The 57,671-nt window shown below is 55.4% G+C and carries 59 protein-coding genes (2 of these 59 cut by a window edge); 44 read left to right on the plus strand and 15 right to left on the minus strand.

Features of this window, described 5'->3' with window-relative positions; all coding sequences use genetic code 11:
* The 3 genes in view from EDM04_RS13315 to EDM04_RS13325 are tightly spaced (at most 58 nt apart) and all read right to left on the minus strand, a layout consistent with a single transcriptional unit that may run on beyond the window.
* Positions 1-1,904, minus strand: partial view of a hypothetical protein gene (locus EDM04_RS13315; protein WP_123622898.1) — the 5' portion only. 457 nt of this gene lie to the left of the window's left edge; the window shows 1,904 of its 2,361 coding nt (coding positions 1-1,904); the start codon lies at positions 1,902-1,904; its stop codon lies beyond the left edge, outside the window.
* Between the two features lie 58 nt (positions 1,905-1,962).
* Positions 1,963-3,723, minus strand: coding sequence for a restriction endonuclease (locus EDM04_RS13320; RefSeq protein ID WP_123622900.1), 1,761 nt, complete (start codon positions 3,721-3,723; stop codon positions 1,963-1,965).
* On the minus strand, positions 3,723-4,952 hold the full coding sequence (locus EDM04_RS13325; protein WP_123622902.1) for an AAA family ATPase: 1,230 nt from the start codon (positions 4,950-4,952) through the stop codon (positions 3,723-3,725). The genes EDM04_RS13320 and EDM04_RS13325 overlap by 1 nt, the downstream gene beginning before the upstream one ends.
* 346 nt (positions 4,953-5,298) lie before the next feature.
* On the opposite strand from EDM04_RS13325, the gene EDM04_RS13330 reads away from it, so the two are divergent.
* Positions 5,299-5,733, plus strand: coding sequence for an SWIM zinc finger family protein (locus EDM04_RS13330; RefSeq protein WP_123622905.1), 435 nt, complete (start codon positions 5,299-5,301; stop codon positions 5,731-5,733).
* A gap of 103 nt (positions 5,734-5,836) precedes the next feature.
* Here EDM04_RS13330 and EDM04_RS18595 read toward each other — a convergent pair whose 3' ends face one another.
* On the minus strand, positions 5,837-5,977 hold the full coding sequence (locus tag EDM04_RS18595) for a hypothetical protein (RefSeq protein WP_164471134.1): 141 nt from the start codon (positions 5,975-5,977) through the stop codon (positions 5,837-5,839).
* Between the two features lie 90 nt (positions 5,978-6,067).
* Between EDM04_RS18595 and EDM04_RS13335 the strand changes: the two genes are divergently transcribed.
* The 8 genes from EDM04_RS13335 (at position 6,068) to EDM04_RS13370 (ending at position 10,469) form a co-directional block, all read left to right on the plus strand.
* The gene (locus EDM04_RS13335; RefSeq protein WP_123622907.1) at positions 6,068-6,532 is read left to right on the plus strand and encodes a hypothetical protein; all 465 of its coding nucleotides are present in this window, start codon (positions 6,068-6,070) and stop codon (positions 6,530-6,532) included.
* Positions 6,529-6,798 (plus strand): hypothetical protein, encoded by a 270-nt coding sequence (locus EDM04_RS13340; RefSeq protein WP_123622909.1) that lies wholly within the window; start codon positions 6,529-6,531, stop codon positions 6,796-6,798. Before EDM04_RS13335 ends, EDM04_RS13340 begins: the two co-directional genes overlap by 4 nt.
* Before the next feature lie 79 nt (positions 6,799-6,877).
* Entirely contained in the window at positions 6,878-7,420 is a 543-nt protein-coding gene (locus tag EDM04_RS13345) for a hypothetical protein (protein WP_123622911.1), read from the plus strand.
* 48 nt (positions 7,421-7,468) lie between these two features.
* The gene (locus EDM04_RS13350) at positions 7,469-7,954 is read left to right on the plus strand and encodes a hypothetical protein (RefSeq protein WP_123622913.1); all 486 of its coding nucleotides are present in this window, start codon (positions 7,469-7,471) and stop codon (positions 7,952-7,954) included.
* Between the two features lie 12 nt (positions 7,955-7,966).
* Positions 7,967-8,353: a hypothetical protein gene (locus EDM04_RS13355; RefSeq protein WP_123622915.1), complete on the plus strand. Its 387-nt coding sequence runs from the start codon at positions 7,967-7,969 to the stop codon at positions 8,351-8,353.
* A gap of 70 nt (positions 8,354-8,423) precedes the next feature.
* A complete protein-coding gene (locus EDM04_RS13360; protein WP_123622917.1) occupies positions 8,424-8,822 on the plus strand; it encodes a hypothetical protein in 399 nt (132 codons plus the stop codon).
* Between the two features lie 3 nt (positions 8,823-8,825).
* On the plus strand, positions 8,826-9,248 hold the full coding sequence (locus EDM04_RS13365; RefSeq protein ID WP_123622919.1) for a GNAT family N-acetyltransferase: 423 nt from the start codon (positions 8,826-8,828) through the stop codon (positions 9,246-9,248).
* A gap of 480 nt (positions 9,249-9,728) precedes the next feature.
* Positions 9,729-10,469 (plus strand): DNA methyltransferase, encoded by a 741-nt coding sequence (locus tag EDM04_RS13370; RefSeq protein WP_123622921.1) that lies wholly within the window; start codon positions 9,729-9,731, stop codon positions 10,467-10,469.
* A gap of 7 nt (positions 10,470-10,476) precedes the next feature.
* Here the strand turns inward: EDM04_RS13370 and EDM04_RS13375 are convergent, their stop codons facing one another.
* Entirely contained in the window at positions 10,477-12,072 is a 1,596-nt protein-coding gene (locus EDM04_RS13375; RefSeq protein WP_123622923.1) for an AAA domain-containing protein, read from the minus strand.
* Positions 12,069-14,891 carry a hypothetical protein gene (locus EDM04_RS13380; RefSeq protein ID WP_123622925.1) on the minus strand — a complete coding sequence of 941 codons (2,823 nt, stop codon included), beginning with the start codon at positions 14,889-14,891 and terminating at the stop codon, positions 12,069-12,071. Before EDM04_RS13380 ends, EDM04_RS13375 begins: the two co-directional genes overlap by 4 nt.
* Positions 14,892-15,190: 299 nt before the next feature.
* Between EDM04_RS13380 and EDM04_RS13385 the strand changes: the two genes are divergently transcribed.
* The 3 genes from EDM04_RS13385 to EDM04_RS18990 all read left to right on the plus strand — a co-directional run bounded on the left by EDM04_RS13385 (position 15,191) and on the right by EDM04_RS18990 (position 17,694).
* The gene (locus tag EDM04_RS13385; RefSeq protein WP_123622927.1) at positions 15,191-16,273 is read left to right on the plus strand and encodes a hypothetical protein; all 1,083 of its coding nucleotides are present in this window, start codon (positions 15,191-15,193) and stop codon (positions 16,271-16,273) included.
* 57 nt (positions 16,274-16,330) lie between these two features.
* Positions 16,331-17,095, plus strand: a complete 765-nt coding sequence (locus tag EDM04_RS13390) for a CPBP family intramembrane glutamic endopeptidase (RefSeq protein WP_123622929.1) — start codon at positions 16,331-16,333, stop codon at positions 17,093-17,095.
* Positions 17,096-17,562: 467 nt separating this feature from the next.
* Entirely contained in the window at positions 17,563-17,694 is a 132-nt protein-coding gene (locus tag EDM04_RS18990) for a hypothetical protein (RefSeq protein WP_277424149.1), read from the plus strand.
* Between the two features lie 8 nt (positions 17,695-17,702).
* On the opposite strand, the gene EDM04_RS13395 is transcribed toward EDM04_RS18990, so the two are convergent.
* Positions 17,703-18,077 (minus strand): hypothetical protein, encoded by a 375-nt coding sequence (locus tag EDM04_RS13395; RefSeq protein WP_123622932.1) that lies wholly within the window; start codon positions 18,075-18,077, stop codon positions 17,703-17,705.
* A gap of 104 nt (positions 18,078-18,181) precedes the next feature.
* On the opposite strand from EDM04_RS13395, the gene EDM04_RS13400 reads away from it, so the two are divergent.
* From EDM04_RS13400 to EDM04_RS13415, 4 genes are all read left to right on the plus strand, one after another.
* Positions 18,182-19,063 (plus strand): hypothetical protein, encoded by an 882-nt coding sequence (locus tag EDM04_RS13400; protein ID WP_123622934.1) that lies wholly within the window; start codon positions 18,182-18,184, stop codon positions 19,061-19,063.
* Positions 19,064-19,336: 273 nt separating this feature from the next.
* Entirely contained in the window at positions 19,337-20,161 is an 825-nt protein-coding gene (locus tag EDM04_RS13405) for a hypothetical protein (protein WP_123622936.1), read from the plus strand.
* A gap of 239 nt (positions 20,162-20,400) precedes the next feature.
* Complete coding sequence (locus tag EDM04_RS13410) at positions 20,401-20,883, plus strand: hypothetical protein (protein ID WP_123622939.1); 483 nt, start codon at positions 20,401-20,403, stop codon at positions 20,881-20,883.
* Positions 20,884-20,989: 106 nt separating this feature from the next.
* A complete protein-coding gene (locus tag EDM04_RS13415; protein ID WP_164471135.1) occupies positions 20,990-22,375 on the plus strand; it encodes a rhomboid family intramembrane serine protease in 1,386 nt (461 codons plus the stop codon).
* Here EDM04_RS13415 and EDM04_RS13420 read toward each other — a convergent pair.
* The gene (locus EDM04_RS13420) at positions 22,350-23,624 is read right to left on the minus strand and encodes an IS4 family transposase (protein WP_123622943.1); all 1,275 of its coding nucleotides are present in this window, start codon (positions 23,622-23,624) and stop codon (positions 22,350-22,352) included. The genes EDM04_RS13415 and EDM04_RS13420 overlap by 26 nt on opposite strands.
* Positions 23,625-23,710: 86 nt before the next feature.
* On the opposite strand from EDM04_RS13420, the gene EDM04_RS13425 reads away from it, so the two are divergent.
* The 4 genes from EDM04_RS13425 to EDM04_RS13440 all read left to right on the plus strand — a co-directional run bounded on the left by EDM04_RS13425 (position 23,711) and on the right by EDM04_RS13440 (position 25,575).
* Complete coding sequence (locus EDM04_RS13425) at positions 23,711-23,950, plus strand: hypothetical protein (protein ID WP_123622945.1); 240 nt, start codon at positions 23,711-23,713, stop codon at positions 23,948-23,950.
* Entirely contained in the window at positions 23,923-24,585 is a 663-nt protein-coding gene (locus tag EDM04_RS13430) for a hypothetical protein (RefSeq protein WP_123622947.1), read from the plus strand. Before EDM04_RS13425 ends, EDM04_RS13430 begins: the two co-directional genes overlap by 28 nt.
* 78 nt (positions 24,586-24,663) lie before the next feature.
* Positions 24,664-25,263, plus strand: a complete 600-nt coding sequence (locus EDM04_RS13435) for a hypothetical protein (RefSeq protein WP_123622949.1) — start codon at positions 24,664-24,666, stop codon at positions 25,261-25,263.
* Positions 25,264-25,269: 6 nt separating this feature from the next.
* Entirely contained in the window at positions 25,270-25,575 is a 306-nt protein-coding gene (locus tag EDM04_RS13440) for a hypothetical protein (RefSeq protein ID WP_123622952.1), read from the plus strand.
* Positions 25,576-25,830: 255 nt separating this feature from the next.
* On the opposite strand, the gene EDM04_RS13445 is transcribed toward EDM04_RS13440, so the two are convergent.
* Entirely contained in the window at positions 25,831-26,187 is a 357-nt protein-coding gene (locus tag EDM04_RS13445; RefSeq protein WP_123622954.1) for a hypothetical protein, read from the minus strand.
* Between the two features lie 353 nt (positions 26,188-26,540).
* Complete coding sequence (locus tag EDM04_RS13450) at positions 26,541-27,938, minus strand: Cdc6/Cdc18 family protein (RefSeq protein ID WP_123622956.1); 1,398 nt, start codon at positions 27,936-27,938, stop codon at positions 26,541-26,543.
* 926 nt (positions 27,939-28,864) lie between these two features.
* On the opposite strand from EDM04_RS13450, the gene EDM04_RS13455 reads away from it, so the two are divergent.
* From EDM04_RS13455 to EDM04_RS13475, 5 genes are all read left to right on the plus strand, one after another.
* Positions 28,865-29,752 carry an N-6 DNA methylase gene (locus EDM04_RS13455; protein WP_123622958.1) on the plus strand — a complete coding sequence of 296 codons (888 nt, stop codon included), beginning with the start codon at positions 28,865-28,867 and terminating at the stop codon, positions 29,750-29,752.
* A gap of 654 nt (positions 29,753-30,406) precedes the next feature.
* Positions 30,407-31,414, plus strand: a complete 1,008-nt coding sequence (locus EDM04_RS13460; RefSeq protein ID WP_123622960.1) for a hypothetical protein — start codon at positions 30,407-30,409, stop codon at positions 31,412-31,414.
* Positions 31,389-32,021 (plus strand): metal-dependent hydrolase, encoded by a 633-nt coding sequence (locus tag EDM04_RS13465; RefSeq protein ID WP_123622962.1) that lies wholly within the window; start codon positions 31,389-31,391, stop codon positions 32,019-32,021. Before EDM04_RS13460 ends, EDM04_RS13465 begins: the two co-directional genes overlap by 26 nt.
* A gap of 141 nt (positions 32,022-32,162) precedes the next feature.
* On the plus strand, positions 32,163-32,372 hold the full coding sequence (locus tag EDM04_RS13470; RefSeq protein ID WP_049987752.1) for a hypothetical protein: 210 nt from the start codon (positions 32,163-32,165) through the stop codon (positions 32,370-32,372).
* Between the two features lie 10 nt (positions 32,373-32,382).
* A complete protein-coding gene (locus EDM04_RS13475; RefSeq protein ID WP_049987745.1) occupies positions 32,383-32,874 on the plus strand; it encodes a hypothetical protein in 492 nt (163 codons plus the stop codon).
* 38 nt (positions 32,875-32,912) lie between these two features.
* Here the strand turns inward: EDM04_RS13475 and EDM04_RS18600 are convergent, their stop codons facing one another.
* The gene (locus EDM04_RS18600) at positions 32,913-33,065 is read right to left on the minus strand and encodes a phage terminase large subunit family protein (protein ID WP_164471136.1); all 153 of its coding nucleotides are present in this window, start codon (positions 33,063-33,065) and stop codon (positions 32,913-32,915) included.
* Between the two features lie 348 nt (positions 33,066-33,413).
* On the opposite strand from EDM04_RS18600, the gene EDM04_RS13480 reads away from it, so the two are divergent.
* The 3 genes from EDM04_RS13480 (at position 33,414) to EDM04_RS13490 (ending at position 34,719) form a co-directional block, all read left to right on the plus strand.
* Positions 33,414-33,635, plus strand: coding sequence for a hypothetical protein (locus EDM04_RS13480; protein ID WP_049987744.1), 222 nt, complete (start codon positions 33,414-33,416; stop codon positions 33,633-33,635).
* Between the two features lie 79 nt (positions 33,636-33,714).
* Positions 33,715-34,182 (plus strand): hypothetical protein, encoded by a 468-nt coding sequence (locus EDM04_RS13485; RefSeq protein WP_123622964.1) that lies wholly within the window; start codon positions 33,715-33,717, stop codon positions 34,180-34,182.
* Between the two features lie 21 nt (positions 34,183-34,203).
* Entirely contained in the window at positions 34,204-34,719 is a 516-nt protein-coding gene (locus EDM04_RS13490) for a hypothetical protein (protein ID WP_123622966.1), read from the plus strand.
* A 73-nt stretch (positions 34,720-34,792) separates the two neighbouring features.
* Here EDM04_RS13490 and EDM04_RS13495 read toward each other — a convergent pair whose 3' ends face one another.
* The gene (locus EDM04_RS13495) at positions 34,793-34,960 is read right to left on the minus strand and encodes a hypothetical protein (protein WP_049987741.1); all 168 of its coding nucleotides are present in this window, start codon (positions 34,958-34,960) and stop codon (positions 34,793-34,795) included.
* Positions 34,961-35,212: 252 nt separating this feature from the next.
* Between EDM04_RS13495 and EDM04_RS13500 the strand changes: the two genes are divergently transcribed.
* The 7 genes from EDM04_RS13500 to EDM04_RS13530 all read left to right on the plus strand — a co-directional run bounded on the left by EDM04_RS13500 (position 35,213) and on the right by EDM04_RS13530 (position 41,269).
* On the plus strand, positions 35,213-36,679 hold the full coding sequence (locus tag EDM04_RS13500; RefSeq protein WP_123622968.1) for a hypothetical protein: 1,467 nt from the start codon (positions 35,213-35,215) through the stop codon (positions 36,677-36,679).
* A gap of 384 nt (positions 36,680-37,063) precedes the next feature.
* Positions 37,064-37,414 carry a hypothetical protein gene (locus EDM04_RS13505; RefSeq protein WP_123622970.1) on the plus strand — a complete coding sequence of 117 codons (351 nt, stop codon included), beginning with the start codon at positions 37,064-37,066 and terminating at the stop codon, positions 37,412-37,414.
* Complete coding sequence (locus EDM04_RS13510) at positions 37,411-38,337, plus strand: phosphoadenosine phosphosulfate reductase family protein (protein ID WP_123622972.1); 927 nt, start codon at positions 37,411-37,413, stop codon at positions 38,335-38,337. Before EDM04_RS13505 ends, EDM04_RS13510 begins: the two co-directional genes overlap by 4 nt.
* A 187-nt stretch (positions 38,338-38,524) precedes the next feature.
* Positions 38,525-39,583: a DUF6610 family protein gene (locus EDM04_RS13515; protein ID WP_123622974.1), complete on the plus strand. Its 1,059-nt coding sequence runs from the start codon at positions 38,525-38,527 to the stop codon at positions 39,581-39,583.
* 138 nt (positions 39,584-39,721) lie between these two features.
* The gene (locus tag EDM04_RS13520) at positions 39,722-39,997 is read left to right on the plus strand and encodes a hypothetical protein (RefSeq protein ID WP_123539450.1); all 276 of its coding nucleotides are present in this window, start codon (positions 39,722-39,724) and stop codon (positions 39,995-39,997) included.
* A 28-nt stretch (positions 39,998-40,025) separates the two neighbouring features.
* Positions 40,026-40,244 (plus strand): hypothetical protein, encoded by a 219-nt coding sequence (locus EDM04_RS13525; RefSeq protein ID WP_123622976.1) that lies wholly within the window; start codon positions 40,026-40,028, stop codon positions 40,242-40,244.
* Between the two features lie 38 nt (positions 40,245-40,282).
* Positions 40,283-41,269: a hypothetical protein gene (locus EDM04_RS13530; protein ID WP_123622978.1), complete on the plus strand. Its 987-nt coding sequence runs from the start codon at positions 40,283-40,285 to the stop codon at positions 41,267-41,269.
* Between the two features lie 80 nt (positions 41,270-41,349).
* On the opposite strand, the gene EDM04_RS18835 is transcribed toward EDM04_RS13530, so the two are convergent.
* Entirely contained in the window at positions 41,350-41,985 is a 636-nt protein-coding gene (locus EDM04_RS18835; protein ID WP_241154923.1) for a transcriptional regulator FilR1 domain-containing protein, read from the minus strand.
* Positions 41,986-42,594: 609 nt separating this feature from the next.
* Here EDM04_RS18835 and EDM04_RS13540 point away from each other — a divergent pair.
* The 7 genes from EDM04_RS13540 (at position 42,595) to EDM04_RS13570 (ending at position 53,437) form a co-directional block, all read left to right on the plus strand.
* Positions 42,595-43,980: a cytochrome P450 gene (locus EDM04_RS13540; protein WP_206424468.1), complete on the plus strand. Its 1,386-nt coding sequence runs from the start codon at positions 42,595-42,597 to the stop codon at positions 43,978-43,980.
* Between the two features lie 329 nt (positions 43,981-44,309).
* Positions 44,310-44,711, plus strand: a complete 402-nt coding sequence (locus tag EDM04_RS13545; protein WP_123622984.1) for a hypothetical protein — start codon at positions 44,310-44,312, stop codon at positions 44,709-44,711.
* A 184-nt stretch (positions 44,712-44,895) separates the two neighbouring features.
* A complete protein-coding gene (gene rdfA / locus EDM04_RS13550; RefSeq protein ID WP_123622986.1) occupies positions 44,896-45,726 on the plus strand; it encodes a rod-determining factor RdfA in 831 nt (276 codons plus the stop codon).
* 2 nt (positions 45,727-45,728) lie between these two features.
* Positions 45,729-47,519, plus strand: coding sequence for an archaea-specific SMC-related protein (locus EDM04_RS13555; protein WP_123622988.1), 1,791 nt, complete (start codon positions 45,729-45,731; stop codon positions 47,517-47,519).
* Positions 47,520-47,861: 342 nt separating this feature from the next.
* Positions 47,862-49,916, plus strand: a complete 2,055-nt coding sequence (locus EDM04_RS13560) for a hypothetical protein (RefSeq protein WP_123622990.1) — start codon at positions 47,862-47,864, stop codon at positions 49,914-49,916.
* Between the two features lie 384 nt (positions 49,917-50,300).
* Positions 50,301-52,103, plus strand: a complete 1,803-nt coding sequence (locus EDM04_RS13565; protein ID WP_123622992.1) for a hypothetical protein — start codon at positions 50,301-50,303, stop codon at positions 52,101-52,103.
* Between the two features lie 272 nt (positions 52,104-52,375).
* A complete protein-coding gene (locus tag EDM04_RS13570; protein ID WP_123622994.1) occupies positions 52,376-53,437 on the plus strand; it encodes a hypothetical protein in 1,062 nt (353 codons plus the stop codon).
* A gap of 115 nt (positions 53,438-53,552) precedes the next feature.
* On the opposite strand, the gene EDM04_RS13575 is transcribed toward EDM04_RS13570, so the two are convergent.
* The gene (locus EDM04_RS13575) at positions 53,553-53,894 is read right to left on the minus strand and encodes a type II toxin-antitoxin system PemK/MazF family toxin (protein ID WP_081927557.1); all 342 of its coding nucleotides are present in this window, start codon (positions 53,892-53,894) and stop codon (positions 53,553-53,555) included.
* 3 nt (positions 53,895-53,897) lie between these two features.
* Positions 53,898-54,356 (minus strand): helix-turn-helix domain-containing protein, encoded by a 459-nt coding sequence (locus EDM04_RS13580; RefSeq protein WP_049987726.1) that lies wholly within the window; start codon positions 54,354-54,356, stop codon positions 53,898-53,900.
* A 140-nt stretch (positions 54,357-54,496) separates the two neighbouring features.
* Between EDM04_RS13580 and EDM04_RS13585 the strand changes: the two genes are divergently transcribed.
* Positions 54,497-55,774: a hypothetical protein gene (locus tag EDM04_RS13585; RefSeq protein WP_123622996.1), complete on the plus strand. Its 1,278-nt coding sequence runs from the start codon at positions 54,497-54,499 to the stop codon at positions 55,772-55,774.
* A gap of 220 nt (positions 55,775-55,994) precedes the next feature.
* Positions 55,995-57,671 carry the 5' portion of a VirB4 family type IV secretion system protein gene (locus tag EDM04_RS13590; protein ID WP_123622998.1) on the plus strand. 963 nt of this gene lie beyond the right edge of the window, so the window shows 1,677 of its 2,640 coding nt (coding positions 1-1,677); it begins with the start codon at positions 55,995-55,997; the stop codon falls past the right edge of the window.

The raw sequence follows: 57,671 nt of genomic DNA on the forward strand, positions 1-57,671 counted from the left end.
TCGTATCCCTTCTTTGTGTAGGTGAGTTTCGGGTCGTAACTTGCGATGAAGTAACCGTCGTCTTCAGGAATTACGAGACAGCCATCTGTTTCCGTCTCTCCTTCTCGACCCCACCGCTCGGTGAAGAGAAACATAAATTTCAGGAGATAGAACACGTCTCGTTCAAACTCGTTGTAGTCGTACTCCTCCTTCAGCTCCTTCCGCTCCTCCTGTGAGAGATCGTCGAATTCGCCTGCTGCACCCCGCTGATGTAGGTCCTGAAGGCGTTCGAACGCTTCGTCAGCCCGACCAATAATTCGGTTTCTGAACTGGGACTTGCTGTCACGAATCGCTGAGGTAAGAAGATCCTCTGGAGAATCAGTCATCAACAGGTCGTGTAGGTCAATCGTCCCGAAGTGCTCTCGCCCGTTGAGATACGCTTTCCCATAAACGACGAGAACCGAGTTTAGCAGGTATTGATTAATTCGTCGAGGAAGGCGGCCATTTCCGAGACAATAGTTGATGTACTCATACCGGTGCGTGTTGGCTTCTTTTCCTGCACTCGCCACTTCTTGGAATGTGGCTCGGATGTAGTCGTTGTGTTTCGTCTCATACCCATCGATTGAGACGTCCAAGAAGTTGATGCCATTATCTGAAAGCGTATCACGGATCTCTTTTAGCGACTCAAATGCTGCTTCATGGATCGCCTCATCGTCAACGCTGACCTCCCGCCGGATGTCGTCTCTGAAACTATCACCTTCACATTCGTCGCATTCGTCCGGCTTTTCTTCCTCATATACCTCGTGACAGCGATAACACTCATATGTGTCAATCTCGGCTACGTCGATGAATTCGTTCAGAAGTGACTGTTCTTCTTCCGGTAAATCCTCGAAATATCGGTTATACGTCTCAACTGCCCCCGTGAGAATCTGGTGGAAGATGTATGAATCTCGTAGCTGGACGTCATATGGATAGATGCTATCGAATGAGATGCCCAGTTTATCCTCGATCAGTAATCGAATTGCCTCCTTTTCTGACTCGGGCAGGTACCGGTCTTGGATCTCAAAGTAAAATCCTGTTTCTTCACGCTCTACTTTCAGCTCGACCTTCTTCCCCGTCTTGTTGTGGTTGAAGCCGAGATGGGACAGTTCGGATAAGCTCTGAAGATCGACTAGTTCCTGAAAGACGGCTTCTGAGTTGAGATCATTTCGAACTCCCGTAGGGTTGCTGAGGGAGAGGGATGATCCATCGGGGAGATAGGTTCGTTGGAACTCTACCTCGGTGAGTGTGAGCGCTTCAATCTCATCGTTGAAGATTGACGCAAGTCCATCGATGACGTGCTGAGTTGTTTGTGATCGCTCTATTCTGTCAACTCCATCACTATCTGTAAAGGTCTTTGAGAACTTCTTGATTCGACTCTTTGCACCTCGTACCTCTATCTCACCACCACCATTTTTCCGAACGAATAGTGGGTGGGCACGCTCGAACAAGCGACTTCGGACACGATCGTCTTCCCGAGTGGTCACACGAACCTCTTTACTCGGCCACACCAGTGTAAAACCGTCAATCAACTCTTCGACGAAGAGACCCTCATCTTCGAGTCGGCGAAGTTCGTCCTCGAAATTAGTTTCCACCTGGAAACCGTTGCCTCCGCTGCTCTTTTGCGCCCATTTTTCTTCTGCCCAGATGGTGAGTAGAAGCTGTTGTGCAGGATCTTGTGATTGGTCCTTTAATTCTGCGAGTAAGCCGTCGACTGACTCAAACCGAGAGTCAATTCGTTTCGTTCGCCCAACGTAGAAATCCGATACGAGATTTTCAAGCGTCCGTTCTGACTCCGGGATTTTATCATATTTCTTCCCGAGCAGTAGACCCCAGAACCCGTCATCGTTCGAAAGGGGGTCATGTGATGTCATCTCGTTACTCATTCAACTATCTAATTAGTGTGAAACCAGGTATAAAGAGACTGTCGGACGAAACTACTGTTCAGAGCAGTTTCAGCGGTCCCTCTTTCTCCACTTCATCGGAACCATTCTGGAGGAAATAGAGGTCGATCCACTCCTGCCCGTGCTCGCGGCAGAATACCGGGATGCACGTCGTCGTATGCTCGTAGCGCTGTTCACAGCGCGTCTCGATCTGTTCTCGCGTCCAGTCACCGTCTTGCTCTAGGTCGTACCGATTGCGAACTTCCCACGAGTGTTCGTCGGCAGCGGCCTTGAGGACGCGGAGCGAGAAATCCCGAGTATCTTTGAACGTGAACGGACCGCTCATCGATGTCGCTTCGCTCAGGGCAGTCTCTTCGACGCCGTCGAGACACAGGCGATTCTCTGCGACGGCGCGGAAGGCTTCGAGTTCAGCAGATTTCTCGACGAGGACGTCGTGTAGGTAGTTGTGGACGACGTCGCCGTATCCATCCAGAGTGAACGACTGCTCGGGTGAGACGATCTGCAGTTCAGCTCCGGTCTGGGCGACTCGGCGACGCTTCGGTTTGAGTAGCGGGCACAGGAACGCGAGCCGGTCAGCATGGAGGAGGTAGGCGTAGCTGAACAACCGAGACCGAGACGGCGATTCCTTCACTGGGTCGTGGCCCTCTGCGTAGTATTTCGAGTCTAGCACAGCTAGTGTCTCGTCGCCCTCTTGTAGCGCATGGTCCGGTTCGTGGTAGATCTGGCCCTCACCCTCGAACGGATTCACGGACGGTGACCGGACGGGCGTCACGTCGTCGAGGCCGCCAAGGTGGTCGTATGACTTGATATACGAGAGCTCCCGCTCAATGACGACCTGTGAGTACTGCTCGAACAGCGACTCCATATTCAGAACGTAGTCCACGACCAGTTCTCGCGGGCCGTCTCGGAGTTGCTGGCCGAGTGACGACGACATCACCGCTTTGGCGACGTCGAACGCCTTCTGGTAATACCGGCGCTGCTTCGGGAGGTCGCTGAGCGAGAGGCGTCGATACGCGTCCATCCGGTCTAACCCGCTGCTAACACCCATACTCTCCAGGCGCTCCACCTCTCGGTGAACCTCTGAGAAGATACGGTCGTATGCAGGGTGGTCGTTCTCGTGAGAGTTCTGTCGAAAGAGCCGAAGTAGCGTCTTCCCCGCGTAGTGGAGCAGCGAGTTCGCGGCGTTGTCGTACTCGGTCTCGTTGCGTATCCAGTGTGGCTCCAGCGTCCCCTGCGCGTGGTTCATAAGCGTCTGTTCGACATCGATCTCTCCCCGACCGTCCAGACTGTCGAACCGTCGGATGACCAAGTCGCGGATGTATCCCTGCCGATGAATCGTCTCTAACCCATCGAGGTAGTTGATCGCCAGCACAACGAAGACATCGTCGAGATGGATGTCGTCAGAGAGGAAATCCTGCAGCGGGATCCCGTGATATTCGATGGATCGGTTCTGGTCGTAGACCGCCAGCAGCATGTCGAAGATGTGCTCCCAGTCGATCTTCGGATCGACCTGGACCTTTGACGACGGTGTGAGGCTCACGACGCCGATGATGTCCGTCGCTTCGACGTGGAGTACCTCGTTCTCGTCGCCGTCTACGGTGACTGTGACGACTTCGTACTCCTGCTCGCCGTCAAGTGCTGCTTGGCTCTTCGTGAAGACGCCGGGACTCTGCTGTGTGAAAGATGCGCGACGAAGCTGATCCCCGATGGACGACGGACAGCCCTCTATCCGGATTTCCCCGCGTTCGGGGACGTTGAAGGTGTCCTGCCCGTACTCGTAGACTTCGTCAACAGTGCTCATTACTCGTAGGAGCCCATCTGACGACGTTCCTGTTCGAGTTCTCGCTCGGCTAGCTCTGCAGCAGGGGCGAGATCGAATTCCTCGAACTCGCCGTTCATCGCGCGGTAGTGTTCCGCGATCCGCTCGATCTGCGGGAATGCGGCGGCGTTCAGGAGTCGCGGAACGATGTACGTCCGGAACGCCTGTCCGACCGCATCTTTCTGGTCATACTCGTACTCCCCGCCTTCTCGACAGCCAACGCCAAGGAAGACGGCGACGTCGCGGTAATGCATCGGGCCGAAGCGCATGATCGACCCTTGTGATGTCGATTCGTGGCCGTGGTTGATTCCCTGGTAGTCCCGCTCAAACAGGCGGAGGATCTCGCTTTCTCCGAGATCCGAGTGGTCGGTGACGTGCGTGGTGATCCAATCTTTGAACAGCTGCCGGCGCTTATCCTCCTCGTACTCGTCCAGCTCAATCATGGCGAACCGGCGGGTGATCGCGTTGTCGAGTTCGTTCACCGTCCGGTCGGACATGTTCATCGTACAGATGATGTTCACCCGCTCGTCCAGTTCGATGGTCTCCCCCTCGTCGGTCTCGAAGATAGTCTGATGGGGGTTCTCGATGGCGGTGTACAGTGGGCCGAAGATCTTCGAGATGTCGGCTCGCGTGATCTCGTCGAGGATGACGCCGTACTCGACGTCAAATCGGCGGGCACGCTGAACGGCTTCGGACACGCATCCGAGTTTCGTTCGGTAGCTTAGCGAGTCACCGGTGTAGTCTGGGCTGATCCCGCCGATGATGTCCGACGGCGTCCACGAGGGTGTCGCAGTGTTGAGCGCGTACCCGATGCCGGTCTCACGAGCGAGCTGCTTGGCGAAGGTCGTCTTCCCTGTTCCGGTCGGTCCGTACAGGACGACGGGCTTCCCAGTTTCGAGTGCGACCTTGGCGTTGCGCTCCACATCGTTTGGGACGAGTATCTCTTCGGGCGTTTCGTCACCGCGGAGACTCACGATACGCTTGAGCCGATCCGACGCGAGTGCCGACTCAAGCACGGCACGTCGCACCCGTCCGAGTCCACGCTTCCCGTCGTGGAGTACGTCGAGTTTCTCGTCCTCGATCAGGAACTCCAGTACGTCTTCGTTCTCGGCATTACGAATCGCTTCGACGACATCGTCGGTTACACGGCGAAGAATTCCGACTTCGTCTTTTGCGTCCTCAAGCGTATAGTCGTCCGACGAGTCACTCATTATCGAATACAGGTCGCCCACAGTATATAAAAACCCGTTCAAAACAAATTTTGGGACCTGTCCAGGATGCTATTTTAACCGCATAAGTGAGCTCGGTCTGCAGAATTTTGCTCCGAAACAACCGATTAGCGATTTCGACTTACAGAACGCCCTCAAGAGCATCCTCAGCCAGCACAAGCATAGATTAGCGATCTGTGACGCGGGCGTTTTTCACTCCCCTGCCAGCAGGTGGAGGAATCATATCGTGAGTTCACACTCCACCGCAGCGACCGGAGACGCATCCGACTCGTCCCCAACGCTGCCCCAGAGTACTGACCGACGTGACGAACGCGCTCGTAACGAAACGATGGATGTCGCGCTCCTCAAGCAGGGCGGCATCTACTCAGTCACTGGCGAGTCCGGGGAGACCTACACTGTCGACCTCATCGACGAAACGTGTACTTGTCCGGATTACCAAGACCGCGATCCAGAGGGCGGCTGTAAGCACGTCCGACGCGTCGCTATCGAAGTCAACGAAGAGACGGTCCCCCGCCCCGACGGGAAACTCCCGACATCGGCACTCACCACATCAATCCAAGAGGACGACGACAACGACGTCCGTGAGGACGCTGACTATCAGCAGGCAGAAGCCGCTATCATCGACGCCATCCAAGACCGCGAGGAAGAAATCGCCCGGCTTCAGTCAGAGATTGAGGCACTCGAATTCGTCACCGACACGCTCGATGCCATCCGCAACCCTGGCGAGGACTTTAGTCTCGACGCGATTCGCGACCAGCGATAAATAACTTACAGCTCCACACGCTATGAATTCGTCCACTCACCACGATCGAACAGTAACCATCGACATACAGATTCCCCTTGGTGCAACAGAGGACCTCGACGAATCAATTCCAGCCGACATCTACGCCGACTGGCTTCAAGAACGCCTCAATGAGGGACTTTCCGATCTCTCTGCCACCCCTGACCATCCCGGTGTTCTCGAGGTCGACGTCGACGCCATCACGGTAACCGAAGTCACGAGGCACGAATCGGGCCCCGCTTACCGCCCCAAGTAACTACTATTTCGAGCCCAATTTTTCTTCTCCGTTACAGGCGCGAAGAGGTTTCAATAACAAATGACAGACAGCACTCGAGACGAGGACTCCGTTGCCTCACTCCTCGTCCCTGACGACACCTCACAAGCCGCACTCATCGAACTTTTCGACACGCTGGAACGTGCCGGCTTTGGTATCGCCCTCCGCGATGGCTACGACTCCCAAGACGCCATCGCGTACGACCTCACCAAGACCAGCTCGCTCAACGATATTGTTCCGTCTCCCGGCTCGCCCGAAGACTACGACGCGGCCTATCGAGAGATGCAAACAGGCATCCTCAGTGGCCCAGCCTTTGAAGCCGCTATCGCCGTTCTCGCAGCCCATACGGCAGTCGCAACGCAACACCTCATCGACGGCGAGCGCGCAGATCCAGACATCGACGATCTAGATGAACGCTCACTCGAGTCGGCAATCTCTGAAACCGAGACGCAGATCACTGATGCCCTGTACGAACGGGCCCTAGAGAACGTGGAGGTCGACGTATGACGTCTGAAAAGAACACGCCGGTTCCGATGACCTGCCCGGAGTGCGGCGGCCGGTCGTTCTCTTGGATCATCGAAGAAGTCCAGTTCGGCGACATCCAGAAGTACGAGGACGGTACTTTCGAAGAGGTCGGTATGAAGCGCGGTGAGGTTGTCGGAAGTGACGTTGAAAATAAGGGCGTCTACTGTACGAACTGCGATGAGCGCCGCGATCGCGACGAGCTCGTTCCGGACGACGAGGTGACCGCCATCAACCAAGAGAGCGCGTGATTATCCCTTTCATCCCGTCGCCGGAGTAGTCCTGACTCACCAACACCCCCGGACTTCCGTCGTAACCTGATCTGATACTATGTCCAACGCATCCACCACGCCATCCGACGACACCGATTCGGCCGCACCGTTCGCCACTCTCAGCCGGCTTGCGTACGCCCACGTAACGCACGCCCCACTCCACGAACGCTATATGCCCTCGGGCAACTTCGAGGCTGTCGGCAAGCCCGGCGAATTCGGTCCGGTAGACCCCGAGACTGGGGCTGAATATTGCGCTCTCGGTGGCCTCAATCATCAGTACAACCGCGACTACAAGGTCGGTAGCTCATATCCAAAGACTGTCTTCGTTTACGCCGAGGATGCCTCCGGTGAATCCCTCTCCCACAATGCACTCGAAGCCATCCTTGATGATCGGAATCTCTGGTCGGATGCACTCACAACCGTCCTCCTCCCGAAAGGTATCGAAGAAGACCAAGCAACCTGGTACTCCGCGTTCCAATTCCGTCCCCCGGAGCGCGCACCGAGCCTCCGCCGGGTCAAGCGCCAGCTCGACCGCGTCTTCGACGACGCAGAGATCTATCGCGAAGGCCCGTTCCTCGATGCTCGAATCTGGCACGAGTAGTCGCACCACCTGTTGTTTTTCGCCCCCATCAGAAGTGAGGTGCACAAAATGCGATCGTTCCTTCCACCGTCAGAATTCGATCTCTCGGATCTCCCCGAGAGGCTCGATGTCGAACAGCAACTCAAAAACCGACAGGGAGTCCATATGGCGTTTGCGACGACAGCCCTCACGGTCGACATACTCGGTCGTGATCAAGGCGAACGCCACGATGCCCTGAAGGGACTCATCCAAGCGTGGGACTACATCGCCCGCCAACACGGCGAGGACGTCCACGTCGAGTACACCGGGAAGCCGTGGCAGTCACTCAACATCGACGTCGTCGACCGCACCGACGAGCCCGCAGCAGGAGGCGAGATCAAGCAATACGGTGTGCTCAACACGGAACGAGACGTCCTCCTCAAGCTTGGTCAGTTCGGCCCGACACTCACAACGAACCGTGAGAAGGCGGCCAAGCAGGCACGGGCGGACAGCCACCTCGAACTCGTCGAGGTCAAGAGTATTCCGTTCGATCAAAAGAACCCACTCTCGCACTAACCAAAGGAGAATATGACCTCAGAACCCCAGCGCCAGCTTCCCACCGAAACGTCCGACGCCGTCTCCGCACACATCGCCGCTAGTGAAGAGGCCAGTGACCTCACCTTCCAAGACGCCATCGAGGCGCTCCGAGAAGGGATCGATGGCTACGGGGACCGGGTTCACGCAACCGCCGAAGTCCTCCGTGCCGTCGACGACCTCGGAGTCCCGAACAACATTCTAACCCACCCCCGTGTCGAACAAGGTATCTGGCGATACAGCCACGACGCAGACACCGTCCGCCGCGAGATCGAGATCACCATCGAGCGCGAGGCAGACGACGACGTCACCGTCGACGAGATTGTCGCCGCTTATCGCGTCGCCGCCGCCCGTCTCGACACGCCTATCGACGTGGACTAACCCACCACGTCCAAATCCGCTAGTAGCCCCGCGGGGTGTCAAACCCAGCAGCTCCCTTCTCAAGCCTTCCATGACAGTCATCGTCATCAACATCAAAGAAGAGCGAATCGACTCCGAAGATCAATCCCCCTCAGACGTTCTTGAGTCACTCCTCATCCCCACCAAATCGCCGGACTATGATACTGTCGGTTCCGAATACGTCCAGAAACTCCTCCGTCAGCTTCCGTCCGACGCACTCAAAATCCGGCAATCAATTCACGAACCGGACTGGGGATTCGGAGAGCCCTGTCCCGTCTGTGGGACCGAAGCCCTGAGCGCCATGACGGTCAGGGAAGACATTTACAACTCGAGTCACGGCGAGTTCGAGTACGTCGAGACTGGCGACGCGAACGGTCCCGTCTTCTCGGTTATCTGCCCCGAGTGCCGGACGTACCTCTCGCACGTCCCATACCAAAATCTGACCACCTGACCGATGGCATCCATCGACACCGATCCCGATATTACCGTCGGATACTCACGGCTCTCGCCAAACGCCGTGTGGTGCTTCTTCGACGAGATCGACGATGTCCCGAATCTGACCGCCGCCGAAGAACAGGGAGAGGCGTGGGAGGCCCTTCTCGACGGCGACCGCATCGGAACGGCAGTCGTCGGTACCGTCGGAACGTCGTTCCTGAGTCGAATCATCATCACACCGAACGCGCGACGGATGAGCGTCGCGACCGCAATCTTCGACCGCCTCCAAGACGTGTATTGGTGCCTCCGCTGCCGCGTTCACAAGGATAATCAAGCTGGCATCAGGCTCGTCGAATCCACCGGATTCCACCGGAAACGGAAGGGTCGCTACGGCGAACTTTGGTGGTACGATACACAACTCAACAACGTCGACGACAAGTAACCCCTGGGTAGCTTTCTCCCGTCCCAGGACCGTGCAGACGTATGAATCCAGAACTCGTCCATCCACGTGGGAACATCACGGCCGTACTCCCGCTGCTTGACCCAGCCCAGCAGCGCCGCTATCAAGACGCCCTCAAGCGACGGGCCCGCGGCCACCTTCCACAGCGGTTCGACGCTTGTGCCGGCCGCGACGAGGCTCGCACATACTACGAGGGAAAGCCGACACCCCCATCCGGACGGCTAAGTGTGCCTCACCGTTACGGATACCGATGAAACCCCCGTTGGGCTGGTACTCCCCACTTCCGCTCGAGACGCGTTTAGGGTACACTCTGAGGCGTTACAGAGGCCCCAGTCACTTATCCAGGGGGGTGACCATCACCTAGTTGGGGTTACCAACGTCTGTCCCGATTCCGTGTTTGCGCTGGGACCAACGAAGGAGACCACCAACGACTATAACTCGTCGCGATGTTTCGACAAGTAAATGCCGAACAATCTTGAAAATGAGTCAGCGGAAAAGTCATCCGCAGACTCAGAGGATATCGTACTCTCCTCGTATGTTGCGTATAATCGGAAGGTCTTTCCAAAAATAGTTGACCTCCACGTTGAGGACGGGGCAACTATTGCTGACGTGACTTATGGACGCGGGAACTTCTGGACCGACGTGCCGGACGAGAAGTACAAAGTATACAAGACAGATATCGACCCTGAAAAATCACCAGATAGTGAAGAGGGAGTCGATTGCCGTGACCTCCCCTACGAAGATGGTGAAATCGACTGTGTAGTGCTAGACCCTCCCTATGCAGAAGGATTCTTCCGGCGAAATAAAGACCACCTTGCAGGGAATGGCTCACATTCCAATTTCCGATCGAATTACTCTACAGGTGATGTGCATACCGGGGGGTCGAAGTATCACCAAGCAGTCTTAGACCTCTACTTTGAAGCGGGGAAGGAAGCCAAACGAGTACTTAATGATGACGGTGTGTTTGTGGTGAAAGTTGGAGATGAGGTGAGTTCAAACACTCAATACTTGACACACATCCAGATAACAAACTTTTACGAGAGAGAGCTGAGGTTCTACACGAAGGATTTGTTCGTCGTAGAACGTCACAACAAACCCTCTGTTTCCGGAATGCACAATCAAGTTCACGCACGCAAGAACCACTCTTTCTTTATGGTCTATAAAATGGATGGAGAGCCACAGAATATCCTCGAAACAAGTTGAAGACAGTTCAGCGGACCGTGAAGATCTCCATCCCGGTATCGAGGGGCATCGGGCTTACCGGGATCTGGAGTAAGTCGGTCACGTCCCCTCGTAGTGTTGCTTCCCCGTCGCTGGAATTACTCACTTCAGAGAACAACATCTTCCAAAGACGCGCATTGTCGTAGTCGTCAGAGTGCGATGGGATAAACTCAATCAGTCGTTCGCTCACGATAACGATGAGCTTCTTTTTCATTCGGCTCAACGCGACATTGAGTCGGTTCGGACTGAGAATGAACTCCGCTTCTCTTCGGATGTAGTCAGGGTCGCTTACTGTACTCGATAAGATGATCACGTCGCGTTCACTCCCCTGAAATCTATCGACTGTATCAACCACACCTTCGCTAACTTTGCTTCCCAACGAGTCAATCAGACGACCCCGTTGGGCGTTGTGAGGAGTGATTATCCCGATATTTTCCTTTGAACGGTCAATCGGGGTGATTAGGCTATTTACAATACCCGCCTCAAGTGCGTTAGATTGCTGACTCTCGCTGTCTTGATGGACGACAATCGAAATTGGACAATCTGGATTGAGTACTGTGTCGATCGCCTCATTTCCCGTCTTGTTGACCGCAAGAGGGTCCCGGTAGGCTCGAAGATGAGGATCATCCTCGGTGAAGGAACGATATCTCACCCCATCACGTTCGTACACCAGCTTTCGCAAAATGCGAGCTACTTCCTCATCACATCGGTAGGTGATCTCCAGCCGATCTATCGGATACTCTACCGAAGTCGGCACCTCAACCTCGTCGAACTGCTCATCATCGCCAAACTGGTTCTCCCCACTCAGCAGCCGAAATAGGTCCATTACCGAAAGATACGGAACCAACTCTCGAATGGTTCGGCGGTCTTCTCGTTCCCAATCGTGCTTCTGGATGGGCGATAGTTGTCTGTGATCGCCTACGACTAGAGTCCTTGCTCCGTCTTTGGTAGATGACCCTGACATCAAGAAGTCAGTGACGGTCATCATACTGGCTTCATCAACCGCAAATAGGTCGAAGGTGGGTCGTATCGTCTCGTCAAATGCTTTCTTGATTATTCGATTTCCACCGCTCGGAGTTCCAAAAATGACGAAGCTGTCTGACCCTGCCCCCCAGTTGCTCAGTTGTTGTTGCCCCTCTAAGTCCCTTTTCAGGTCCTCAACCTTCGACTTCTCCGTATTGTAGTTGACCCGTTCAACATCAGTTTTAGTGGGGACAGAGTAGCCACGGTCACGCGATAAAGCGCGAATCAGGCGGAGCGAGTCTAGCTCGTCACACCCCTCTTCAGCCATAAGCGTATACTTGAAATCATCAACCTTCTTCAATATCGCGTTAACTGCTCGATGTGAGGGGGCTACAACTAACGCGCGAATGCTTCCTCCATCGTTCATCTGGTCATATGAGGCACGCAGGAGCCCATGGGCAAGCGCCAAGGATTTTCCTGTTCCCGGGGGACCCTGAAGGATAGCAAAGTCATCCTCTTGGCGAGTGATGAATCTTTCTTGGCGGTCGTTTGGATAATCAAGTGAAGAACTACTCTCGACAAAGTCGAGGTATCCACGGTTTGGCTCTCCGTCATTGCTCATACATCATCACCCCGAATGAGGCCGTCCAAGAGGTGATAATAATGGTATCTCGGATTTTGACTGGGGCGATTTGATTGCAGTTCTTCTAGCACGTCGTGGGCGTGTGTTGAGGTCCAGTCGTCGGTCTGTCTATCCAAAATGTACCTATCTCCGGGTTTGAGGTGAACACAGCGGACGCCATAGCTATAGCCCGCATCTGCTTCGTTTTGTACCCACACGTCGTGCCTGTGAACGTACTCAAACGTGTCTGGATTCGTGTTTGGTATGAAATTGCCATCTGTGTTGAATTCACTACAGCGGAGTGTGATGCTGCGGTCACCCGTATTCACGCTCTGGACTTCAACGGGGAGCCCCGACTCGATATCCGCTGGCTTCTTCTTGTCATCCTTATGGACTTGTTGAGAGACGTCCCACGTGACAGGATTTGCAACACGATGAGACCCCGAAGATTCGTTTTCAGCCCCCTTCAAACGGCAAGTATACGCAACTTTTGAGGGGTCACTGAATTCATCAGGTTCGTACACAAGTCGTCCTGTTACAACAAGGTCGTCGCCATCTATTTCAGTCTCTTCCACTTCCACGATTGCCGCATGGCCCTTCTGTACACGCTCACGTGGTGCTTTTGCGTATTCTCGATACTTTTCTTGACGGTCAGCGTAGTGCTCTAGGTCGAGATAGTCGTTGAGAGACCGAGCCAAGTCGATGTCTCCCAAATTAAACTCAGGAAGTTCTGGGAGGTCGATTTGTTCTTTGCCGAGGAAGGGATTCTGATGGGACGCAGTACACGACTCCAGATGGTGAAGTGCGTGGGACATTTTTTCTCCCAAGAGACCCACATCTTCCGGTGTGATTCTCTCGTCTTGCTTGTCAGCATCGTGGTATCTGTACTTCTGAATTTCCCACCTATCACGCCCTGAATCTGCCCAGTCTAGGTTTAGCTTCCCTTTTGCGGCCCAGATATACTCCAGAGGGATTTGATTGTCGAAACGTGCTTTGAGCGGGTAGAAATCGTCTGGATTCTGGATATCCGATTTACTGTGTAGTCTACCATTGCTGTCGGCTTCTACTGGCAGTTTGAAATTGAACAGGTTGTACTTGAATGCATCATAGCAGTTGAAGGTCAATCCCCCACCGGACCGTGTCACCTCCCAGTTTGACTTCTTGAATAGACCGTCACAGCCGCAGTCACAATACTGCGAAGTCGCTTGGTCAAGAATCGGTAGAATACCACTTCCGGGATACCGGAGAGCGAATCGATCCTGAAGTTCGTCCTGTACTATACTGACCATCGGTTGGTCGATCGCCTTTCGATACCCTAGGAGGTCCCGAACCGCATCGAACGAGTCCTTGTCATATCGAGGCATCTGACGGAGAATGCCATCTACCAGAGCATCCCGCTCCATCCGGCTGAAGAAATATACATGCAACGCTGACCGTGTATCTCCTTCAGCCACGTGTTCTATGGCCGGGAATAGTTTGGAGAAGAAGTCCTCGAGCAAGTCGCCTTCAACCTCTAGAACCTCTTCTCGCTGGTCGTTATCTGGTAATCGGTCTACTACGGAACTAAATGAAAGTGCTCCAATGGCTGAATTGTTTCTGACAACTCGCCCAGCAAGCATAGCCAAGGAGTCGCGCATGAAGTCCTCCCGTACATAGAGATACACTCTGATGAGTTCGTCGGGATTGTAGTCCATCTTCTCTCGGGCATTTGGTGACGCGCTGGTTGATGGAAGGGTACTGTCACCTGACCCCTGAATCGGCGTGGCGTATAACGGCCCAGTTCGTGCCTGAGAGTCGTTCTGTGCTGCTTGTCTGGTTTGTATCCCACCCAACATAGCCTGTGCCCTCTGAACCATCCGGTCGACTTTCCCGCCAATTGTAGGTTCACTCAAAAGCTGCTTGACGGTATTCTCGTCGCGTGAAGGAAGTTCGTCGTAGACGTAGGGTTTCGGGTCTTCAATTTTCTCTTTCAGACCCGCGAGGTCCTCAATATCCTCGATATCATGTTTGTTGAGGATTCGCTGTTCACCCTCCGTGAGACCGAGTAGCGCCAAGTCCAGATTGTCCAGCGCATATTTGAAACAATCCTCATTATACAGACAGGTGTTGCACTTACCAGTCAGAGAGAAGTTAACTTCGGCCTGTTTGTAAACAGAGTCTATCGTGCCATCCTCACGCAGAAGCCTTCGCACGTCTTCTCTGACGACTTCGGGTTCGGCAATAGTTTGAATTGATTCTGGGTCAGTGAAGTCTAATGAATCGCTTTCCCGATGGACTATGCTGATTCGAACCTCTAACTCCTCTACGAGCGGCTGTAGGATGTTTTCAAAAATTAGTGCGTAGATACCCGCCTGAATCTGGTGATATGGCTGTACATCACTAGAAGCCTTGATTTCGAAGATATGCGCGATTATACCGCTATCGGGCGATTCCCAGAGAGCCAGCATATCCCCGCGTCCCTTGATTCCCCATACGTCGATGTAACCGCGGGCAGGTGGTTGCTCAATAACAACAGGGTTCTGGACAGTCGCCTTGTCAACAAGACTGTCTAATTCTGTACGTACTTCCTGTTTTCCTATGTCTGGTTTATCGCTTACGTCCCAGTCAGAACCATCGTAAAGGCCGACTGAGTCTTGTTTGATATTTTCGGTAATATCATCCTCGAACCGGTTGCCAATTTCACTAAGGAACACGCCCAATTCGTCCTCATTCCCGGTGATTTTGCCGAGACTTTGTTGGAGGTAGCGAGGGCACTGTTCAAACCCAATAAAGAGGCCAATATCCCCCGGACTGAGAACAGGACGTGAAGATCCAGACATCAATAGTCGATTGGTAGCATACCCGGTATGATAATATTACCCCTGTCTATCATATTCACCAATTCCATCTCTCTTGGCAAGCCAATGGACTAGTCATAGAGATGTTCTCGCTCTAAAAGCTCAGAACTCCCAGTTTTCGTCTGTCCAATTACGGAATAGAAATCCTATGAAATGCCCCACGTCAACCAAAGAGATCACGCCTCAGCTTGGACAAAAAGTAGCTCAAGGCATATACGCGGAAGTGTGTCGCACCACCAGAAGTAGATTTCTTCGTCGCCGATAGACAGCGAGCGCCTCTTATGACCGACTCGACCAGAACTCCTCAAGCGCAGCTCACCGAGCTCGACTACAAGGGACACGTCCTCGAACAACCTCATACGGAACGAGTAACGGCTTCCGTAGAGACAGCCGAAGACCTCTACGCGACAGACGAAGGCGACCTTCTCTGGATCGATGGCACCGAATACGCGGTTGTCAAGCGAAACTTCGGGATCTTCCACAGACCGCTCTCAGTCGTCGCCGAAGACGGCACACAAGGGCGGCTCATCGGAGGCACCATCAACCAGCAGTCGTCGATAGCCGGCATCGCATGGATACACGACCTCCCCGGAGACGACGAGTGCGCCCCGCAGCCGAGTGACTTGCTTGCGCGGTTCGACCGGGTCTACCGCCTCGAGGAAGACCGCCTCGACTGTCTCCACGCCTGGACGCCCGATAGCGACCATCGCGTCTGTCCAGCGTGTGAAGAACGCAGTGGCGAACCGATACGTATCGAACAGCAGGCCGGCAAGACTGTCGAACTCCGACAGTGTACGAACACCGACTGCCAACACATCTATCGGTACGTTCGACCCTTCCCGGAACCGGATACCGCAGCCCTCCTCATTTCGACGGGCACAGTGGACTCTCCCGTGCTCGGATCGGGATACACCACGAGTGAAACTGTCGACGAGTATGAACTCTCAGGAGTCTTCCGCTGTACCGAGCAGGACGATTTCAAGTTCCCCGTCGAGACGAACCGTGGTCGCGACGACGGCTTTTACTCAGCCTCTGAAGTTGCCGCGTTCTGCAACCCAAAGCTCGATCACGACGATCCCGACAACCGTTTCGGTACCGTCACCGTCGACACCAACGACCACACTGGGGGAACAGTCATTCGATGGTGCGACGCACCAGGAAGTCAAGCGAAGATGACCGTCGAGTTTCAGGAGCTCGTCGGCGGAACGAGCTCGCCCACGCCGGACTACGACCGCGCTCTCGACTGGAACCTCAACCGAGACGCGTTCACCGCAATTGTCGATCAGACTGGTCCAAGCTATACCGACACGTATCCTGACATTTCCTCTCAACAGAGCGCATCCAACGATTACACAACCGCTTGAATCACCCGACCGTTAATACCAGCGAGCCTGCAACCGATACACACGACGCGAACAGCGATGGCCACAGATAGTACATTCGAGGAGGACATCATCTACCTCTGGCGAACGCTCCGCTCTATCGTCCTCGTACTCGTCTTCATCTTCGGCGCGATCGTTACCAGTCTCATCATCGGCTATGTGGGTATCGTCGTTCTCGATCAGGCCTACCCAATTCCCCAGCAGTCAGAGACGGCACGCTTCCTCGCCTCCTCCGCGTTTAATGAACTCGGATACGCGATCTTTGTCGCTGGTCTCCTCTACTGGAAAACAGACCTCCTCCCCGAAGGCCTTCGCTTCCGTCATCCGACCCATCGCGACGCCCGCTGGATACTCGGCGGCATTCTCGTGATGATTGTCACAGAATACGTACTCACGTCCCTCTTCGCGTTTTTCAACGCTCCAACTGCACAGAACGCGGCTGCGATCGAGGCCACCAAACACGCCTCCCTTTCGATGTTCGGCGGACTCATCGTCGTATCCCTTCTCATCACTGGACCCTGTGAGGAAATCCTGTTTCGCGGCCTCATTCAAGAGTATCTCCGCAGGCACTTCTCTGCCATCGGAGCAATACTTCTCGCCAGCCTCTTTTTTGCGAGTGTACATCTCTTCGCCCTGCAGGGTTCTTTGAGCGGCCTCCGAAACGTCCTCCTCTCACTCTTTGTGCTATCACTCATCCTCAGCTTCGCCTACGAGCGTACCGACTCACTCTTCGTCCCGATCCTCATTCACGGTAGCTATAACGCTATCCTCTTCGCCAGTCTCGGTCTCACTAGCCTCTACTAACGGCCGTCTCGATCTCACCCAAGCCATCCCTCTGCTCACACCTATTCTACCGGTATTTTTTAATATCGGATATACGACGAGTGGGCTATGCGTTTCGCATTAGCAGAAGCGAACTGGGGAGACGACGACGGCACCACGTCGCTCGCAATCGTGACACCAACAGACCTCGATCGGCCCTCAGAGTACGGCCGGGCCGCAACGGGCTATCAAACCGCTGAAATCGGCTACGAATTTGACTCCACATACGATCCAACCGTCAACGACCACCCCGATCCGACTCCCGTCGTCTTCTACCCCAACGAACTCCGCGACATCATTACGGAAGTCCGGAATACGCTCCCCGTTGATCCATTCCACCCGCTAACTTCGATGTTCTCGTCGACTGGGCTGACGACCAGGAGGGTGGAGAAGGACTTCTCGCGGAGATCGGTACAAACGAAAAAGGAAAATGGTGTAAGCAGCTCAAGATGCTCCGAAACGACGGCGGCCACCCCTATCTCAAAGTCCAGCGCGGCGCCCACCACACTTGGCTCCGCGGATCGCCAACCCTCGGTCGCAAAGAGTTCGAGGGCGTCTTCGGAAACGTCACCGTCATCTGACACGGGAATCAGTCCCCCTTCGGATTGACAGGCGCGATATACTCGTTCTTCCAAGTGTCACCGTCTCGCCATTGCCAATAATAATACCTGTATCCCTGTTTCGGCTCCTTCACCGTGATGTAGGCCCCTGTAGCGGGGACATCATCGTAGTCGTCGGGGTCCATCGAGACACCCTGCTCCTCAAGGTCTTCGACGACATCATCGTCGACAGCATCCTCGGGAGCAGTATCTGGAGATGCAGGTGGTTGCTCCCGCTTCCAATCGGCAAGAGCCTGTGCGTAGTCAGCCAAGTCCTCCAGCTCCTCGACCGATAATTCGTCTACCGTGTCTCGAACGTGTGCCGGAAGGTCAGGTCCAGAAGGTCGCTCAGTGTCGTCCGTCATTAGTTACCCCACAGAGGGGCACATACATAACTATTGTGGGGTAACTCGTGGTGAGCACTCTCCGGTTGGTTTCTCGCCCCCACAGATGGTGGAGGTAACTACGCATGTCTACCCACCAGATCACCCCGACGGACGAGCACCTCCCACCCCTCGAACTTCCCCCAGGCGCGCTCGACGCATCGCACCCTGACTATGAGAACACCACGGGTAGTGACCCACCGGAGATCGAGCCTATCGAGCACCGCATTCGTCTCGACATCATCGAAGCTGGCGGGCTCTTGTCTCACGACACCCACGCCCCCACCCCGCTCGCCCGGCAGTACATCCAGAAAACACTTGTCGATACTTACGAAAGCGAACACCGGTTCTTCCCCTCCTACGACCGCCTCGATGACTTCCTGGACGAGGCTCCTGCCTTCCTCACAGGTGAGCTCGAACCCCATTACCGTGAGCTCGAACAGATTCGTGCCGATCGCCGAAAGTGGTACACGGAGCTCATTCCGAAAAACCTCGACACTATTCAAGGAACAGCCGACTCCCTTCTTCCCCTCCACGCAAACACTTTCCACGGAGTCGTCATCGTCGACGGAAACACCGATCCAATCGGGTATGCCGACGGACACGATCTCGATGTAGACGATGTCATTCGGGAAGCCCAGCTCGATAACCACATCCTGCCCTCCGAATACGGGATCACTCTCCCGGCGCCGCTCCTCGTCGGGGAATTCGCCAGCGGGTCCACTTACGCGTTCCTTCCCTGGTCGGACGCCGTCGTCTGTGGCTGTCCCTATAAGCAGACGAACAAGTGGGCGGTGATGTGCAAACACGAACTGGCGGCTGCATCCTGTCTCGCCACCGCTCACGAAGGAGACGTCGATGCCAAGTACGTTCTCCCGATCGACGTCGGTGTTGACATCCCGCAGCGCGCCCGCCGGTTCGTCAGCCCGACCGTCGCAGCCACTCACACGCCCCGGAAGCAACGGTAATCACGATGACGCCTTCCATCACAGACCCGGGGAGCCACCCCCAGCTGCAGTGGCTCATTCGCGGGTCGCCCGCGATTACGCTCACTGAAGCTCTCCACAACGCGATCCCTGTCGAGGTCCTCGACAACACCGTTGTCGACGCTGACGCCTACTATCACGTCGCGACAGACACCATCATCGTCGTCCAATTCGATACGGTCCAAACCGTCCTCGAACGGGACGGTGCTCCTCTCCGCTGCCCAAACGACAACGACCCGGCTTCTTGTCCGTCGTGTGCTACTCAAGGAGACACGACCGATTGCGATTCACTCGATAGCACCGACCACCATCCACACGATCCGTCACCAGCCTGTTCGTGAGTTCCGATGTCCTGCGGACTTCACACGTTCGACGAGAGTCTACCCAAGCACTCTACTCCTCCTGACTATGCAGATTGACACAGCCACCCTCACACAGATCCAGAAGTATCGCGTCACCGCCGACCCGGTCGTCGCGAGTAACCACGCCGCCGGCGCCGCCAACCTCGAGGACGGTATCCACGAGGAACGCCGCGCACTCGTTGAGGACACTCCAACAGGTGAGCGTGTACCCGTCGCAACGTGGGGCGAGCTCGCGGCACTCTGTTCGACGGCCTCCCTCACGCACGCCGCATTCACGAACGCGAAGTTCGTCAGCCTCTACCAGTACGCCTTCCGCCAGTACCTCGACGGGATCGCCGGCAATGACCAGGAAGTGGACGCGATGCTTCCCTCGAACTTCCCGATCCTCCCCACAGACGACGAAATTCGCGATAGAGCCCGTGACCTCCGCGAAGCGCTCAAGCGCGACCGCGACCGCTGGTTCACCGAGCACGTCAATGAACTCGACATCGAAACCGACGGTGTCCCGACGGCATTCTGGCTCCACGATTCCACGACGACGGCAGCAGAACTTCTCGCCGAGTGGTTCGCGGCCGGTGAGGTCTCCGAACGGCTTCTCCAAAGCCTCCCCAGTCTCCCCGGACAGACACTCGGTGTCGAAGTCGAGACGTCCGAGAGTACGTCCACTGGGACAGCAGGTCCAACCGACCCCGTGCAGGCCGGTCTCGATATGTTCTAATGGGGATTGTAAAAAGAATCCAGAGATTCATTTGGTACAACTCTAAGGACTGATAGGATAGGTGTGCGATATACACAGTGTTTTAGTAAAAACGCCTCTCGAGAGATTTTAGAGGTGCTCGAGATCTACGTAACGTTCATTCAGGAGAACAGAGATATTGACAACTTGGGCTAGGTGAGATCGAGAACTAAGCACCTTCACCCAGCCAATTTATTGTCATCCCAGTGGCTGAATCTCATATGGCTGACGAAAAATACGGTCGAATGAGTGAGGAGGCACGTTCATCCTTAGACCACCTAATCGAAAATCAGAATCAATTCAGTGATCATTCGATTGAGGTAATTAAAATTAACCTCTTAGTAGGGAGCCTGGTTCTTACAGCAGGTTCGTTCTTAGCAAACAGTGTCGGTATAACTCCAATCCCGACGAAGGCGTACATATCTGGAGGTGTCGCGGTCTTAGCGTGGTTGGGTTCAATTCTGATGGCTGAACTCACCTATTTTGGAATCCGGACGCACATCGGCGTTAGTCACTCGGCTATTGAGCACTTTCCCGATGTAGAAATTGAAGATATAGAAGAAGTATTATTGAGGAGTTATTCAGATATGCTCCAATATAGCGCTGAAGAGAACCGATCCACCGCTAGGCACATTATGCTTTCATTCGCACTCACGACGCTCTCGATAGTTGCGTTCTGTTTGACCGGAATCTTCCTAACCTGATACGTTGGGGCGGATCTCAGTCGAAGCTGAGGGTCAAATTCCGACTCAACGGGTATGAGACATTTTATTTTGTTGCTGTTTGAATTCAAGCACTATGAGTCGTGTGATGACTTTCCTCTCAAATAAGAGGCTGACTCTCTCGTTCATAGTGATCCTCCTCATTACCTATCTACTAGAACTTCTCACCATCGCCCAGTTGGGAATAGAGACGTTCGAGTTCTGGTTTCTCTTTACTCCAGGATTCGATCCCACACCGGCATGGATACTCTCCCTGTTTGCTCACGGAACAGTCCGACACCTGGGCGTGAATATCGTGGGAATTCTGGTGTACGGACTGGTGCTGGAGCGATATGTGGCGCGGAAGACGTATCTTGGTGTCTACGTCTCAACTGGTCTCCTCGCAGGACTCATCCACACGAACCTGACTGACAACATCGGAGCTGGGGCGAGTGGTGCGATTATGGGAATCGTCGGCTTCTATGCCATCGTGTATCTGGCGTTGTACCGGCCGAATGGTTGGAACGATCCATTGGAGAATGTCCGCTATGTCCTTGCCATCCTCGGGCCATTCGTAATTGGTGCACAGTACGTTGTTGACATCTACGTCAACAATGGTGGATATGCCCATGTCGCCGGTGGAATCATAGGAATTCTTCTGGGACTCGTCTACGCGAGATCTCAGGTGGAGAGTTCTTTCTCCAGAACAATCGAGGCAGCCAGAGAGTCTCCGTTCCCAACGGCGCTCTTGGTACTGATCTTGGCCGAGACAGCAGTGATAGTCTACCTCCTGATAGTGACTCCAGAGAACCCAGCAACCTCAACGGCAGTCCAGGCTGGAGCCACAATCATCCTGGTTCTCATCACGATCTGGTACGCAGACCACACGAGACGGAGCGCCGACCTCTTCCGACGTGAACTGGAATTGGAGACCCAACGGAACCATGCCGATACCCTCCAGATTCGTACTGACAAGTGGTTAGAAGAATTCCCATCCGTTCGTGAGACTGATGTCCCGCTATTCGTAGATAGAGATTCGATGCACGCAGTTCCGGAGAGTCTCCGAGGGGATCCGTACTTCGAAGATCTCACAACGAATCACGCCTCATACCTCCAAGATTCTGTAGACCATATAGACAACCTCTACTCTGAATTTCTGGATATTCGCGATGATTTCATAGATACCCTAAGTATCGACGAGTGTCCTGATATGAGGCAGGTCGACGTTCTTGAGGAGAACTACGCCAAATGGCTGTTCGAGCGAGTGCTACTGATGGAGCGGACGGGCAAGGACAAAGAGGATCTCAAATCAGCAGTCGGTGACGCCTTCGAAACCAGCGCAGAGGAGGAAGACGACCACTTCCGATTGTTTGGAGATACGGACCAATTTCGGAGGAAACCGATTATGCTCTATCACTACAAGCGGTCCTTTGCGAACAGCCGAAAGGAACCGTACCATTCGTCTTTAGCTAAGACTCACACCTCGGTTGCGTAGCGGTAGCGAGCGTCTCTTGCAGTATCGGTCGTTGCTGGTGGATCTTCTGTGCATCTTCGATCAGCCGCTCCAACAGCGGCGGTGGCGAGTAGCCGAGATATTGGCCGAGTTCGTGGAGGATGAGCTGGGCGTGCGACCGGAAGGTCGCCGCCCAGCGCTCCGGCGGGAACACGATGTCATCGTCGGCCTGCTCGGTGACCAGATCCAACAGCTCACGACTCACCAGCAGCGACAGCAATGCAGCGTACAACAGAATTTTCACGACATCCGGATCGCTCGTGTCGAACTCATCCAGTTCGTACTGCGTCTTCAGCTCACGAAACAGGGTTTCTACCTCCCATCGACACCGATACAGCGTTGCGAGATCCGCCGGGAGAAACTCCTCTCGCGGTAGATTCGTGATGTACAGATGGTAGTCGTCGGCGTCCTCGTCGCGGACGCCGACGACGCGGAACCGCTTCGTATCCAGCGAGCGCGTTCCTTCGTACTGGCCTCGCTTGAACTCCGCTTCGACCTCTACGTCGATGTACTGTCGGTGCAGATCGTCAACGACATCGTGGATCTGTTCGCCCACCAAGGGCCTGGCGCGCCCGCGCCAGGCCCGCAACTCCTTCGTTATCACCGGATTCGCGTTCTGCTTCAGCCGACTCACGAAATAACCGTCGTTCTCGTCGATCAACGCGAAGCGGCGATACTTGAAGTACGCCAGATCGAGCAAAACAAACCGTCCTTGCAGCCATGAACCCGTCTTGAACAAGGTGCTGTCGTGCGTTTTCTCGTCGGTCACGTCGAACCGCTCAATCGTCTCGTCGGTGGCGTTGTGGAGCAGGTGGAGCTTCGCTCCAGCCTGCTCCTCGTGATGGGCTTTGAACTCCTCAGAGAGAAACTCATGCAACCGCAACACGGTTCCATCAGCGATCATCACATCCCTGAACCGGTCGATATCAGCGTCAACAGCCCCGGGAACAGCGACCTCGTCGAGCACGGCCTCGACGAGGTCGCGGAGATACTCCGCGAGTATCGGCGTCAACCGCTGATAGAAACCGCCAGGTGAGATCGTTTCATCAGCCGTCGAGTTGTAGCTACGTCTGAAGCCAGCGAGTGTTCGGCTCTCGCCTGCGGCGAAGCCGAACACGAGCGCCCACACGAGGACTGGAACCTGTAGCTTGCCCTCTCGCTCGACCACGCCGAGTTCCTCGGCGTGCTCTTCGAGGAACTCGGAGGGAAACAGTGTAGTGAGCCGACGCATGATTCTCGATGAGGAGGCTTCTGTGTGCACAGCGGTTGCCTCCTCATTCCTCTCGAAAAGAAGCCTCGATAAGCCGTCGCTGTCACGTGATTCTGCTCTTAGCTAAAGACGGATGGGAACCGTACATGTTCCGTATGTACGCCAGAGCTCCGCAGATGCATATTGACGATATTGAGTCGGTACCAGGATACTCTGATGCAGTCGACGCTGCTGAACTGCTTGACGACATCGAAATGGAACTCGGGGAGTTAGAAAAGAAACTGATTGAGTACAATGAAGCTCCTAGGTTCGAGGGTGAGTGCGGTCTGATACTGGACATCGAATAGGTACTGGATTCTTTCACGTCTGGACAGCTCCCGATGCCCCTCGATCAGTCGCCGTCTTCGACCACTTCGACAAGGTAGCTGTCAAAGCCATCGACGACCGCGTACAAGACTTCCACAACCGTGCTCCGGTCGCGACCGTCGACGCCGTAGAGGACGACCGTTCGGGTAGTGTTGTCCGAGCTATCGACAAAACCGTTGATTGGATGGAAGCTATCTCTCCCGGCGCTTGGAAACACCCTGCTGTCAACGAGGCTGAGTTCGACCCTCTACCCGGTTATGAACTCACGCACTACTACATCGAGAGCAGAGAGGTAATCGTCTATTACCATCGAGAAGGTACTCACGAAGGTCAGCGACCTACGGGGAGCACGACCACAGTCGGTCTCGAAGTGACCACTGAAACATATCCATACCTTGTCGTCAAAGCGTGGCGAGACAGCGGAAACGCTACCGTCGCGCTCGCCCCGTGGGACTATGCACACGAAACTGAGATGGTCGACGTCCGAAATCCACACGACGGGTGCGGACTCGACATCGCACTGACGATTGCTCGCGACTATGTTGCCGCCGTAATCGGCGATGACACCAATCCGCCTGCCGTCGGGCAAGCAAACCTCACAGCGTGGACACAGTAGTTTACCATCCATACACTGTACAACAACCCTCACCAAGAATTTCTCACCCTCAACGAAGAGTGGAGGTTCTATCGATAGATGCACCAGCTTATCCGCGTACTTGTTCCCGGTACCACTCAAGACGACGCCCTCGCCCACGCTCACAGCGCCCTTGACAAACTCGTCGGTGTCGGCGTCGATACTGCCAGTGTCTACGACTACTACGGGACGTTCGATCAAGCGGACTCGCGTTACAAGTCGCACGTCGTGAACGTCATCAATGACGGCAGCTCTGAGACTGTCGACGAGACAACGGTCGCTCCAACGTTCCCACTCGACAGCGAGGAGGGACAAGCACTCCTCGATGACGCGCTCAAGGAACAAACGGAGGAGTTCCGAGATACGTTGTCGAGATTCCAGTCGAAAGTCAACGATCTTTCTGTTGAGGACGTGATGAACAACGTCGACGGAGTACGATTCCACCTAGGACAGCTCGCCGAATGTCGAGGACCTTCGGTGTACATCTACAACGAATATGGAGGCGGTCTCATATCACCGAAGGCCGTCGACGAATACATCGATCGCCTACAGAACGCCTCGTCGGGTACTGCCGGCGTCGACGGTGACGCCGCAGCGGCCACAAAAGAAGATGAGCAGACACACCGGGGATGGCTCGTCCCCGCCGACGTCCATTTCTAGCGCTTTATGGCGAGTGAATCACAGCTCTTCGAGACGCTTAACGACCCGAATCGGATAGCCTTCCGGGTGGAGCTCCCTGACGGGAAATCAACAGCGTTTGCGACGACTGGACGGACCGACGTTGCAGTCGGCGAGCGATACTGGAATTCCTACGACGGCGAACTATACCGCGTCACGATCGTCGACGACACGACGGTTGAAGCAGTCCTCGAATTCGGCTGTGGGGATATCCTCCGATCAGTCTCCTTCGACTGTGAGTGGTTTACTCCAGACGGTCACTCCCTCCACCACATCGCTCCGGAGACCGAGTAACCGCCATCACTCTGTTGACTCACCAGTATGTCAGCACTTGCTTTCCCCGTTCGCGACGGTTCGGAACCAGCACCACTTGACCATTCCTCCCTGACCAGCAACAAACCAACCGAGCTCTTATCGACGATCCGCACCGGCGACCACATCTTCGAGCGAACCGTCATCGACTCTCGAAATCGGTTCCCTATTCCCGAGGTGAAGGCTGTTTACCGACGTCGCGTCATCACTAACGTTGAGCTCACTCGTGAAGGATGTTCATTGGCCGTTAACTTCCAGGAACGGCTCCCTGCCGATGAGTCGTTGGTCGAAGTGCTCCATTCGAGTGATCCCGAGTGGCGTACATACCCGCCAGCGGGAATGCCGGATTTCCCACGACTGGACGTCGAACCTGGTGAAAAACCGGACTGGAGGGTCTCCCATTGGGAACCCGAGCGTGTCACGCCACCGCCTCTCGAGGACGTCACCGACCTCACAGTCCACCGCGTTTGTGGACGAGGGAGTCGGCAACTCGTCAATCACCTTCTTATCGGTGGTCCGGACGGCCGCATCGACCACCGCCTCGGCGGTGTCGCGAAATGGAAGGCCGGATTCATCGCTACCCAGGATGGGCATCCGTACTCAGTGGCGGTGCTCGCGCAGCCGTACACATACAGTTACGACGGGGCTCGTGAAGAGCTGTACGTTACACGGCTTGCGAATCACCCGAATCGCCCACCGAATACGTCGAGTTGGATGCTTGCGCGTCTTCGGGACTGGGTACGTGAGAATACCGACCGAAAGCGGCTCGTCGCGATCGCCGGCGTCGACGACAACACTGGAGTCTGCTACCGAGCCGCTGGGTTCGAACTCGATCGGATCAAACCCGTCTCGAGTACTGATTGGGAGAACCGTGAAGGACGTACTGTGCCCCGTCGCGACGAGTGGACGAAACGAAGGTACGTCTCATCAGTATAACATCTGATTAGTCAGGCGAACCGTTTCAGCGAGGATTTAGAGATATCTCCGAATCGAGAATCCTCCATTACGATATCAAGGATAGCCTCTGGATTGTGGAGTAACCGATGAGAGTTGTGGCGGCCACCGCCTTTTCCCATATTCACCTCTTTAGTTTCGATTACCTGGCTGAGCTGCATCTCATCGAGGATATCCCGGAAGCGCCGTATCCCGATCGTGTCCATATCTATCGCGTTAGTGATCTGCTGGTACGCATCGTAGAGTTCACCTGTTATGATGTAATCATCACGCGAGTAAAGTGACTTAGCAGCGATCGAGAGACAAGCCGCTTTCATTTGAGTGGGGGTTCCCTGGAGGAAGTCGCGGAATCGATCCTTTTCAAGTGCGTCTTGGGCTCTTCGCACGTGGTCTTCCTCAACTACGTCTGCTCCCTCACGATCGGCTAGCTCTCCTGCGGTCCTGAATAATCGCATTGCTTTCCGTGCATCACCGTGTTCCTGGGCTGAGAAAGCCGCGACAAGAGGAATAACCTCATCAGTAAGAACATCATCACGAAATGCGTCATCACGCCCGCGAAGAATCTCTTGAATCTGATTTGCATTATATGGGTCGAAATTGAGTTCTTGAGTCTGGAAGGCACTCTTGGTGCGTGGGTTCAACTCGTCGAAGAAGTTGATTTGATTGCTTATTGCGATGATCCCGATCTGACACGACGTATCATTCGATTCGACTGCCTTCGCGAGACTCATCAGAACGTGGTCGCTCTTGAGAAGGTCGACTTCGTCGAGAATGATGATAGCCGAGTCGTAGTGATCGAGAATCTGCCAGAGGCGTTTGTAGAACTTGTCTTTCGGGAGCCCGGTATCGGGCATTTTCACGACGTCCTCATCCTCGTCATAGATATCCTCGTCGTTCAGTTGTTGGCCGATTGTCGAGATGACTTGGACTTCAGTTGAGGATTTGGAGCAGTCTAGATACGTATGGCCTATTCGGATATCATCAACTGCCGCATTTACAGCTCGACGAGTGACGTATCGGGAGACGAGAGATTTTCCCGTTCCTGTTTTCCCAGTAATTGAGATGTGATTTGGGGCACCACCATAGACAGCGTCGTTCAGACAGCTGCTGATAGTGGAAATGTAATCGTCACGTCCGACAATTCGATCGCCATCAGGTACCCAACCGACACGGACCATCTCCTTATTTTGGAAAACCCCCTTCCGTTGAGAAAAGAGCGGGTCGTCAACCTTGAATTGTTGACCGTCCCCGTCGCTTGATGGCGGTTTTCCATTCTCGTCTGGACTCCCCTTCGGTTCCGATGTTTGGACGCGAGATCGGTCGTCTTGACCGTCTGAAGACGTAGAATCCAAATCTCGACTTTCATCGGAAGTCGAGGTGCCGTTTGACATAGAGACACCGACGAAACCCGTTTACTTAAAAGTATTCCCACCTCGACTTCCGACGTAAATCTACCACGACGGAAAGTCTACTGGAAGGACTACCTCAATCGTCGAATAATCACGGAACCCAACACACACACCCCTTCGGTTCCGTCGTTACCGATGAACGTGTACCCCCCACGGGAAGGATAGGTACAATCACGGTTTAGAGGATAGAGCGCGTCTCTACGGCGTTTCTGGACGTTCCAACCCGTCACCGAGCTTCGTCTTGAACGTTCCAGTCGCTCCGCTTCTTCCTTTCTAGTATTTCGTCCCGCGGAGTTGTTCAAGCTGTATTGTAATAAAGCTAGGGTGAAATAACTCAACTTTTACATATTCTTATCGTGGGACAGAATACAGACGACTCCTGCTATTCTCAGTCTAGTTACCGCTTTTCCCGGCCGCTAACGTCGGAACTAGTGGGGTGTGTCTGGTCATCGTGATCTTGAGCTGCGTTGCCCTTGTCTATCTAACGACGGAACCGAAGGGGTGTGGGTCCGTCATCGAGTAGTGGTAGGATTTCCCCGAGACCAATTCTCTTCTCCAACCTTCGTTTATCGACATACAAGACCTGTTCTGCCCGTGGTATCCTGAAGTATTCATCTTTTACGAGATTTCTGAGACTTTTCTTCCGTCTTTTCGTTCCACTCATCCCGCTCTTACTCTCATCTAAAGAGAGTAAATTCGCACGCTAACGTCGGAACTGGTGGGGTGTCCCCTCCCGAAATCTGAGACTTCATACGATTTGACCCTCGTTTACGACGGAAGTCCAGGGGTGTCCCTATTGCCATAACGCCGGAACCAGTGGGGTGTTTTTCGCCTCGCCTTACGACGGAACTGGTGGGGTGTCCCCTCTCTGGATTTTTCTCCCCTCGTTGAACTGAGGCGATTTGTCGATGGATTCCATCACCGACCCGAGTACATACGAACCAATCACTGAGAATCTCGATGAAGTCCACCAGAAAACGGACCTTCGTACATACGACGTCTTCACGAACTGGCTCAATTTCACCGTCACCGCTCTTAGTCGGAACGACGACGACTATCTTGACCTCGTTCACGATCTCACAGATCGTCTCCACGATGACGACGATCTCACCAGAGATGTTCTCGAGATCTATGGGACTGCACTCGGAGCCCTCGTCAATACAATGGAAGAAACGACCGTTCCGGGATACCCGCACTCGGCGGAACTCCTCGGCGGGATTTACGAACACTACGGAGCTAACAGTGATGCCTTCGGCCAGCACTTCACACCCCAGAATGTCGCCATCGCGAAGGCTCAGATGCTCTTCAGCGCCCCCGAGAGCATTCGTGACGCCACTCCGGAGGACCCTATCACGATCAGCGATCCGGCGTGCGGGAGTGGTCGACTCCCATTCCACGCTGTCCAGCATCTCCGTCACATCTCTCCTAACACGCCCACTGTCGTCGTTGGACGCGACATCGACAAGACGTGCGCTCATATGGCCGTCATCAACTTTGCACTCCACGGCATCCCCGCGTATGTCGTCCACGGAAACTCCCTCACCTACGAGATGTGGCACGTATGGCGAGTAAACCATCCCACGCGAATCCTTACCGACTCAACCGTCAACGGGGCTATCACTGAACTCGACCCTGACAACGCACCCATCATAACGAGCTTTGAGGAGGCCGATGGCTCCGCTCAGGACGACACCAACAACGATAGCGACCTCTCCGAAGGAAACGTTGAGGACGCCGTCACGATCGATGATCCCGATACCATCGAGAACGTCACGCTTGACGCCTTCAGTGAATAACTATCTGTATTCCACACTCCACAATGTCCGTTGTTCTCCAATCCGAGGCGAACCGGCGTCAAGCCCTTCGAGAACTTTTCCAGGCCCTTGAGGACCATACGCCGCCTCCACGAGGTCTCGCACAAACCGAGTCTGGCGTCGTAGCTGCGATCGGGCCCGCACCGATGACCACCCGTGCGTGGTTCCTCGAGCGATACCCTCATCTCAAGGCCAGCGAAGAAACCGCCGAAGTGCAGGTCTATCGAGCGTACTGCTTCGACCCGACTCACACCCGAAAACCAACTACGGATCCCCGCGATCACATCCAAGGGAATTTCGTAGACGATCAGTTCGTCACCTGTCAAGTGTTCGTCCTTGATCTTCCTGCTACCAACTTCGAAAATTGTACGAGACTGGACGCAATCCTCCGGATCGCCAGCGAGCAATTCACTCCTATCATCCGTGACGGGCGACGTGTCCTTGAGAAGACGATTGTTGGCTCCGCTCGAGACGTCCACGCACTCTATCAGCGCACTCGATATCAACCAGCTTGCGACCCATCGACGGATATGTGAACTACACTGCTACCTCGATAGGAACGACGACTACACGCTCGCTCGCGTCGACGACTAGCCAGTTCACGTTGGTCATTCGTAACATTACGGAGTTCTCACGATGCCATCGAATTCCCAATCCCAACTCGATGCGTTCACGACGACCGAAGAATCGACATCCGGCCACTCAACAAATACTCCCGCAGTAACATCGACGACTGAGAAGTCTGAAGCGACCCACTCCACAGCGGAAACACCGCTAAACGATTTCTACGAAAATGTCCACAGGGTCTTCGAGGAAACATATCCGTCGGCACTGTTGAACGTCGATCAGGTTATGGCGCTCACTCCGGATCATAACGTCTTCTGTACATCTGACCTTCCTGATGAGCTCAAAGTCGCCCCAGCCCGTATCGGTCAGTGGGAACTCGATTACCACGACGATACGACCATCACCTACCGAGCCTCGGGACGTGCCTTCGACGAACGATGGGGACAAGGCGGGTCGATTGTCCGACACCGTATCTATCTGAACGACTCCGGAGCGAACCGCGACGGGATGTGGCACTATATGACCGAACTCGTGACCGGCTACGGGAACCCCTCACAGGTTCGGAAGGCAGACACCAGCGATAAGGCGCGACTTTCTGGGATACGCGGCTACAGCGTCCAGAACAACGACGGCGACTACGGTGTCTCCGGAGGGACGAACGCACGTATTGAAGACATCAAGACCGCAGTCGCGACGGTCGTTGCCCAACTCCATACAGAGCCCTCCACAATCCGAACGCACCTCCCTGACACCGACGACCTGGAGTGGACGCTGTCCAAATACGGCCTCAGGACGGCTACTTACGAGCGGCTGGCACCAAACGAAACAGATTTCGACTACTTGCGTCTCACCGCAACGCAGGATCGCGTCTACCTCAAGGGGCTCAAAGAGAACGAGTCATCAGCTCAACACGACAGCGTACCTGTCCCCATACCTGATTCGATCCCGCCCGGCTGTGCTACTCAGACCGAGCGAGCGACCACCGTTGTTGCCTCCTCGCTTTCCCCCCTGCTCATCAAGCCAATCCTCAAACCGCCAGTCGAGGAGGTGCTTGAAGCTACCGCGCTTCCGCAGTGAGGATGAGACAGTCTCACTTCCCGGAACAGTCTTTTTCTTGCACGAAGAAGATGGAGCAACAGCTCCAGAGATGCATAGACGCGGTCATTACGGGCTCGCTCTTCTCGCCTTCTCACCGCTGGCGTTTCTCCTTACCGTTAGTCGAGCATCCGGAGAAGCCCTCTTGGGGATACTTATCGTCGCCGGCGTGGCACCGATTCCCGATATCGACCAGCGTCTCCCCTTCGTTTCGCACCGCGGTATCACGCACACCGTCTGGTTCATCATCGTCGCGTCCACGATCGCAACGGCTGTGACGTGGGCCGCGGCGCTTCAGGGAACACAATCGGTGAACGGGACGCTGTCAACAGCAAGCGCTCCGTCTCTCGTTGTTCCTGCGCTTGGCGTCGGCTTTCTCGTCGCGCTGGGGCTCACGACGCACCTCCTCGGTGACGTGATAACGCCGATGGGGATCCAACCGTTCGCCCCCGTGGACGACACGGAGTACACGTGGAATCTTACGACGTCAGCGAACAGTACGGCAAATAACGCCCTCTTTGTCGCTGGACTCGGTGCCACAGGAGCTGCTATCTATATCCCGCAGGTCCTCGCGACGATCGGCGTGTAATCGCGGCTCTAACGCGCTAATTGAGCAGGCCGTCTCTGTCAGTTAACCCACGAAATGGGCGATACCATCTCTGCGTGGGGTAACTCAGATAGATTGTCGACCGAATTTCTCTCTCCCCTCTACTGGTGGAGGAATCTACGTATGGGTAGTCTTTCTCGACACCGCGCACAGCAACGCTTCCGCAAGGCACTCGACCAGCGGCTCCAGGATACGTCGAGTCCAACCGAGACGTATTCAGCCTACGAGGAAGCCATCGAGGAGCTCATCGGATTGGCCCTCAACGCCGACGAACTCAACAAGGCAGCTTGCCGCGTCGCAACCGATCCCGACGCAATAGACTTCCCCGACTAACGCCACACTCATGTCCGAATCCGATCCGACCGACGACCGCTGGATCGACGCCCACAGCGTAACCTGCGCCATTTGTGGCTATCTCGCTGACGAACGCGAAACGAAGAACCTCTACAAAGACGACGACATTCACCTTGAGGGCGAGGCACATTGGGACTGCTGGGAAACCCACGACTGCCTCGAGGGCGGCTGGCTGATTCGCGATCCCGGCCTCGACGTCGAGGCAGACATCGATCCGCAGTCCGAGACCGTTTCACTCCCTGCCGTCTGCAAGGTCTGTGGGAAGGTTTACCGGATGTGCTACGACTTCGCCGCTCTCTACGACCCAGAGGCCGATACGTTCGAGGTACCGGTACAGATCGACGACAACATCCAGGGCCTCCTCAACACCGTCAATAGACTAGCCAACAACGGACAGATCGACCCTGAAGAAGCTCAGTACCTTCGGGATAACATCATCGCGATCAAGGACCGCCTCGGACAACACCGCTCACGCGAGTAGCAGAAGGCGACATTCAGCAAAGTTCAGCACAAAGTGCATCACTCCGGTGCGACAACGTCCCCGCATCCCGGACACTCGGCCCACACGCCTTCTGTGCCATCATCTTTTTCGTATTCAACTAGGGTCCACGCAGTAGTAATACGCTCATTACAGTCCGGGCAGTGACCGAGTATCTGCGTGTCGTCGGGCATGGAAAGGGGATGGAAGGAGCGTGTGATAGTGTTCCTTCCACACGAACCTTGAATGTTGTCAAAAATGAGCTTTTAGCGGGCTTACAGGCCGTCCACACCAGAATTTCGGGGAGACAGCCCACCAGAACCATTAATTCAGAGCCGCCGGAACAGGACAACTTATGAGTGTCCGCACAATTCTCGCTCGGTTTCTCTCCACCGGGAAGACAGAGATGGTCGTCGAGTGTCGCCAGTGCGGGACAACGTCTCTTCGGACACTGATGAATGTCCCGGGTGCGGATCGGAAGAGATTGGGTGCTATCAAATCCCGACGTGAATTTGTCACTGGCCGCATCAAGTGATCCGTCTATGACGATCGAAACCGCACACAACGCTCCCGAAGCTGTCATCGCGCCGGTTGAGGAGATCCACGACTTCCTCGCGACTCGATTCGGTCGCGACGACGTCCTCGTTGAGGTTGAGTCATCCGGCGCCGTCCAGACCACAATCCACCAGGACGCCGGCATCGAGTACCCCGGCGAATGGGACACTTTTCAAGATTTCACACCCTCATCAACCGACACCGCCTAACCCTATTGGTCCCCTCGATCACTTCAGCAGTCCCTCGGCTCCTAGCGTCTTTGTTTGCGGCCACGGGCCTGAACCGCTTATGGCAACCCTGCAAGCAACCACCGCATCGAATCATCCGACCGTCGACCCCGATGCGGTCGAGGCTATCGAAGCAATCATCGACGATTACGACTTCTACGGGAGTTTCCACTCCCTGACCATCGGCGTCGTCGAACCCGACCAGGAGGACGCCGACCCGTACCTCGAACTCTACGGGTACGTCGCCTTCGAGGTCACAAAGCCAATTTTCGACGAAGACGGGAGTGTCGTCGATCGAACAGAATACTGCACCGAGGAGTTCCTTGAACGTCTCGCTCCCCATCTTGAGGAGCAACTCGTCGTGGAGACCGTCGGATTCGAGAAGTGCCGTTTCCCGCTGCTTGCCGGCCAGTGGGTCGCTTGGCCTGATGGGACTCTTACCTACAATTCGTTCGACCACGCTCCTGAGAACCCGTCCGAGGAGTCGGCTACGGAAACTCCCGACGCACCGTCTGAATCGTCTGCGTAATCCCACACCCAGCTCATCATTATGGAACCACCAGATACAACGTCCGAGAATCAAGATACTGACGAGGACGCAGACCCAGCCGCTGAGCCGACATACATCAGTATACAGCCAGCGTGTCCAGTCTGTCAGAACTCCAAGTTCGAATCTACCGAAGAAGGGGTGCCGAACAATTTCGACACCCACTACGTCCACGTCAGATGTGCGAGATGCAAGACGCAGCTCACCATCGAGTATCGTGCCATCGATGTCTTCTGGCACGGCGGATTCGACGGCCAACATAGCGCCGTTTCGCAGGACCTTCTCACCCCTATCCAGAACGAGTACGTCGATGAAGCATCGTATGGGATACTTCCAGATAGCGACCTCCTCTCGTCCCTTGACTGGCCGCTCACCTGTGACTGCGGCGAGAACCTCACGGGAAACGAGCTCGTCTCCGATCCAACCGTCCTCCCCGATCACGATGTCGACTACGATGATCCCGACTGCGAAACCATCCTCTTTCGATGCGTGAACTGCGACACCATCGTCACCGTATAGTGTCTCAGAGCGGCGGCTACAGAAAGTGCAGATAACAACAGCGAATCAAACGAAATAGGATGACGAAATCGGCTTAGAGATCTCGAGTTTGAACGGTCTTCCTGTCGTTCGCGTCTGCACGACGCGCAGCATCGTCAAGGAGGTCAGCGACTTCCTCGTCAAGCGCATCGAAGAAGTCTGCCGAGACGTTCATTTCGTCGAGATGCTCTCGAACCTTCGATTGGACAATCAGGTCTGCCATACGATTCCCCGATTCTCAGACCCCGTCTTAATAATTAACGCCTCTATCGTTTGATTTCTCCCGTCCGATCGGTTCCGAGGACTCAGAATGCTCAAGACTCAATCAACTCTGTTGAATAACTCATATACCTCACCAACATCAGATACGTCAGATACAATCTCGGCCGAACCGGCCACGTCCCCGACGTAACCCATCAGTAACACTCGCCCTCCCTGTAGCGCCCGCTCCGCGAACCATCCTCCACTCATCAGTATGCCCACCTCGCTCTCCTACTGGACGATCCAACCCGACCGCTGGACGTTCAACGCACAGAAGCTTCGTGATTGGGTCGAATCGCAACTCGACGGTCGCGTCCTCAACGCGTGTGCTGGACGGACCCAGCTCACCCATAATGGGCGGATCGTCCGGAACGACATCAATCCCGAGATCGATGCTGACTATCACGTTGATGTCCGCGATCTTCCTGACATCCTCGAAGCTGAATCGTTCGATATGATCGTCCTCGACCCACCCTTCTCGGAACAACAGAACACGACTACTTACGATCGCGAGGACGACACACTACCTACGATCACCGAACTCGCTAGCGTGGTCGACGCCCTTCTGAAACCCGGTGGTCGCGTCATCCGACTCGGCTATACGACGACGCTTATGCCGCCTGGGGAGGAGTATCTGCTCGAAGAGGTCACCATCTGGAACACCCTCGGTCGCCAGCACGACTGGCTTGGGACCGTCGCTCAGAAACCCGATAACGAGACTGCGTCGGCAACCCGCCCAGTACACGTGACTGACGCCGCAGTTCCGAACGCAGGAGCCACTGCGTCAGGCGGTGTCGCGACCAGCGGGAACGGGAACACGCCCCTCTCCCTCGAGTACATCCGCCTCAGCCCCGAGATTATGCCTCAAGACGGCGTCGCCGACTACCTTGCCACCCACCTCTCCGGACGTGTCCTCGACGTCTCGACGTACGAACGGTCACTCTCCCACGACGGCCACTTAGTGCAGACGAGCGTCGATGAATCCGTCGACGCCGCGTACCATTTCGACGAGCGTGAACTTGCCGCCGAATTCGCTGCTGACATCTTCCACACCGTCGTCGTGGACCTTCCGAGTGAGGCGTTCCAGCAGACCACTAATTATGGTGGCCGCACTACTGGCCGGGATACAGCACTCAAGCAGGAACTCCACCCACTCATCGCCGCGGGCGGCCAGATATTCCAAGTCGGCCACACCGCGACCTGTATGCCGCAGCGCCTCGACTATCGTCGATCCCGAGTCGCCGTCATCGAGCATCCCTGCGTCGAGCAGGACTGGATCATCAGTATCGACATGAAACAGAACACGGGACTCGATGTCCACGCGACCGACCGCTCACCCCTGGACATCCACGTGCCCGACTCAGACGCCGAGGCACAGCACTCGTGTATTCGGTGTGGCGAGGGCTGGTATCTCCACCCCTCCTGGTACGTCGACTGTCCTACCTGCGGAGCGCGACCCGAGAACTACTGCGTCACCGACGACGACACCATCCTTTACCGCCCACACTCCGAGCGCCTTGACTACCTCGAAGAGCACCACAACCGACACGAATGCGATCCCGGCGTCACTTCCAGAACGCCATCCACTCTTTCCACCGACCAGGAGGACGACTCCACAACCTCCTCGACAGCCCCAACCGAACAGGAATCCCTCGAACAGTTCGCTTCACAGAAGAACTAACCTCTGTCCCCCACCCTTCCCAACAGTATGTCCTCTCGCGCTCACTCTACGACAACTCGCCGCCAACACCATCAGCGCGCCTCAGCCCACGCCTGTCCCGAATGCGGAGCTGATCCGCTCATCATCATCTTCACTGACCCCGCCTCGAACGAGGACGCGACCTACTGGTTCGACTGTCCACACTGCACCTTCGCTTCGGCGCTTCGTGCGATCCCAACAACTGACGACGAACCCACTCCTCATGCCCCGTTAGCACAGGAAAATATCAACGAGTACGTCGCAGCGATCGACGTCGAACCACCGTTCTAACAGCACCCTCCTCGCTCGGTGTGTTTTTCTCGCTCTTCGAGCCTGAAAGCCCGTCGAACGGGCTGCGTGATCCATATGACCGAGACAGGCTCCACCACGTCCCCCGACGCCCGCAGCGAGACCTCCTACCAGCTCACTGGGCCCCGTCCAAGCGACGAACCGTACTGCGTCACAGCCATCGCACGCGACGACTGGGAGCCGGGTCAGCCCTGTCCCGAGTGTGGGACGTCCCACCTCCACGAGATGCATCTGAACGAGGAATGCGCGATTCATCACGATGGGTCAAGCGCGTTCAGCGCCGCCCTCGATCGACTCGGCACCGTCGAGTACTGGTGTCCCGAGTGTGAGACCGTCCTCTACCGCTACGCCGCATACGCTCTCTGGCTCGCCCTCACAAACAACCTCGAGCACGACGCCTCAGTATGAGCTCTACTGCCGCCGTCTCGTCGACGTCGGACTTCCGGCTGGGTTTCCCCGACGACGTCGACGCCGAGGCCGCGAACACCGCCCGTCGCGTGGTCAAGGCCGCCCCTGAAACAGACCGTGTCTACGCGCTCGTCTCCGGCGGCCACGATTCATTGACTGCGATGCACGTTGTCTATCAATCTCACTACCTCGATCTGGATGGTATCATCCACATCAACACCGGGATCGGCATCCCGGAGACGACCGCATTTGTCGAGGAGCGAGCAGAAGCGCTCGACATCCCGTACTACGAGGTTGGGGCGCCCTGCGACGATCCGGGCCAAGAGCACGAGTACCGTCGGCCGCACGAGGAATACACGGCGCTCATCCAGCGATTTGGCTTCCCTGGCCCCGGAGCGCACAAGTATATGTACTGGAATCTCAAGGAGAAGCCGCTCTCGCGCTTCCTGAAGATGCTTGAGGACGACCTCCTTCTCATCTCCGGTGTCGCCCGGCACGAATCGCAGAACCGGATGGAAAACGTCGACGCGAGCGGTCAGCAGGAGTTCCTTGGCCATCCGACGATCTCTCCGCTCGTCGAATTCACTCCACTCGATGTTCGCCGCTACCGACGCAGCCTCGACCTCCCGATGTCACCCGTAAAGGAGACGCTCGAAACCTCGGGAGAATGCCTCTGTGGGGCGTTCTCCAAACGGAAAGAACTCAGGATGATCCGGCTCTTCTATCCCGATGTCTATCGGCGCATTCTCTGTCTCGAAGCAACCGTCGGCGCGTTCGCCGCCCTGGACGACGGACCCGACGAGGCGTACAACCGCTGGGGCCATAACCGACTGAAAGACCACGAACGCGAGGCGATGGACGATCCTGACCAGATGCTCCTCTGCCAGAGTTGCGAGCAGCGCCATCAGTGCAATACCTCCTAACCGTCGCTCTGGACCACAACTCGTCACCTGAACGCTCGAACTCTCAAGATATGAAATCCTCCATCTCTCGGGACAGTACCTGTCTCGCGAGTCTTTCTTCGCGGCAGCTGGCCTGAGCCGCTGCACAGCACGGCATCCGTATCGTTCGTCAAGTATCGCTGCAACCAGCTGTTCACACCACCCGCGTATGGCTTCCAGTTCCCTTCAGGTAGCCTCGGCTGCGGCTGAGCCGCAACGTCCGTTCACGCCACCGCACGCGGCACCCAAGCCGGACACCCTCGAGTCGGCCCGTCGCCCCGCATATATCGGCTTCCTCTTCAGAGCGCCGTTCGCCACAGACGCCTACAAACTTGGCTTCACCACGGGCATCCGTGAGGACTATCGCCTCCAGATCGACTCCTACCGGAATGTCGACCTCCCGGTGGTTATGCTCGACAACAAGTTCCACGACCCCGATCCCGACCGATACGTCGACCGGTTTCGCGAGTACGAACCCGATGTGGCCGTCATCGGTGACGCTGAGACGCCACAGGACGCCTGCGAGTACACCCAGCTCGCTCGCGACCTCCGCGAAGAGTTCCCGTCGACAACGTACATTATCGTCCCGAAGTGTCGCGAGGCAATCGAGATCATCGACGACGACCTCGTCCTCGGGTATCCGCTCGGCTATTCATCCCTCCACGCAGACGACTACAGCGACCCAGTGGACTGGCGTGACCGTCATATTCATCTCCTCGGCGGGAGTCCCCCCATCCAGTACGAGGCGCTCCAAGACCTCACGCAGCCAACACTCACGAATGCGCCGCCGGCGAACATCGTCGGAATGGACTGGAACGGACCAGCCAAGGTCGCCTACCTCGGAGAGTACTGGAGTCGCGATGGCTGGCAATCCGCTGACCATCTCGGGATTCGTGAGACTGTCCGTCGGAGTCTCCGTGAGATGCGTGCCTTCTGGCAGGAGCGCGATCTCTGGCCGGAGACGACCCCCTGTGACGTCTACGGAGAAGCGGTTCAGGAGCCACAGGACCCCGTCTGGGCAGCGAGCGGGCGAAATATCTACGAAAAGCCGAGTCCCTTCGCTCCTGACGATGCACCGGTCTACGACCCGGAGGATCCCGACTACGATCCGCTCGAGGATGCGATCGTTATCGCGTACGAAAACGGATGGACGCTTGCGTACCACAACGAGTCGGAACGGAAGCGTATTGAGTACCAGGAGGGACTCACGCCCGTCAGCGGTGATTAGTCTCTCTCGAGTTACCCCACGGCGAGGCATCTGCAACGTTCCTCGTGGGGTAACTATGGTGACCGCTATCACCTCTGAACGGGAATTCACTCAGAAACGCGGGTTTCTCCCCACCGCCAAGCAGGTGAAGTGTTTCATATGTCAACAGCTGCCTCTACCGTCGACCCGGAAACGATCGCACAAGCCGGTGACTCGCCTGAAACCATCCGCGACAAGGTCCTCCGCACGCTCTACCACACCGTCCCGGGAATCGAACTCGAGGATGTCCTCGAACTTCGGGTACTCATCGATCCGCCGGCGAACGAAGATTCACATTCGAGGCAAGCGCAAGCCGTCCTCACAGCCGTCCAGGAAGAAGTAGAAACGTGGCCTGACCCGCCGACGATCCACACCCCACCTTCGGCCTATGAGTAAGGCGTCATCCAACGGAGGCGAAGACACCGTGACTGACTCAGACGACAAGATCCTCGAGGAACTCCCACCGAAACGATTTCTCGACACGTCCAACGCACGCCTCATCAAGGCGGGCCTCCACTGTATGCATTCCCGAGAGACGATCCAGCAGTACCTCGCTTACGAGAACCAGCAGAAAAACCGAACGTGGGTACAACGACTCCTCGCGAGACGAGCCCGAGAACTTGCCGACGAACAGTCGGAGTAGTCACGAACACACCACCGCTTCAAGTGGTCGTTCATCCTATGACATCCGAACAATCAACCCTCAGTTCCCTCGGTCATTCAGATAACGACAGCACGTCAACCACCCAGAACGCGTCACCAGACGACTCCGACAGCTCATCTTCGTCACCTACTCCTCCAAATGACGACGCCTCTACGTCAGCCGAATCGAAGACTTCAACTAATCCATCGACCACCGGCCGCTCTGGTGGACCACCGACAGACATCGATGAGGACCAGATAACAACGTTCGACGCCAGTGAGGAACTTGACGAATGGACGTCCACCTGCGAGGCCGAAAAACTCGATTACGCATATCTCCACGTCCAGGTGGACGTTTATCGAACACTCTCCGACACGTGGTGGGGACTCCGTGTTACGACACAGAAGAAGATAATCGAGAATCATCGGAACAGCTATGGCGGGTATGTCGGACAGCGCCGCCCCGGTCCCGACGAACTCGTCGATACGATAATCAACTGGGTGACCTCAACGCTCGCCACACCTTACCTCCCCTTGGATGTCCACGATATCCCAATCGGTCACCATCTCCGGTCGGTTCCGAGTGACCGGATTCGTGTCTTCATCGGTGATGACGCGGTCGACTTCCTCACACAACGCGACATCCCTATTGACGAGGTACTTACTGCACTGGACAATCTCGAAGAGCACTCACCCCCCTCAGCGTATAAGAAGCAAGTGAGAGAGTACTACGCTGCTCAAGATACTATCGACAATTCACGTACCCGTATCCGTAAAATCGAGCAGGCAATCGGGGCCGTATTCGGTGTCTCGACTGGATACGGTGGGAACATCCCCAGTGCTCCGCCAGTGGAGTATGCTTCACTCTCTCCGGATGACCTCCTAGACGAGTTGAAAACGGAGCGCGAAACTCGGCAGACAGCTGAAAACAAACGAGATTCCCTCAAGGAGGACTTAGCGTCACAACAGTCTGCGTGGGCTGATGACCTCAAAACAACACTCAAAGAGTGTCTTCCATCGTTTTAGAAATATCCACACAACAACCCCTCAAGCTGTTCTACGTAGGTCTACCTCGCCCATTGCGATAGCGACATAGACTGATGCGTTTACATCTCAGCAGGGTCGTGAGCCTGCTTTTGGTACTGATTATAGAGATCCTCTCCCCATTGGACTACTGCTTCATTTGAACTGAGGACCATCGCGATATGTTCTCCCTCCCCAATTTTATTGTACGCCCCAACCGCGATCTGCTCCCTATCGTAGATACCAATGCCGAGCGTCAGTGGTTCGTCGAGACAGAAAATCTGAAAGTTGTCGTAGTTTGAGTCGTCCAGAAAGTACTCCATCTTTTCTTCATGGAGTCGCTGGTAGAGCGAGGCGTCGACGATTGCCTCCCCTTTCAGACCAAGCTTGAGCAGTTTATTGTACGCGCTAAAGAGCGTCGGGTTGAAAATCGATGTCAACACGCGGAAGTGATCAAGCCGTGGATCGCAGAGTTTGAGAGCTGTGGCCAGGACGATTCCTGGAGAGTGGGGTGAGGAGACATACAGCTTTGCGTCAGCGAGGGCTCGAACTGGAATCTCCGTTCTAATTGGACTGAGCCGTTGGAACCAGGGTGCTTTATCCAACACCTGCTCGATTGTCTCGGCCAGTTCCTCATACCGTTCTACTGTTTGTTGCCCAGCGGGCGTGAGCCTGTGAACACCGTCGCTCTCTACACTCCATCCTTCCGTCTCAAACATCCGTAACGCTCTCCGAACAGTTGCGCGAGACGGAGACCCGTTGGTTATGTCCACCAATTCGCTCGGGCGGCTGGGTTGCTCTGCAAGCGTTTGTAATAGCGGGATAGTATGTTTCGACCGAGTTAGCTGGGTGAGTGGCTCGCGATCGAGACTATCTGGACACGATTCAAACGCTTCCAGCGTGATTTTCCCCCCTGCAGTCAGCACATATCCACCAGCATCAGCTGTTTTCGTCAAGCCCCAATCGGTGAGTTGCACGAGATGTTTCGATACCGTCTGTCGGGTGATCTCTCCCGATTCTGCGATAGTCGAGGCCGTCTTTGCGCCTTCGTCGAGTGAACGCAGTATATCTAAAGAGGTGGACCCAGCAAGATCACTAATGAATTCACGGACGACAATCCGTTCGTCCGTGAGTGGATTTGTGGTCGCACGCTCAGACTGCGTCACTTGTTTTCACCCGTTACTAAAGTGCGTACCCAACGCTATGAATATATCGCACAAATCTGATATTGAATCGAGCTTATTGGAATACCCTTCCTTTTCAAAACCCACCCGAAACCCGTCTCTCAGCGGTACTTTTTACATATACTGATACAAAGAGCGACTATCGTGAGCTCCCAACTACCACCGGCACCGTCCGGTTATCCGATCCTCAAAAACGCTGTCCAGTTCGCTCGCGATCCATTCACGTTTGTAGAGCGGGCGACGTCGGAGTGCGGAGACATCTACCGGATGGCTCTCCCGGCAGTCGACGATGTCTTTGTTTTCACTCACCCAGACCATCTTGACCGTGTCCTTGTGTCCGATGTCGAAGTCTTCGGGAAAACCGAGGACTATCAACGCGCGTTCGGGAACGGCCTCCTTTCGGTCGAGGGCCAGAAGTGGCGACAACAGCGTGATATGTTACAACCGCTCTTTTACCGAGACCACATAAGAGGCTACACAGAGCAAATGGTTGCGTGTACCGAACGACGTCTCGAGACGTGGATTGTGGGTGAAACACTAGATATGGAGCCTGAGATGAAGAACCTCACTCTGGAGGTTCTCTTTTCCACGCTGTTCGGTCGTTCGTTGGTCCCAGGCGAGGATCAAGAACTTCGAGATGCCGCTGACGGACTCAACGAATGGTTCACACCATCATCGTGGATTCTGCCACCGTGGATCCCGACACCAGCACGGCGTCGATTCAATCAATCCACGAAGCGCCTCCGTCAGGAGGTTCGAAGATTACTCGAAGAAGGAAGCGAGCGAACAAGAATCTCAGAAGACGAGGCAGGTGGGTCCGAGGGCCAATCGAACTCTAAGCAGGGTGCTCACTCAAATACTCCAGACCTGCTCACACAGCTCCAAAAGGCGCGTAATAGGGCGGATGGATCAGATCTTACATTCGAAGAGATCGAAGATCAACTGATCACTATGGTTTTTGCGGGGCACGAGACGACAGCCGCAGCTCTCGCATTTACTTGGTACGCGCTGGCGACGAACCCAGACCTCCAAGAGCAACTTCATACGGAACTGGACACAGTTCTCGATGGAGACTCGCCCACTTACGACGACCTCCAAGAGTTGGAGTTCACAGACCGAATAATCACTGAAGCGTTACGGCTCTATCCACCAGTTCATACGATTCCGCGCCGGACGCTCACTGATGTCGAAGTCGGTGGATATCGGATTCCCGAGGATTATGAGATCCATCTATCGATAATCCATGTCCATCGAGATGGACGGTTCTATGATGAACCTATGGCGTTCCGCCCGGAACGATGGACTGATGAGTTTGAGGAGGAACTCCACGACTTTGCGTACGCCCCCTTTGGTGGTGGACGTCGAACTTGCATCGGTCGGGAGTTCGCTCTCTTAGAAGCAAAAGTAGTCCTAGCAACGGTCGGGCAGAAATTCCAATTTAATTGGGAGAACGACGAAGCAATTGAACTCGAACCGCGGGTTACGACTCGATCAAAAGAAGGCATCCCATTGCGAATTCGACAACGTTGAGGGCAATCTTACACCTGATTCGATAAAAATTCCCTCTGTAATCATCGATTAAAGCTCCGCCTTCTGGACCTGTGTCTGTTCATACATTTTGACGGTGTAAACACGGGTGAGTATAACACACAATCCGGTAATATTCAAAAGCGTATCTCATGAACCGGAATTCAGTCGCCGATCTCCTACTCTTCCCATCTCTAAAGCAGTCATTACGGATCGATATCTGCCTGCCCGTCCTATCCGAATTAGACAATGTCAGTACACCACTAGTTCAAAACACACCGCTCCCGAAGTACCGCCCTGCCAACCGCTCCCTGCAATAGTAGAATGCCCCCATGACGACCATCGTTATCACACTGAAAAACGGAAAGACATCCACCGACGGAGGAATCGATGTTTCGTCCAGCCAGTCGATGGCTCCGACCACTGATTCTCACAATATCAATCGTCACCTCGACCTCGACACAGTGGTCGCCCTCATCGAACAAATGCCCGAAGATGAGATCTGCGCCCGACAGAGTACCAAATATCCAAACTGGTCTCGAGGTGACCCTTGCCCTGTCTGTGAAAACACCGAACTCGCTATTATGGAACTTAGAGAAGCTACCTACACTTCCTCTGACGGCGAGTTCGATTTCGACCACTTTACAGATAACACAGGACCACAGCTTTCGATCGTCTGCAAAGAATGCCGGACACACCTCCTCCACATCCCCTATCACACACTAACTGAATAGGCCGGCAACAACTCGCTCAGCGTTACGAAGTACAGCTATTGAGAACACATCTCCAAAGTACTCACCGCTCAATTAGGCACTCCTTGGACGAGAAACGGATATTTAGCGCAAGTTTAACTGAATCTCGGGCGGTCTGAAGAACACTTCGCTTTTATTGATGTGGACATAGAATTCCTACCCGGAGATGTGCAAAGTCGACGATCTCATCGCAGAGTATGGGTTAACAGCCCCCGGATCTGACTATAACTCTGTAGATGACTACCTCGCGAAACGGTGGACTGGAACTGACGGCCGCACTTCAGAAGGATATAAAAAACTCACAGACTGGTTCAACAAACGTGTTCTCAAGTCGATATATGAAAAATACGGGAGATCAACTGTTAGCATCCATTTGGACCGAGAATACGATGTTATTATAAACGAAGATAACATCCAACGCGCCGAGCTCGCGGCCGACCTCGAAGGCGACGGGATGGACATCGACGAACTCAAGAAAACGCTCGTCTCTCACGGTACAATCCGAAATCACCTCAAAAACTGTCTCGAAGTCGAAAAAGACACTCAGTCCACAACCAATTCCACTACTACGACTCGAGAGAAAGCCATCGCGTCGGCGAAACGAATGGCTGCCTCAAAAACAGAAAACATCCTTCCAGAACTTGCCAAAGACGGTGTTGTTCCTTTTGCAGACCAAGCCACCGTCGACGTCGAAATCAGACTACAATGCCCCAAATGCGACACACGGGTCCCCATCGAAGATGCAATCAAGCGGGGATACGTCTGTAACGACCATATGACGGATCCAACTAATACAGACCCACCCAACAACTCAACTCCAGATCCGTCGGAGAATACCGAATCTGACGAAGACGATTCACACCACCAATCAGATACAACGATGAATTCTGTGCCCTCATCACAAACCTCTCTCCTGCTCTCTCTACTGGCGCTCGGAGCCACTTCGTTCTCGTCCCAATCGCCTATGCTAATAGATAGTATGCTCAACACAGCGTAACCATGACCTGGAATCTAAAAATCGAAAATATCGCAGGCATCCATCGGGGAGAGGCTACGATCGAATCCGGTGTGAACGCCGTCCGAGCGAGCAACTGGCAAGGAAAATCGAGCTTCCTCACCGCAATTGAAACAGCCTTCGGGACTGAAACAAGTCTCACCGAAGGCCAAGATCACGGTCACGTTGAGCTCGAAATCGACGACACCACCTACGCTGTCGATCTTGCCCGTACCAACGGCACGATTACACAATCCGGCAATCCATACCTAACTGATGATGTCGATCATATCTGTGCTGCCCTCTTTGCGTTCCTCGATGAGACCAATGAGGTCCGGCAAGCCGTCCGTATGGGTGAAAATCTTGAGGACCTCCTCACTCGTCCCCTCGATTTCGAGAACATCGATGAGCAGATTGCCGACCTCAAAGCCGAACAGAAACAGGTTGAGGCCGAACTCGAGCGAGCCCAAAACGCTGCTAACCGCCTCCCGCGCCTCCAAGAGAAAGTCACAACGCTCGAATCACAACTCGAAGACCTCCAAGAAGAGTGGGACGAGCTCGACAACGAAGCATCTTCAGATAGTGACGCTCGAGACGAGCTGAGTAACCTCCGCGCCCAGCTCGAGAAGACCAAGACAGACATCAACCGGTACGAATCAACCGCAGATCGCGTCGGGGATGAACTTGAAGCAAAGAAAGAGGAACTTGAGACGTTGGATGTCCCAACGCACGAAGATCTCGAAGACGAACTCGAGGATCTCCAATCTGATCTCCACGAAATCGAACGGGATAAAGAACTCCTCCAGTCGATCTATGAAGTAAATCAGCGTGTTCTCGAAGAAGACCGTCTCTCGCTTCTCACAGACGTCTCTCACGATATGCTCTCTGACCAGCTTGCGTGCTGGATCTGTGGGAACGACACCTCTCGTGAAGAGGTCGGGGCACAGTTAGACAGTATCTCTGACCGTCTTAACTCACTTCGCGACCAAGAGTCGACTCTCCGCAAGAAGGTAAACGAGCTTCAGGAAAAACAACAGACCGTACGGGACGCGGAGCGGAAAGAACGCGACCTTCGCGACCGCATCGGAGAGCTTGAATCCCAGCTTGATGACGCACAGACGAATCTTGAATCGGCCAGAGAACGAAAAGCTTCCCTCGAAGCACAGATTGACGAACTCGAAGATCAGGTCAGTGAGACGCAAGACCACGCGACTGACCTCCAGAGTGAGATCAAATACACGGAAGCCGAGCTTGAAGATGCTCGTGGCGAACTTGAGACAGTCAAGTCGGAAGCCTCGCAGCGTGATGTCCTCGAGGAGGAACTCGAATCTCTCCGTTCCGAGGTCGAGGACCTCCGAACACGCAAGGAGCGTGTGAAGCGAAACACCCGGGACGCATTTGATTCTGCGCTCTCCGACATTCTCATAAGATTCGACGTCGGGTTCGAGACAGCACGCCTCACCGACAACTTCGACCTCATCGTCGCACGTGGAGGCCGCGAAGCCAGCCTTGGCGCTCTCAGTGAAGGCGAGCGGGAACTCCTCGGCATCATCGCTGCTCTTGCCGGCCACGAAGCATTCGATGTCGCTGACCGGGTTCCCGTTATGCTGCTCGACGGGCATACCGGTCTCGACGATACCAACATCCACCATCTCGTCGATTACCTCTCCGAACGCGCCGATGTCCTCGTCCTCTCCGCCTTCCCCGAGTACGACGCCTTCGAGGGTCACGAAGTCACTCCAACCAACTGGGAGACCATCTCCTACGGAGACGATGTTGAGGAAGTCGTAGGATAACTCTCGCTGCTCACTCTCGATTTTATACCCCCGCGGGGGGTTAATCTCCCAACGACTTTCTGCGAAGACGCGACTTTTGGCTTCTATATACGACTCTGTCCGACCGCCCTGGCGTTCACTCATCACGCCCACGAGTAGCTGCTCTACTGTCTCCCAATCGCGGAAAACACTTTGTCGCCGGACCACATATCCGCAGGTAAGTTCGCCCCCTATGCGGCCAGTAGCACTCGCAGCTACCATCATCCGGGTTACTATCCAGTCCCGGAGTGGTAATGTATGACCTCCCGGTTTGATACCCCCGCGGGGGATCAAGACAACCCCCGTCCATCCGACGAGCCTTCGGTGACGATCACTAGGGCTACACCTCGGCAGTTTTCCAGCCTCTTCGTCGCCTTCCTTCTCCTTTCGAGTGTCTGCTTCTCCACGATTGCGGTAGTCGCGACCAACGAATCCAACTCTACCGCGCAACCGCCGGTTGACGGGAATGCTCGGGTATTTGTCGCGAGTGACCGCGATACGGGGGCTCTCGGCATTCCGGGTGGCGGTCGTGGTGGCATCCTCCTCCGGTATGTTGTGGAGGCCAACGCGTCGACTGAAAATCTCTCTCGCGCAGTCGACACCTACACGCTTACGACCAATCCAGAGACGCGCGTCCGTATTGATGGCTCACCCCGGACACTGCAGGAGTATCGACTTGACCAGTTGGCGAGAGTTGAACGAACAAACTCAACGAGTCGGTGGCCGGCAAGCGCACCGGACCGGGAGGATAGCATATTCATCAAAGACGGCTTCATCGCGTATATGGGTGCGACCAGCGCTGCCGAAGTGAACGCCCCAGGAGCGGAAACAAACGGCACTTATCTAATGGGGCCAGACGGGCGTGTCCTTGAGTACGTCGACTACCGCGTCGCCCTCCCAGAACCAAATACGACTACCCGCTATGTCCGCGAAACAAAGGATGTCACCCTCAACATCCCTGCGCCGGAGGATAACTCGTCGGACGACGTACAGACCGTCACCAAGACAGTTGAGTTCGAGACGCTCGACGGTCACACTATCACGCGTACCGTCAGCGCCACCGGTCGTGGCCCGCTAACCGTAAATCGCTCTGTGACGGCCGTCGTCGGCGGCTATCGCACTAACACCACATACGATCTCGCCTCACAACGGGTTGAGCGTAACCTCAGCATCGACGATCAGACGTGGTCGAAACACACGACACCAGAAACATCGGCACGAGAGGCCCGGTATATCGACTACGCAAACGCTCCCCCTTCGGATGGTGAGAGGCAACGTCTAGAGCTTCAGGCGACGATCAACGTCACCGCGGAAGTCACCACTGATCACTATTTCTACCATCCGCACAACGATACGTGGACGTACACTCACACGGAAGTCAATGCCACCTATGATGAGCTCACCGTTACCGACGATCGGCCAGCCCACGTTGTCCCACCAGACAGCGTCTCGATTTCCCAGCGCGTAATTGAGGAACCACACGACCGCCGCTCCATCGTCCTCTCTATCGAGGGCCCGGAGCATCTCTCTGAACGGGCACTTTGGAGTTGGGCCGCCCTCAACGTAGAAGGAGACTCGAATGCTAGTGCCCAACGCCTAACGAACGTCTGGCAGGTCTACGGTGTCCGTCAGTACCGCTGGGGCGAAACAACGTCGAACTGGGACACAGACCCACAACGTACGGAGTTCCCACCAACACTTGCCCTCCGACTCACTGCTCGACAACCGTCCCCAAGTGTTGAGGCCGTCGGAGAAACGGATGTGTATCGTCACGGACGGGTGACGGATCTCCGCCAGCGCACTGTTCCTGGCGTCTCGAAGCGGGCGACCCTGGCGGAAAATGTGAATCTCACTACGGCGACCGCCAACCAGACCTCGAGAATTGTCATCAGGGATGCCCCCGGTCAGATCACCTCAGTAACGTCGGTCTTCGGGGATGAAATACCCGTCTCGACAACAGAGGTCACCTCGATGGAGGATTCGTCGCTCACCTACACAGTGATTCCGCCGGCAGAAGGGGAAGAAAACGAGCCGCCGGAACTCAGACTCCGTCTTACTGGCCCAGACGGAACTCCACTCCCGGATCGGAAACTGATCTTGACCGGGGCGGTCGAATCCTCAGTCACTACAAACGACAACGGTGTCGCCTACGCTACGTTCGATAGTGTGACGATCACCGCGCGCTTCCCTGGTGACCCATACACAGAGAATCACGACATCTACTACTCGTCCAGCCACACAACCGCGATCTCTCCCGGAAACGGGAGCCTGATTGTTGATCTCTGGACGTTCTTTTTACAGCCAGTACAGGCTGCTCTCCTCTCGCTGGCTGTGAGCGTAGGCTTGCTCGTCGGGGTCGGCTGGTATACCATCAAGTAGCAATCCCTCGCAATATTCTCTCAAGATTGACGACACCCACTTCTTCGTCATTCAGCCGGCCTTGCGAACTTCAGTTGACGATGAGATCGTAGCGCGACTCACTGTCCTCGGTCAATGGCTATCTCCGATTGGTTCGGGGATAGAAGTTATAGGTATTGGACAACGTATTCTGACACAGCGATTCACATGGAGCGCTCTCCAACCACCCTTAGTAGGTGGCTCTACCGTGTCGGTCGCCGTCTTCGCCACCGAAAGTCTAGGGACTCAACAGAAACCTCCGCAATGGAACCGTCGACGTCATCCAGCATCCTCTCGGCCAAAATTCAAGACCGTCTCTTGGGTATCGCACCTACAGCTCAACAAACCGTTTCCTCCACTGCGGCGATGGCTGCCCTCCCGATCATTCCGCTATTTAATCCCCTTGACCCAGAGGATTGGTTCGAGGGGATCGTCAACACGCTCGCGACCGGCTTGACGAACGTCCTGGGCGAGGTTTTCGTGGGAATGGTCCAGGAGTTTCTCGTTATCGACCCGTTGTACTACCAGGAAGGAGCGAATGCAACTTTTATACAGAATCTCCAGTACTCGCTGATTCTCTTTCCGACCGTCATCGTCCTCGGAACGATCGCGGCACTCTTTTCGGAAGCCCCAGAGGGCTCCTATTTACGGCAGGGAATCCGTATTGTTAAAGCCCTCTTCGCACTCGCTCTCATCCGTCCATTCCTCCACGTCGCTGTCGTCTTCACGAATAGCGTTACGAAGCTCGTGATGCCCGAGACTTACGCGGTCTCCCTCGCCGGCCCCGCCCTCAACAACGCCATCGGCGATTTGATGGGCTCGGCTATCGCCGCTGTGCTCGTTTACCTCGCCGCCGGTACAATCTCTCTCATCGCTATCGCTCTCGTTGTGATGATCCTCTTCCTCCGCATCTTTATGATCCATCTCGTCTACACCGCTTTCCCGATCCTGCTTGTTATGTGGTACACCGACTGGGGACCACTCCGGTACGCGAACGACGTCGCTATGTTTGTCTTCAAGGTCACAGCGTATCTCCTCCTCGCGGGGCCGCTCATCGCGCTCGCTCTTCAGACCGGCTGTAGTATGTCTGCCCCGGACATCTGTGTGGCTAACGCGAGCGGGGCTCACGGCCCGGAAGCACTCACTGCCGGAATTGACCCATCACAGAATAAGCTCGTCCTTTGGAAGCGGTTCCTCGGCTGGCTTTCCGGCCTCGGTCTCGCCGGTTTCGTCGGGATCCAGGCCCTGTCGATGGGTGGGAGTTCCGCCGGTCATCTTCTCGGGTTTAGTGGCCTGAGTGCGTTACGCGGCGGTGGCAGCGGTAGTCCGTCTTCGTCCGGAGGTAGTGGTGGTGGAGGAGGTGGCGGTGGACCGACTCCGTCCGGTGGCGGTGGCGCCGGACAGCACACCCTCCGAAACTTCGGCGGCGGTAGCGGAACCGGCCCAAAGGCGTATGGAGCGACTGGCTCAGCAAAACCCGAATTCCACCCCCGACAGGCAGCTAGTTCGGCGAAAACTAATCTGAAACAACGTGTCTCATCGGCACGGGATACTGCACGGAGTAACGCGCAGCGCGCCTACCGTGGCGTAAAATCACGGAAAGAATGGATGAGTCAGGCTACGTGGGGACAGGGCGCTCGAGCTGGGGCCGGATTAGCTGGCGGTGGCGTGGCGCTCGGTGCTCGCGAGGCAAAAGCGGGTGTGAGCCACGTGAAAAATAATCTCAACGAGCCGATTGCGAATTGGCCCGGCCACGCCTATCGGCGGGCGAAGAACGGCAATTGGAACCCACCGAATGACGATCTGGGTGCAAGTACGGACAGCGAAGTCACAGCGGATAATGAAGTGTTGGCACTACCTGAGGGGGATCCGCCTCTCCCAGAGGGTGAGACTCTGACCCCAGAGTATGAAGACAGAGCACTCGATCCCAAGGAAGCTCAAGCGGTTGCTGGCGGGTCCGACATCGAAGACGCGAATCCGCATTCGGTCAACGAACCAGTCCAAGCTTGGTACGACCGCGTGAAGGCAAAGGACCAGCAAAAAGTGGAGGCGATGCGCCCTGACCTCATCAATCGAGATGTCTCCCCGCCTTCCTCCTCACCATCGGAGGAACAAATCCAGGAGTCCGTCGACGACTACGTCGATAGAACCCGCAACACAGACTCATAACGATTCAACCTGAATCCCTCCACTGGTACCGAGTCCCCTCCAGGATCACATTAGAACCAGTAATTGACCATTCTATGCTGTTGCTCGAGGGGCGTGCTTCCCGGCTGATATTTTAAATAGCAGAACGCGGTAGATTAGTACAGAAACACAAACACATGGGTTCCGAAACGACCACCGCCCGTCGCGTGCTGGCGACTCTCCCTAGGCACCCACTCTCGATTTCGGATTTCATCAGCCTCCAAGCACCCGATAGTTTCGAGTCCCCCTCCACCTTGAACGGAACCGACATTCACACCCGAGTCGACAACTCCAACATCCAAAATCTGGGCGGCGTCGTCGCTATCGGTGATGACTGGGTCGATCGTGAGGGCATCGTTGGCTTCCGCTTCATCGCCGGAAACGCTTGGTTCGGTGTCGGCTTCGAACCAGAGACTGGCTGGACTATCCTCACCGAGGACTCCATCGACGAGAAGTTCTCGCAGGCTATAGATGATCGTATCGCGACTTGGGCGACCACCTTCTACGAGGAGGAAACCGCCCGGCCGTCGTTCTATGATACTTTCGCGGCCGCCTGTGTGTCCCAGCTTCCACCGCGCCCGCTCCAGCACGGTGAACTCGGGGAGATACTCACCCCTGGGGGGATTTACCAGGAGTCCTTCGTTGAGGTGGTTCCCGTTCCCATCATCCAGATCGAACACACCGACAAGGTCATCGCCTTTTTGATGAAGGTTACTGCCCCTGATCGGTCCGGTCACGTCGTTGAGTATGGGTACCGCCTCCACACCGACGGCGTCTGGCGCAAGGTATGGGCTGACATCATCCCCGGCGAAGCGACCGAGGAAGTCGGTCTCCGTGATCGGCCAGTCGCCACTCTCATCGATGACGCCAATCAGGATTACTTGAATGAGATTGACTTGCTCGTGGAGCCTCCGGCCGATCACATCCAGATTGAGGTCTACATCGATGTGATGTCACCAGAGCCAGCACCCGGTGGTATGTGGACTGCGGCATCTGACTGGTTCCCATCTATCGAGTACGGTGCTCCCATCGTGGGCCTAAATACTGATGAGAATCCGGGCGAATTGACTGTCGTCGGCTACCTCGAGGGAACGGAGACCGCCGTTTATGTCGGTCTCAACCGCCAGGATGACACGTGGGAAGAGATCATCTCTTTCGACCGCCCCGCCGACAAACGACAGGACACGGAAGTTGTCAATACTATCGACGGCTGGCTTCAAAGCCAGTACGGCGCGCTCGTTGGGCCGTCGCACCACCCGCTCATCCAGCTCACCGACTGGGAGTCGAAGGTTCCCGACCTCTTCGCGTCCGATTGACCTATCCGAGCGTAACAACTTCATCGTAGCCGCGATCGGAAGGGAGCTACTGAGCAGTCGGCGCGTCAGAGATGTGGTGTTATGGGGTGATATCCTGTATCAGAACTAGGCTGTCCTACCCCTTGAGAACCATTGCTGCGAATGCTTTTGCGAGCCGTCTCATAGTGTCTTCACCGAATCTGGCGTGGACATCGCGGATATCGCTATGGTCGACTTGTTTGGTCGCCCACGGTTCTACATAGGAGCGTTTCAATAACTCCCCGACTTCAGGTTCATCTTGTTCAACGGTGACGGCGTAGCGATTCTGTCCGTATTGTTCGCTTCCGGTCATTGCTGCGACCGTATAGAGCTCACCGTGGTCAGGACAGTCTTCGTCGGAGATGATAACGACTGGACGAGATGGCCGCCTCTCGTATGGATCTGAAATAGATACAACGTGTCCGTGTTGATAGCCCATCGATTACTCCTCTACGGCATCCTCTTCAAGCTCTGCGATGATCTCTCCTGCTTCGTCTTCGGCAGTTGGTTCGTGCGTTTCGTCAGTTCCTGACTTTCCGTTCGGGTCAATGCTTGGAACTTTTTCTTCCCATCCTTCTTCAGCGTAGGCGTCATCGGTAGGCGCAGACTCGAAGAGCTGAACGACTGAGTCGAGAGATTCGAGCCGCTGCTTTAGCTTCTCGGCTCGGTCTGGGTCGACGTAGTAGGCACCTTGTGACCGTTCGACGAGCCCCTTCTCGAAGAGCCGCGTCATCGTCTTCGATGCGCTTGATTTACTGATATCGGTCTGGTCTGCGATTTCGCTTGGCGTGAAACCGTACTCACGGTGAGAGAGCAAGAAGCGCAGCGCTTCGTACTCATTCGTCTCTGGTTTCACGGGGAACGGTTCGTCGTTTGTTAGTTCACGGACGTGGATTGGCATCGTTGTCACTACTTGTCACCGAGTGTCATTAAGACTTTCGCAGGACGCGCCGCATTGACGTCGTCTTCTAAGTACTCTTCAATCCCTATTGGGGAGAGAATTTTTAGGCATTCACCACACGTATTCACACAAGACGTCCCATGAAACGGTACCCAGTAGCCGGCCAGTTACTCGAGCATCGCCTCTTCTTCGGACTCAGCGTCAGCGATCTCGAAGTCGGCGTAATCCCACTCGCCGCTATCATCCTTGCGTCTGGTATCAACAACGTCTTCGAGCCCTCGTTCAGTGGGCTACTTACTATCGGAAGCGGGATTCTCGGCCTCATTGTCGGCTTGTACGTTCTCTGGCGAACACCTGCCGGTCAGACCCCTCGCGAGTGGCTCATCGGGGCTGCAAAACACAGCGTGGCCCCGGATCGCTATCTCTGGCAACCCGTCGAACGCGGTCTCGTTTCTGGACAGCACCTTGACGACATCTGCACCCTCCATTCTAAGGATTCCGACCCCTCGGACGACAACAGTGATCCGGACCCAGAATCCTCGTCCTCGAGTGCCCCCCAGCAGTCCGCCTCAGATGATAACAGCGGTCAGCAAATCGTCACTGACGGCGGGCAGATGCACTCTCGCGAACGCCCACAGCGCGACCCGAGCCAGTACTACCACCAGCTCACGCAGGAGGAAACAACAACGCAGGCGCAACTAGCTTTCGAGTACGTTCGCGAAGACGGTATTATAGTCACCGAGAGCGACAATGCGGAACCCGCGTACGTCGGCCTTGTTCACATCACCCCGACGAGTTGGCTTTCCCTCGACGATGAAGGACGCCAGTCTACGATCAACGCGTACGCTGATGTTCTCCGTGGAATCTCTTACCCCTTCCAAGTGCTCGCCCTTCCTCGTGAATTTGACCTGACGACGCACTTCGAGGAGATCGAACGTGCAGCCTACGAGGCTGAGGATCCGCCAGACATTATGCAGCTTGGTCGGTCGACGTACATCGACTGGCTCAACGAGTCGGTCGGTACCCGGCGAGTCAAAGTCCGTGATTTCTACATCGCCGTTAGGGTTGAGAGCTCGCACGTCCGAGAACAGTCTTATGGCCACTCTACAGACGTTGTTTCGGGATCTCTCTTCCAGCGAATTGTCGGCTGTGTCAATTCTGTCACCTCCTCAGTTCGTTCTCGGATCGGCTCGAATACCGACGACGACGTCATCGAACGACAGTGTATTTCTGAAGTTAGAAGTCGGCAACACGAGTTTGCCGAAGCACTCCCCAGGACCGGTGTTCAGACCGAAGTGATGGACGACCGGGCAGACGTTCTGGACGTCCTCTACCGCTACTACAACCACGCCGACTCACCACTCGACGAGTATTCTCCCAAATCCTACGCGGAAGTTCTCCCACCTCGCCGGCCGTAGTGATTCCCGACCATCCCAGCATCTCTACTTCCATCTTCTCGACTGTTCCTGCGGCACTTGAGGTAGGACCACTGCCAGCGTTACCCCACGAGTGAATTATCTCTGTAGTTTGTGGGGTAACTCGCTGCCCTCCCTCAACCCACTTGTCGAAACGCCTTCTTTGCGGAAAGCTATCAACGGGCGAAACCATTTACCGAGGCACTACGTATCCCACGATAGCATGAGTAGCGTCCCAGTAGCCTGGGTACTCGGAATAGCATCTGCTACCGGGCAAGTGCAACAGATCATTCAGACGATCCAGCGAGCGATCCAAGGCGGCCCGAACGCTCCGTCACCATTCATTCTTGTCGGCGTCGCTGTCGGCGTCGCCCTCCTCCTCGGTCTCGGTATTCTTGCGTCACGTCGATTTGTTGGTTCGGCTCAACATCCATCTACAAACGCAATGAAAGGCGCACCTGAGACGGAGGCCAACAGCGGCGTTCTGAATCGTCTTCTCTCTCGGCTTCCCGGTAGTTTTGGATCTATCCCTGGTGCCGGTACCTCCGCCCGAACAGATCCAGCCAACGTCAACCTCGAGGAAATCGACGACGAAACCTTCGACCGCGCCGTCAGCATCCTCGAACAGGAAGGCCGGGAGACGAGTCGGGCAAACATCCGTGAACAGGTTGCCCGCCTCATCGACTTCGAGGCCGCCGACCCCGACGAATTCCGCCTTGGACTCATCCAAGACGCCGACAGCCAAGCCCAGATCGACCAAGCGAGTGTCGCCCCACCAAGTATCGTCCCCGAAGATCCAACCACTCTCTACCGGAACGGCGAATTCGTCCGTATCCTCACTCCCGCAAGTGCTCCCGAGAGTGTCTTCGGTGGCTGGCTTATCAACCTCACCACGACCAATCTTGACGTCCGCGTCAGCTACCATCACTCTCCCCGCGATCCCACAACGATCCGCGGTGCCCTCCAGGACCGTCTCACCGAACTCCAGATCGCCCTCTCTCGGAAGGAGGAAAAGGGCGCGACAGACTATCACGAAGACCTCAACCGCCGAGAAGAACTCGATCGTCTCCTTCGTCGCCTCACCGAAGGGACGACTCGACTCTACGACATCGGTATCTACATCGAAGTCGCTGGCAGTACCCGCGATGAACTCGAAGAGACCGCTCGGAAGGTCCAGCAACTCGTGGCTGACCGCGACGTCGAACTCGTTCCCCTTGAATTTCGCCAACTTGAATCTCAAGACGCGATCGCACCTGTCGTCTCCGACCCCATCCAGAACACGGACCTTATGGAACACGACGCGGCGGCCACCCTCTTCGGCTTCGTCGAGCCCGCCATCGCTCACGAGGACGGTGTCCTCTATGGCTTCGATGAGACCGGAAACCCTGTCATCGTCGACCGATACAGCCTCTCCGGCTTCTCTAAAGTCATCACTGGGAAGATCGGGTCCGGAAAAACGTTCGCCGCGAAACTTTCTCTCTGGCGCCGTCTCCTCATCGACCCTGAATTCACCGCTATCGCATTCGACCCCACCGGTGACGACTTTGTCGACTTCTTCGAGACCCTCGGTGGCGATGTCGTCACCTTCGGTGGCGACGTCACAATCAACCCGCTCGAAATCCACCGCGGTACGGGTGAGGCCGAAGACCCCTATAAGGACAAACTCCGTTCCTTGACGGGGATGGTGCGGACGTTCTACGATCAGAGCGGCGACAGCCTGAGCGCCGAACGTGCTGGCCTCATTCAGCAGGTCTTCCACCTTGCATACCTTATGTACGGTATCACTTCCGAACCCCGCACCCACGAACGCGAAAACCCCACTATGGAAGACGTCCTCGACATCCTCAAGGCCCTTGCTGATGGTGAGGATCCACTTGAATTCGTCAGCTACCAGGGAGAC

The sequence above is a fragment of the Halorubrum sp. CSM-61 genome (assembly GCF_003781945.1).
In the GTDB taxonomy this organism is placed as follows: domain Archaea; phylum Halobacteriota; class Halobacteria; order Halobacteriales; family Haloferacaceae; genus Halorubrum.

Coding starts and splice junctions, on each gene's coding strand:
- EDM04_RS13320 (WP_123622900.1), bottom strand. CDS start 3,723: ATGAGCACTGTTGACGAAGTCTACGAGTACGGGCAGGACACCTTCAAC.
- EDM04_RS13325 (WP_123622902.1), bottom strand. CDS start 4,952: ATGAGTGACTCGTCGGACGACTATACGCTTGAGGACGCAAAAGACGAA.
- EDM04_RS13330 (WP_123622905.1), top strand. CDS start 5,299: ATGGATGTCGCGCTCCTCAAGCAGGGCGGCATCTACTCAGTCACTGGC.
- EDM04_RS13335 (WP_123622907.1), top strand. CDS start 6,068: ATGACAGACAGCACTCGAGACGAGGACTCCGTTGCCTCACTCCTCGTC.
- EDM04_RS13340 (WP_123622909.1), top strand. CDS start 6,529: ATGACGTCTGAAAAGAACACGCCGGTTCCGATGACCTGCCCGGAGTGC.
- EDM04_RS13345 (WP_123622911.1), top strand. CDS start 6,878: ATGTCCAACGCATCCACCACGCCATCCGACGACACCGATTCGGCCGCA.
- EDM04_RS13350 (WP_123622913.1), top strand. CDS start 7,469: ATGCGATCGTTCCTTCCACCGTCAGAATTCGATCTCTCGGATCTCCCC.
- EDM04_RS13355 (WP_123622915.1), top strand. CDS start 7,967: ATGACCTCAGAACCCCAGCGCCAGCTTCCCACCGAAACGTCCGACGCC.
- EDM04_RS13360 (WP_123622917.1), top strand. CDS start 8,424: ATGACAGTCATCGTCATCAACATCAAAGAAGAGCGAATCGACTCCGAA.
- EDM04_RS13365 (WP_123622919.1), top strand. CDS start 8,826: ATGGCATCCATCGACACCGATCCCGATATTACCGTCGGATACTCACGG.
- EDM04_RS13370 (WP_123622921.1), top strand. CDS start 9,729: ATGCCGAACAATCTTGAAAATGAGTCAGCGGAAAAGTCATCCGCAGAC.
- EDM04_RS13375 (WP_123622923.1), bottom strand. CDS start 12,072: ATGAGCAATGACGGAGAGCCAAACCGTGGATACCTCGACTTTGTCGAG.
- EDM04_RS13380 (WP_123622925.1), bottom strand. CDS start 14,891: ATGTCTGGATCTTCACGTCCTGTTCTCAGTCCGGGGGATATTGGCCTC.
- EDM04_RS13385 (WP_123622927.1), top strand. CDS start 15,191: ATGACCGACTCGACCAGAACTCCTCAAGCGCAGCTCACCGAGCTCGAC.
- EDM04_RS13390 (WP_123622929.1), top strand. CDS start 16,331: ATGGCCACAGATAGTACATTCGAGGAGGACATCATCTACCTCTGGCGA.
- EDM04_RS18990 (WP_277424149.1), top strand. CDS start 17,563: ATGCTCCGAAACGACGGCGGCCACCCCTATCTCAAAGTCCAGCGCGGC.
- EDM04_RS13395 (WP_123622932.1), bottom strand. CDS start 18,077: ATGACGGACGACACTGAGCGACCTTCTGGACCTGACCTTCCGGCACAC.
- EDM04_RS13400 (WP_123622934.1), top strand. CDS start 18,182: ATGTCTACCCACCAGATCACCCCGACGGACGAGCACCTCCCACCCCTC.
- EDM04_RS13410 (WP_123622939.1), top strand. CDS start 20,401: ATGGCTGACGAAAAATACGGTCGAATGAGTGAGGAGGCACGTTCATCC.
- EDM04_RS13415 (WP_164471135.1), top strand. CDS start 20,990: ATGACTTTCCTCTCAAATAAGAGGCTGACTCTCTCGTTCATAGTGATC.
- EDM04_RS13420 (WP_123622943.1), bottom strand. CDS start 23,624: ATGCGTCGGCTCACTACACTGTTTCCCTCCGAGTTCCTCGAAGAGCAC.
- EDM04_RS13435 (WP_123622949.1), top strand. CDS start 24,664: ATGCACCAGCTTATCCGCGTACTTGTTCCCGGTACCACTCAAGACGAC.
- EDM04_RS13440 (WP_123622952.1), top strand. CDS start 25,270: ATGGCGAGTGAATCACAGCTCTTCGAGACGCTTAACGACCCGAATCGG.
- EDM04_RS13445 (WP_123622954.1), bottom strand. CDS start 26,187: ATGCCCATCCTGGGTAGCGATGAATCCGGCCTTCCATTTCGCGACACC.
- EDM04_RS13450 (WP_123622956.1), bottom strand. CDS start 27,938: ATGTCAAACGGCACCTCGACTTCCGATGAAAGTCGAGATTTGGATTCT.
- EDM04_RS13455 (WP_123622958.1), top strand. CDS start 28,865: ATGGATTCCATCACCGACCCGAGTACATACGAACCAATCACTGAGAAT.
- EDM04_RS13460 (WP_123622960.1), top strand. CDS start 30,407: ATGCCATCGAATTCCCAATCCCAACTCGATGCGTTCACGACGACCGAA.
- EDM04_RS13470 (WP_049987752.1), top strand. CDS start 32,163: ATGGGTAGTCTTTCTCGACACCGCGCACAGCAACGCTTCCGCAAGGCA.
- EDM04_RS13475 (WP_049987745.1), top strand. CDS start 32,383: ATGTCCGAATCCGATCCGACCGACGACCGCTGGATCGACGCCCACAGC.
- EDM04_RS18600 (WP_164471136.1), bottom strand. CDS start 33,065: ATGCCCGACGACACGCAGATACTCGGTCACTGCCCGGACTGTAATGAG.
- EDM04_RS13480 (WP_049987744.1), top strand. CDS start 33,414: ATGACGATCGAAACCGCACACAACGCTCCCGAAGCTGTCATCGCGCCG.
- EDM04_RS13485 (WP_123622964.1), top strand. CDS start 33,715: ATGGCAACCCTGCAAGCAACCACCGCATCGAATCATCCGACCGTCGAC.
- EDM04_RS13490 (WP_123622966.1), top strand. CDS start 34,204: ATGGAACCACCAGATACAACGTCCGAGAATCAAGATACTGACGAGGAC.
- EDM04_RS13495 (WP_049987741.1), bottom strand. CDS start 34,960: ATGGCAGACCTGATTGTCCAATCGAAGGTTCGAGAGCATCTCGACGAA.
- EDM04_RS13500 (WP_123622968.1), top strand. CDS start 35,213: ATGCCCACCTCGCTCTCCTACTGGACGATCCAACCCGACCGCTGGACG.
- EDM04_RS13505 (WP_123622970.1), top strand. CDS start 37,064: ATGACCGAGACAGGCTCCACCACGTCCCCCGACGCCCGCAGCGAGACC.
- EDM04_RS13510 (WP_123622972.1), top strand. CDS start 37,411: ATGAGCTCTACTGCCGCCGTCTCGTCGACGTCGGACTTCCGGCTGGGT.
- EDM04_RS13515 (WP_123622974.1), top strand. CDS start 38,525: ATGGCTTCCAGTTCCCTTCAGGTAGCCTCGGCTGCGGCTGAGCCGCAA.
- EDM04_RS13520 (WP_123539450.1), top strand. CDS start 39,722: ATGTCAACAGCTGCCTCTACCGTCGACCCGGAAACGATCGCACAAGCC.
- EDM04_RS13530 (WP_123622978.1), top strand. CDS start 40,283: ATGACATCCGAACAATCAACCCTCAGTTCCCTCGGTCATTCAGATAAC.
- EDM04_RS18835 (WP_241154923.1), bottom strand. CDS start 41,985: ATGTTTGAGACGGAAGGATGGAGTGTAGAGAGCGACGGTGTTCACAGG.
- EDM04_RS13545 (WP_123622984.1), top strand. CDS start 44,310: ATGACGACCATCGTTATCACACTGAAAAACGGAAAGACATCCACCGAC.
- rdfA (WP_123622986.1), top strand. CDS start 44,896: ATGTGCAAAGTCGACGATCTCATCGCAGAGTATGGGTTAACAGCCCCC.
- EDM04_RS13555 (WP_123622988.1), top strand. CDS start 45,729: ATGACCTGGAATCTAAAAATCGAAAATATCGCAGGCATCCATCGGGGA.
- EDM04_RS13565 (WP_123622992.1), top strand. CDS start 50,301: ATGGCTGCCCTCCCGATCATTCCGCTATTTAATCCCCTTGACCCAGAG.
- EDM04_RS13575 (WP_081927557.1), bottom strand. CDS start 53,894: ATGGGCTATCAACACGGACACGTTGTATCTATTTCAGATCCATACGAG.
- EDM04_RS13580 (WP_049987726.1), bottom strand. CDS start 54,356: ATGCCAATCCACGTCCGTGAACTAACAAACGACGAACCGTTCCCCGTG.
- EDM04_RS13585 (WP_123622996.1), top strand. CDS start 54,497: ATGAAACGGTACCCAGTAGCCGGCCAGTTACTCGAGCATCGCCTCTTC.